General features: G+C 69.5%; 53 protein-coding genes. 11 read left to right on the top strand and 42 right to left on the bottom strand.

Annotated elements, in window-relative coordinates:
- Positions 1–28 precede the first annotated feature (28 nt).
- Positions 29–733, bottom strand: coding sequence for a DUF2637 domain-containing protein (locus ABZ717_RS21060; RefSeq protein ID WP_358513113.1), 705 nt, complete (start codon positions 731–733; stop codon positions 29–31).
- A 183-nt stretch (positions 734–916) separates the two neighbouring features.
- On the bottom strand, positions 917–1,516 hold the full coding sequence (locus tag ABZ717_RS21055) for a tyrosine-type recombinase/integrase (RefSeq protein WP_358513119.1): 600 nt from the start codon (positions 1,514–1,516) through the stop codon (positions 917–919).
- Positions 1,517–2,173: 657 nt separating this feature from the next.
- On the opposite strand from ABZ717_RS21055, the gene ABZ717_RS21050 reads away from it, so the two are divergent.
- Complete coding sequence (locus ABZ717_RS21050) at positions 2,174–2,386, top strand: hypothetical protein (RefSeq protein ID WP_358513111.1); 213 nt, start codon at positions 2,174–2,176, stop codon at positions 2,384–2,386.
- A 365-nt stretch (positions 2,387–2,751) separates the two neighbouring features.
- The gene (fdxA, locus tag ABZ717_RS21045; RefSeq protein ID WP_358513117.1) at positions 2,752–3,099 is read left to right on the top strand and encodes a ferredoxin; all 348 of its coding nucleotides are present in this window, start codon (positions 2,752–2,754) and stop codon (positions 3,097–3,099) included.
- Positions 3,100–3,479: 380 nt separating this feature from the next.
- Here fdxA and ABZ717_RS21040 read toward each other — a convergent pair whose 3' ends face one another.
- From ABZ717_RS21040 to ABZ717_RS20995, 10 genes are read right to left on the bottom strand one after another with little or no spacing between them, the layout of a single operon-like run.
- Entirely contained in the window at positions 3,480–4,355 is an 876-nt protein-coding gene (locus ABZ717_RS21040) for an alpha/beta hydrolase (RefSeq protein ID WP_358513109.1), read from the bottom strand.
- 35 nt (positions 4,356–4,390) lie between these two features.
- The gene (locus ABZ717_RS21035) at positions 4,391–5,047 is read right to left on the bottom strand and encodes an isochorismatase family protein (protein ID WP_358513107.1); all 657 of its coding nucleotides are present in this window, start codon (positions 5,045–5,047) and stop codon (positions 4,391–4,393) included.
- On the bottom strand, positions 5,040–5,738 hold the full coding sequence (locus ABZ717_RS21030) for an SRPBCC family protein (protein ID WP_358513105.1): 699 nt from the start codon (positions 5,736–5,738) through the stop codon (positions 5,040–5,042). Before ABZ717_RS21030 ends, ABZ717_RS21035 begins: the two co-directional genes overlap by 8 nt.
- Positions 5,735–6,271 carry a (2Fe-2S)-binding protein gene (locus ABZ717_RS21025; RefSeq protein WP_358513103.1) on the bottom strand — a complete coding sequence of 179 codons (537 nt, stop codon included), beginning with the start codon at positions 6,269–6,271 and terminating at the stop codon, positions 5,735–5,737. Before ABZ717_RS21025 ends, ABZ717_RS21030 begins: the two co-directional genes overlap by 4 nt.
- The gene (locus ABZ717_RS21020) at positions 6,268–8,637 is read right to left on the bottom strand and encodes a xanthine dehydrogenase family protein molybdopterin-binding subunit (RefSeq protein WP_358513101.1); all 2,370 of its coding nucleotides are present in this window, start codon (positions 8,635–8,637) and stop codon (positions 6,268–6,270) included. The genes ABZ717_RS21025 and ABZ717_RS21020 overlap by 4 nt, the downstream gene beginning before the upstream one ends.
- Positions 8,634–9,500, bottom strand: a complete 867-nt coding sequence (locus ABZ717_RS21015; protein ID WP_358513099.1) for an FAD binding domain-containing protein — start codon at positions 9,498–9,500, stop codon at positions 8,634–8,636. The genes ABZ717_RS21020 and ABZ717_RS21015 overlap by 4 nt, the downstream gene beginning before the upstream one ends.
- 8 nt (positions 9,501–9,508) lie before the next feature.
- A complete protein-coding gene (locus ABZ717_RS21010) occupies positions 9,509–10,774 on the bottom strand; it encodes an FAD-dependent monooxygenase (protein WP_358513097.1) in 1,266 nt (421 codons plus the stop codon).
- Between the two features lie 50 nt (positions 10,775–10,824).
- Positions 10,825–11,835 carry a PTS sugar transporter subunit IIC gene (locus ABZ717_RS21005; protein WP_358513095.1) on the bottom strand — a complete coding sequence of 337 codons (1,011 nt, stop codon included), beginning with the start codon at positions 11,833–11,835 and terminating at the stop codon, positions 10,825–10,827.
- Between the two features lies 1 nt (position 11,836).
- Positions 11,837–12,598: an Asp/Glu racemase gene (locus tag ABZ717_RS21000; RefSeq protein ID WP_358513093.1), complete on the bottom strand. Its 762-nt coding sequence runs from the start codon at positions 12,596–12,598 to the stop codon at positions 11,837–11,839.
- Positions 12,599–12,641: 43 nt separating this feature from the next.
- Positions 12,642–13,673 (bottom strand): leucyl aminopeptidase, encoded by a 1,032-nt coding sequence (locus ABZ717_RS20995; RefSeq protein ID WP_358513092.1) that lies wholly within the window; start codon positions 13,671–13,673, stop codon positions 12,642–12,644.
- A gap of 304 nt (positions 13,674–13,977) precedes the next feature.
- Here ABZ717_RS20995 and ABZ717_RS20990 point away from each other — a divergent pair, with 304 nt between their 5' ends.
- Complete coding sequence (locus ABZ717_RS20990) at positions 13,978–14,502, top strand: MarR family winged helix-turn-helix transcriptional regulator (RefSeq protein WP_358513090.1); 525 nt, start codon at positions 13,978–13,980, stop codon at positions 14,500–14,502.
- Between the two features lie 347 nt (positions 14,503–14,849).
- On the opposite strand, the gene ABZ717_RS20985 is transcribed toward ABZ717_RS20990, so the two are convergent.
- The gene (locus ABZ717_RS20985) at positions 14,850–16,049 is read right to left on the bottom strand and encodes an MFS transporter (protein ID WP_358513088.1); all 1,200 of its coding nucleotides are present in this window, start codon (positions 16,047–16,049) and stop codon (positions 14,850–14,852) included.
- Between the two features lie 121 nt (positions 16,050–16,170).
- On the opposite strand from ABZ717_RS20985, the gene ABZ717_RS20980 reads away from it, so the two are divergent.
- Positions 16,171–16,734, top strand: coding sequence for a helix-turn-helix transcriptional regulator (locus ABZ717_RS20980; RefSeq protein WP_358513086.1), 564 nt, complete (start codon positions 16,171–16,173; stop codon positions 16,732–16,734).
- Positions 16,735–17,009: 275 nt separating this feature from the next.
- Here the strand turns inward: ABZ717_RS20980 and ABZ717_RS20975 are convergent, their stop codons facing one another.
- Complete coding sequence (locus ABZ717_RS20975) at positions 17,010–17,798, bottom strand: helix-turn-helix transcriptional regulator (protein ID WP_358513085.1); 789 nt, start codon at positions 17,796–17,798, stop codon at positions 17,010–17,012.
- Positions 17,799–17,895: 97 nt separating this feature from the next.
- Here ABZ717_RS20975 and ABZ717_RS20970 point away from each other — a divergent pair, with 97 nt between their 5' ends.
- Complete coding sequence (locus ABZ717_RS20970; protein ID WP_358513083.1) at positions 17,896–18,699, top strand: SDR family oxidoreductase; 804 nt, start codon at positions 17,896–17,898, stop codon at positions 18,697–18,699.
- 72 nt (positions 18,700–18,771) lie between these two features.
- Here ABZ717_RS20970 and ABZ717_RS20965 read toward each other — a convergent pair whose 3' ends face one another.
- The 7 genes from ABZ717_RS20965 to ABZ717_RS20935 all read right to left on the bottom strand — a co-directional run bounded on the left by ABZ717_RS20965 (position 18,772) and on the right by ABZ717_RS20935 (position 24,910).
- Complete coding sequence (locus ABZ717_RS20965) at positions 18,772–19,530, bottom strand: hypothetical protein (RefSeq protein ID WP_358513081.1); 759 nt, start codon at positions 19,528–19,530, stop codon at positions 18,772–18,774.
- 145 nt (positions 19,531–19,675) lie between these two features.
- Positions 19,676–20,923, bottom strand: coding sequence for a cytochrome P450 (locus tag ABZ717_RS20960; protein WP_358513079.1), 1,248 nt, complete (start codon positions 20,921–20,923; stop codon positions 19,676–19,678).
- Positions 20,923–22,155 carry a cytochrome P450 gene (locus tag ABZ717_RS20955; protein ID WP_358513077.1) on the bottom strand — a complete coding sequence of 411 codons (1,233 nt, stop codon included), beginning with the start codon at positions 22,153–22,155 and terminating at the stop codon, positions 20,923–20,925. The genes ABZ717_RS20960 and ABZ717_RS20955 overlap by 1 nt, the downstream gene beginning before the upstream one ends.
- A complete protein-coding gene (locus ABZ717_RS20950) occupies positions 22,152–22,778 on the bottom strand; it encodes an ATP/GTP-binding protein (RefSeq protein ID WP_358513075.1) in 627 nt (208 codons plus the stop codon). Before ABZ717_RS20950 ends, ABZ717_RS20955 begins: the two co-directional genes overlap by 4 nt.
- The gene (locus ABZ717_RS20945) at positions 22,759–23,118 is read right to left on the bottom strand and encodes a DUF742 domain-containing protein (RefSeq protein WP_358513073.1); all 360 of its coding nucleotides are present in this window, start codon (positions 23,116–23,118) and stop codon (positions 22,759–22,761) included. The genes ABZ717_RS20950 and ABZ717_RS20945 overlap by 20 nt, the downstream gene beginning before the upstream one ends.
- Positions 23,115–23,513, bottom strand: coding sequence for a roadblock/LC7 domain-containing protein (locus ABZ717_RS20940; RefSeq protein WP_358513071.1), 399 nt, complete (start codon positions 23,511–23,513; stop codon positions 23,115–23,117). Before ABZ717_RS20940 ends, ABZ717_RS20945 begins: the two co-directional genes overlap by 4 nt.
- Positions 23,513–24,910 (bottom strand): ATP-binding protein, encoded by a 1,398-nt coding sequence (locus tag ABZ717_RS20935; RefSeq protein ID WP_358513069.1) that lies wholly within the window; start codon positions 24,908–24,910, stop codon positions 23,513–23,515. The genes ABZ717_RS20940 and ABZ717_RS20935 overlap by 1 nt, the downstream gene beginning before the upstream one ends.
- A 587-nt stretch (positions 24,911–25,497) precedes the next feature.
- Between ABZ717_RS20935 and ABZ717_RS20930 the strand changes: the two genes are divergently transcribed.
- Entirely contained in the window at positions 25,498–25,881 is a 384-nt protein-coding gene (locus ABZ717_RS20930; protein ID WP_304075711.1) for an RNA polymerase-binding protein RbpA, read from the top strand.
- Positions 25,882–25,961: 80 nt separating this feature from the next.
- Here the strand turns inward: ABZ717_RS20930 and ABZ717_RS20925 are convergent, their stop codons facing one another.
- The 3 genes from ABZ717_RS20925 to ABZ717_RS20915 all read right to left on the bottom strand — a co-directional run bounded on the left by ABZ717_RS20925 (position 25,962) and on the right by ABZ717_RS20915 (position 28,203).
- On the bottom strand, positions 25,962–26,765 hold the full coding sequence (locus tag ABZ717_RS20925) for an HAD-IIA family hydrolase (RefSeq protein ID WP_358513067.1): 804 nt from the start codon (positions 26,763–26,765) through the stop codon (positions 25,962–25,964).
- A gap of 70 nt (positions 26,766–26,835) precedes the next feature.
- A complete protein-coding gene (locus ABZ717_RS20920; protein WP_358513065.1) occupies positions 26,836–27,612 on the bottom strand; it encodes an SCO1664 family protein in 777 nt (258 codons plus the stop codon).
- A gap of 3 nt (positions 27,613–27,615) precedes the next feature.
- On the bottom strand, positions 27,616–28,203 hold the full coding sequence (locus ABZ717_RS20915; protein WP_358513063.1) for a DUF3090 domain-containing protein: 588 nt from the start codon (positions 28,201–28,203) through the stop codon (positions 27,616–27,618).
- A 490-nt stretch (positions 28,204–28,693) separates the two neighbouring features.
- On the opposite strand from ABZ717_RS20915, the gene ABZ717_RS20910 reads away from it, so the two are divergent.
- Positions 28,694–29,941 carry a transposase gene (locus tag ABZ717_RS20910; protein ID WP_358513061.1) on the top strand — a complete coding sequence of 416 codons (1,248 nt, stop codon included), beginning with the start codon at positions 28,694–28,696 and terminating at the stop codon, positions 29,939–29,941.
- Here the strand turns inward: ABZ717_RS20910 and ABZ717_RS20905 are convergent.
- The 11 genes from ABZ717_RS20905 to ABZ717_RS20855 form a co-directional block, all read right to left on the bottom strand.
- A complete protein-coding gene (locus ABZ717_RS20905; RefSeq protein WP_358513059.1) occupies positions 29,912–30,940 on the bottom strand; it encodes a GNAT family N-acetyltransferase in 1,029 nt (342 codons plus the stop codon). The two genes, ABZ717_RS20910 and ABZ717_RS20905, sit on opposite strands and share 30 nt — an antisense overlap.
- The gene (locus tag ABZ717_RS20900) at positions 30,937–32,280 is read right to left on the bottom strand and encodes an MFS transporter (protein WP_358513057.1); all 1,344 of its coding nucleotides are present in this window, start codon (positions 32,278–32,280) and stop codon (positions 30,937–30,939) included. Before ABZ717_RS20900 ends, ABZ717_RS20905 begins: the two co-directional genes overlap by 4 nt.
- A gap of 6 nt (positions 32,281–32,286) precedes the next feature.
- Positions 32,287–32,841 carry a hypothetical protein gene (locus ABZ717_RS20895; RefSeq protein ID WP_358513055.1) on the bottom strand — a complete coding sequence of 185 codons (555 nt, stop codon included), beginning with the start codon at positions 32,839–32,841 and terminating at the stop codon, positions 32,287–32,289.
- Entirely contained in the window at positions 32,838–33,305 is a 468-nt protein-coding gene (locus tag ABZ717_RS20890) for a hypothetical protein (RefSeq protein ID WP_358513054.1), read from the bottom strand. Before ABZ717_RS20890 ends, ABZ717_RS20895 begins: the two co-directional genes overlap by 4 nt.
- An 11-nt stretch (positions 33,306–33,316) precedes the next feature.
- Entirely contained in the window at positions 33,317–34,825 is a 1,509-nt protein-coding gene (locus tag ABZ717_RS20885; RefSeq protein ID WP_358513053.1) for a hypothetical protein, read from the bottom strand.
- Positions 34,822–35,937 (bottom strand): hypothetical protein, encoded by a 1,116-nt coding sequence (locus tag ABZ717_RS20880; protein ID WP_358513115.1) that lies wholly within the window; start codon positions 35,935–35,937, stop codon positions 34,822–34,824. The genes ABZ717_RS20885 and ABZ717_RS20880 overlap by 4 nt, the downstream gene beginning before the upstream one ends.
- A gap of 2 nt (positions 35,938–35,939) precedes the next feature.
- A complete protein-coding gene (locus tag ABZ717_RS20875; protein ID WP_358513052.1) occupies positions 35,940–37,187 on the bottom strand; it encodes an arginase family protein in 1,248 nt (415 codons plus the stop codon).
- A complete protein-coding gene (locus ABZ717_RS20870) occupies positions 37,184–38,386 on the bottom strand; it encodes a hypothetical protein (protein ID WP_358513051.1) in 1,203 nt (400 codons plus the stop codon). The genes ABZ717_RS20875 and ABZ717_RS20870 overlap by 4 nt, the downstream gene beginning before the upstream one ends.
- A gap of 86 nt (positions 38,387–38,472) precedes the next feature.
- Positions 38,473–38,655 carry a hypothetical protein gene (locus tag ABZ717_RS20865; protein ID WP_358513049.1) on the bottom strand — a complete coding sequence of 61 codons (183 nt, stop codon included), beginning with the start codon at positions 38,653–38,655 and terminating at the stop codon, positions 38,473–38,475.
- 329 nt (positions 38,656–38,984) lie between these two features.
- Entirely contained in the window at positions 38,985–39,725 is a 741-nt protein-coding gene (locus ABZ717_RS20860; RefSeq protein WP_358513047.1) for an MSMEG_4193 family putative phosphomutase, read from the bottom strand.
- 61 nt (positions 39,726–39,786) lie between these two features.
- Positions 39,787–40,626 carry an undecaprenyl-diphosphate phosphatase gene (locus ABZ717_RS20855; RefSeq protein ID WP_358513045.1) on the bottom strand — a complete coding sequence of 280 codons (840 nt, stop codon included), beginning with the start codon at positions 40,624–40,626 and terminating at the stop codon, positions 39,787–39,789.
- A 312-nt stretch (positions 40,627–40,938) separates the two neighbouring features.
- Here ABZ717_RS20855 and ABZ717_RS20850 point away from each other — a divergent pair, with 312 nt between their 5' ends.
- Positions 40,939–41,892 carry an aldo/keto reductase gene (locus ABZ717_RS20850; RefSeq protein WP_358513043.1) on the top strand — a complete coding sequence of 318 codons (954 nt, stop codon included), beginning with the start codon at positions 40,939–40,941 and terminating at the stop codon, positions 41,890–41,892.
- A 34-nt stretch (positions 41,893–41,926) separates the two neighbouring features.
- Here ABZ717_RS20850 and ABZ717_RS20845 read toward each other — a convergent pair whose 3' ends face one another.
- On the bottom strand, positions 41,927–44,194 hold the full coding sequence (locus ABZ717_RS20845; RefSeq protein WP_358513041.1) for an LLM class flavin-dependent oxidoreductase: 2,268 nt from the start codon (positions 44,192–44,194) through the stop codon (positions 41,927–41,929).
- A 99-nt stretch (positions 44,195–44,293) separates the two neighbouring features.
- Between ABZ717_RS20845 and ABZ717_RS20840 the strand changes: the two genes are divergently transcribed.
- Both ABZ717_RS20840 and ABZ717_RS20835 read left to right on the top strand, forming a co-directional pair.
- Positions 44,294–44,824 carry a MarR family winged helix-turn-helix transcriptional regulator gene (locus ABZ717_RS20840; protein WP_358513039.1) on the top strand — a complete coding sequence of 177 codons (531 nt, stop codon included), beginning with the start codon at positions 44,294–44,296 and terminating at the stop codon, positions 44,822–44,824.
- A gap of 117 nt (positions 44,825–44,941) precedes the next feature.
- Complete coding sequence (locus ABZ717_RS20835) at positions 44,942–46,687, top strand: helix-hairpin-helix domain-containing protein (RefSeq protein WP_358513037.1); 1,746 nt, start codon at positions 44,942–44,944, stop codon at positions 46,685–46,687.
- On the opposite strand, the gene ABZ717_RS20830 is transcribed toward ABZ717_RS20835, so the two are convergent.
- Entirely contained in the window at positions 46,688–47,023 is a 336-nt protein-coding gene (locus ABZ717_RS20830) for a TetR family transcriptional regulator C-terminal domain-containing protein (RefSeq protein WP_358513035.1), read from the bottom strand.
- Between ABZ717_RS20830 and ABZ717_RS20825 the strand changes: the two genes are divergently transcribed.
- On the top strand, positions 47,004–47,996 hold the full coding sequence (locus ABZ717_RS20825) for a serine hydrolase domain-containing protein (RefSeq protein ID WP_358513033.1): 993 nt from the start codon (positions 47,004–47,006) through the stop codon (positions 47,994–47,996). The genes ABZ717_RS20830 and ABZ717_RS20825 overlap by 20 nt on opposite strands.
- On the opposite strand, the gene ABZ717_RS20820 is transcribed toward ABZ717_RS20825, so the two are convergent.
- From ABZ717_RS20820 to ABZ717_RS20800, 5 genes are all read right to left on the bottom strand, one after another.
- Positions 47,947–48,708: an SDR family oxidoreductase gene (locus ABZ717_RS20820; RefSeq protein WP_358513031.1), complete on the bottom strand. Its 762-nt coding sequence runs from the start codon at positions 48,706–48,708 to the stop codon at positions 47,947–47,949. The genes ABZ717_RS20825 and ABZ717_RS20820 overlap by 50 nt on opposite strands.
- Positions 48,709–48,797: 89 nt before the next feature.
- Entirely contained in the window at positions 48,798–49,562 is a 765-nt protein-coding gene (fabI, locus tag ABZ717_RS20815; RefSeq protein ID WP_358513029.1) for an enoyl-ACP reductase FabI, read from the bottom strand.
- A gap of 29 nt (positions 49,563–49,591) precedes the next feature.
- A complete protein-coding gene (locus tag ABZ717_RS20810) occupies positions 49,592–50,296 on the bottom strand; it encodes a beta-ketoacyl-ACP reductase (protein ID WP_358513027.1) in 705 nt (234 codons plus the stop codon).
- A gap of 185 nt (positions 50,297–50,481) precedes the next feature.
- Complete coding sequence (locus ABZ717_RS20805) at positions 50,482–51,141, bottom strand: response regulator transcription factor (protein WP_358513025.1); 660 nt, start codon at positions 51,139–51,141, stop codon at positions 50,482–50,484.
- Positions 51,138–51,737, bottom strand: a 600-nt coding sequence (locus tag ABZ717_RS20800) for an ATP-binding protein (protein ID WP_358513023.1), incomplete at its 5' end; no start/stop codon positions are given. The genes ABZ717_RS20800 and ABZ717_RS20805, both read right to left, overlap by 4 nt.

The following is a 51,737-nucleotide window of genomic DNA, read 5'->3' as shown; positions in this document are numbered from 1 at the left end:
TCAGCCCGGTCGGACGCACGGCCTCTGCTCAGACTGCGGCCCCTAGCCGCCCCCGCTGACCACGCTGCTTCACCAACCTGCCCCAGCGCGGTTTGCGCTCGAAGGTCATTGCGATCTGATCCCCTGTAGGCAATGCCCCGTGCTCCCTCTGATGATCCAGAACCCATCGCCATGCGCGGACTTGGGTTTCAGGCGGCGTTGGACGGGTCTCTTCGGCACCGTCAAGCACGCCCGTCTCCTGCTCGCGAACGACGTACAGTCCCGCTTCCTCCGTCTGCGACTTTTCCCCGGGAAGCAAAGGAAAGTCGTCTTCGGTGCGCGTACGCTCCGCTTTCGCATTGCGTACGCTCTCAGCCGCCGTGCGGAACTCGCGCATGAGCAACTCATACGCACCGATCAACGCGAACGAGGGCCACGCATGGATGATGCGCGACCACATCGTCGCATCGGCAACCGCGACATTCGCTGCCAGAGACGCACCCGAGCCAATGATCAACAGAGTCCAGGGCAGGATCCCGCCCTTGCGCCCGTTGCGAGCGTCGCTCAACAGCGTCATCGAGGAGGCGACGATCATGCCGTCGACTGACAGTGGAAACAGAGCCGCGCGCCACCCCGGCTCGCCATGGCGAAGGGCCAATTCGTACATGTGGCTGTAGCTCACCACCGCAGCGATGAGCGCTAGCAGCAGCACAGCGGCGATGGTGACCCAGCGGGACCAACGGGGAGAAGTCATTGCGCTCACTCCCCCGCGCCCTGACGCTCAGCCCGCGAACCGTGGTACCCGTCCCTGCGGACCTTGGCGTGAGCAGGGAGAAGTTCAATCTGTGGTCCCTCGATCACAGACTGGAGGTTCGCATTGTGTCGGGCTGGGTGCGCCATAAAACCCCAGTTCAGACGGGGTGCAACGGCCTCACCCTCATCGTCCGATCCCACTGATGGGGCCAGGATGGGGCCAAGGTGGAGCCGGCCCCCGACGCACCCTTCGTGCAGTTCCTCGCCGATGGGCTCTGCCCGAATCGCGCAGCACCAGCCACGCCGTGCGCTCCGCCGCTTCCCGCGCCACCTGCGGCAACACCGTGGAATAGGTGTCCGCCGTCAACACGATGCTCGCGTGCCCCAACATCGCTTGGACCACCTTCAGCTCCACCCCCGCCGCCAACGCCAACGTCGCCGCTCCATGGCGCAGGTCGTGCAACCGCACCGGCGGCAACCCACTGGAGATGTTCAGCTTCCGAAACAGGCGTGACAACCGCTCCGGAGCCAGCGCGCCGCCCCGCAGGGCGGTGAACACGAACCCCCGCGAATCCCACACCCGCCCCTGCCCCCGCGCTTCCTGCTGTCGGTGCCACTGGTGGCGGCGCAACACCCCCAAGGTGGTGTGGTCCACCGACAGCATCCGCCGACTCGTCGCGCTCTTGGGAGCCAGCTCCACCAACCTGCCCTGATGGGACTGCAGCTGGCGCTCCACCCGCATCGTCCCCCGCACCAGATCGATATCGGGCCAGCGCAACCCCACGACCTCACCCCGACGCACCCGACGCCGACCACCCGGGAGATGGTCCAACTCCAGCGCGAAATACCAACTCCCGTGCCCCCGCCGAGACAGCCCGGGGCACCGGCCCTCCCGAGCCTTCACACCCCTCACACCACGGCACCCGCACCGCTTGTACACCCAACCCGATCCAGACATAACGAACACCCCCACAACCAGTGTCCGCCCCAGAACGAGATAGAGGCGATGCCCCGTGTCCACGGGTGAGTGACCTTCAGGGTCGCTCCCCCACTTCCCAGGTGACGGGAGGCGATCCCGGCACACGCCAGAACCTCCATGACACTCGGCACGAAACGGACTAGTCGCGGCCCGGCAGGGATCGACCGGAACGGGCCCGGTCCCTGCACAGCACCACGGGCCCTCTCAGCCACATGCATTGTGTCCCCTGGTCACACGGCTATTGACCGCATAACTTCGAGACAGGGGCACCTGCGTCGAGGGGGCACACATGGGCTCGGTCACCGTTCTCGCTCTACCGTTCACCGGACGGTGGTCGGTCCGCAACAGTCCGATGCGGCGCGTGCCCAGCCATGGCACGGCGGCCTTCGCCTCTCGCTACGCCATCGACTTCGTCGGGGTCGACGAACAGAACCAGTGGTGCGGGCGAGGGACTGGCGCAGCGTGCTGGCCACGGAACCACCGGAGCGTTTCCTGCCCCACGGCCGTCCGGTCCTGGAACCCATCGACGGCATGGTCATGGCGACGCACGACGGTGAATACAACCACAAAGCACACAGGTCCGTTCTGGCCCGGGCGCCCTACGTGTTGGGCCGACCCTCCCGGGAGGCGCGGGGCGCACCGGCCATGATCGACAATTTCGTGGTGATCGCCTAACCCGATCTGTCGGCCCATATCCTCCTGGCCCATCTGCGCCGAGGAACGTTGGTCCTGGAGGCCGGCGACCAGGTCGGCGCCGGTCAGCAGATCGCCGAATGCGGTAACAGCAGCAACACACTCCAACCCCACAGGCACGTCCCCAGGCCATGGACGGTCCGGACCCGAGGCACGCGCAGAGGCTGTCGGTGACCTTCGCCGATTTCCGGGAGTGGGTCCAGCGGGGTGGATCCGCCCCACCCTGTGGAAGCCGGTCTGTTGGGCGAGGACTCGGTCGTCGAACTACTCCCCCGCATCTGCTCCGCCCCGACCCGGCGGCGCAGCTCCCCTGATTTTCACAAGAACCACTTGTATACAATCGGGTCATAACTTACGTGATTGCTCAACCGTGCGTGGACGTGCTGGATCGGTCCTGCATCGACGAATGCCCGGTCGACTGCATCTACGAGGGTGACCGGATGCTCTACAGCCACCCCGACGAGTGTGTGGACTGTGGTGCCTGCGAACCGGTGTGCCCGGTCGAGGCGATCTACTACGAGGACGACCTGCCCGCGGAGTTCGGGGCCTACCTGGTCGATAACGAAGAGTTCTTCACACAGCCCCTGCCGGGCCGCAAGGACCCGTTGGACTCACCCGGTGGCGCCTCCAAGGTCGGCGTGGTCGGGGTGTACACGCCCCTGGTGGCGAGTCTTCCCCCGCAGGCCGGGCAGTGAGGCGCCAGCCCACGGAGCCCCAACGGGACCGACGCACGGCAGGACGCCGGGAGCAGGTGTTACGGCTCCTGCGTAGCGCGAACCGACCGTTGGAGATCACCGAGATCGCCGAGCGGCTCGGGGTGCACCACTGTCCGTTCCTTGAGCTTGCCACGGCCCGGCCTGACGTGGTGTGCCCCTGCGCCTGGGCTTGATGCAGGGGCGATGGAGGCATGGGGATCGCCGGCCACGGTCGAGCGGCTCGAGGTCTTCGTCAAACCCGACCTGTACGCGACGCACCTGAATACCACGGATACGCCGTGAGGGCCCTGAGACACCGGGAGCCCACACGGCGAGGTCCGGGCCGGAGGACGCGGCCACCCGGACACGGTGTTGCGGCTTCAGCCCGTCGGCGTCGCGTTCAACGCCTCGCGGACGGCGGTCAGCGCCCCCTCGGGGGCGTCCCAGAAGACCATGTGACCGGCGTTCACGACCTCCACCAGACGCGCCCCGGAGTTGGCCGACGCCGCCTCCTTCGCTCCGGCCGCGTCGACGACCGGGCTGTCCGCGCCGTACACGAGTGTGGTGGGCTGCGGGACCGAGTCCCAGTAGTCGAAGAAGTCCTCCGTCTCGAATCCACGGTGGGTGGCGTCGATCGACTCGGAGGCGCAGCTGGCCAGCCACCGCGCCCGCAGCTCGCGCTCGCGCAGCGTCCAGCGCGGCCAGAACCCGGCCACCTCCTCGGCGTCGGTGCCGCGCCGGGCCTGTTCCAGCTGCTTGCGGAAGGCTTCGAGGGTCGTGGGGTAGGGACCGCGCCCCGGCCCGCTCATCGGCGGGTCGACCAGGATCGACCCGGCGTAGGCGGCACCGGGACGGATCGCGGCGGCCGCGGCGATGCGCGCACCCAGCGAGTGCCCCAGCAGGACCGTCCGGCCCAGCCCCAACCCTTCGACCGCGGCCTCGACGTCGTCGGTGTAGGCGCCCAGGCTGTAGTCACCGTCGTCCGGGGCGTCGGACAGGCCTCGGCCCCGCAGGTCCACGACCACAGGCCGGACCAGGTCGGTGAGTCGGCGGGCGACGAAGTCCATGGAGATCGCGGGGCTGGTGATCCCGGGCAGGATGAGCACACTGGGCCGCTCCTGTACCCCGGAGGCCTGCTCGACGGCCCCGTAGTCGAGCGCGTGCAACCGGAGGCCACCCGAGCGGAACCAGCGCCCAACGGCGGGAACGTCGGCGAGGTCGGCGAGGGCCTCCTGGTGGATCGGTCTGTCGGACATGGTCGTTTCCTCCTGGAGATGCGGGTGGGGGCGGCTCATGCCCGGGCCTGGAAGAGGTAGGTCCGGGCGTCGTCGAGCCCGACGACGTCGGCGTACTTGGCGTCCAGATCGAACAGTGCCGCCTCCTGCGGGCCCTCAGCCCGGTCCCCCACGCAGTCGCGCGGGACCAGTGCGGAGAAACCCGCCTGTACGGCGTCCACCGCGGTCGCGCGCACGCATCCGCTCGTGGTCGCGCCGCACACCAGTACCGTGTCCCTGTTCAGCCCGGTGAGCATGGTGGCCAGTGGCGTGCCGGCGAAGGCCGACGCGCCCTTCTTCACAATGAGGGGGTCGCGATCACCGCGCGTCAGCCGTGGGTCGAGCTCCACGGCCGAGCTGCCCTCGCGCATTCCACGCATGCCCGGGGCCTTGTCCAGCCACCGGTACCAGTCGCCGGCGATCTCCTCCTCGGAGTAGGCGATGACGGTGTAGATGACCGGGACCGAGGCGGCGTGGGCGCTCTCCACGAGGCGGGCGGTGGAGTGCACGGTCGAGGTGAGGTCGGCGCCGCTGGGGAAGTCCGGTTCGGTGAACCCGCGGCTCAGGTCGACCACGACCACCGCGGGGCGCGTGCCGCGCCGCACCTGGGAACCGAAACCGGCCTGAGCGTAGGTGTCTGCCGTCGAATCACCGTAGGTGTCCAGTTCAGCCACGGCGAACCTCCTTCAGCAGGGCGATCTGTTTGGACTGCGAGGCAAGCTTGCCGATCAGGAGACCCTGTAGCACCCCGACGGCGAAGGCACCGACATACGGGATCAGCTTCTTGGTCCTGGGGCCGACGAGCAGACCCAGACCGTCGAGCTCGTCGCCGGCCGTCGCGGGAGCAGCAGCGGCGACCGGCTGCCCCTGGGCCGGGACCTGACCCGACGGGGCGGAGGCAACGGCGGGCTCCGCGCCCGACCCCTCACGCAGCATCCGGGAGAGGTTGTCGGCGAACTGCTGGAGCAGCCGGTCGGAGACGGCCCCGATTGCGGCCTTGCCGAACTGGGCGATCTTCCCGCGGATCAGCAGGTCGGCCTCAATGTTGAGGACGGAGCCTCCGTCGCGTTCGACGACACCGAGGGTCACCGCGGCTTCGGCGTCGCCGCTGCCGCCGGCCTCGGAACCGCGTGCCTGCACCCGCAACGTGCGCTGGTCGGCGTCGACGTCGAGGAAACGCACCGTGCCGGAGTAGGCGGCGCTGATCGGCCCCACCTTGACCTTGACGTTTCCCTGGTAGGTGTCGCCGTCCCGGCCGTCCAGCGCCGCACCGGGGACGCAGGTCACGATCCGTTTGACGTCGTTGACCGCGGTGAAGACCTCCTCGGGGGAGGCCTCGACGAATGTGCTCTTCTCCAGGATCATGCCCGGCTCCTCTCATCGGCGGGGCTGTCGGCGGATCGGGCGCACACGGCGCCGCAGGCTTCCCTGCGTTCGTCCGCGCACGCCCCGATGGCGTCGACGATGGTCTGATAGCCGGTGCACCGGCACAGGTTGGAGGAGGCCGCTTCCCGGATCTCCTCCCGGGTGGGTTCAGGGTTGTCGGCCAGGAACCCTTCGGCCAACATCAGGAACCCCGGTGTGCAGAAACCGCACTGAAGCGCGTGGTGCTCGGAGAACTTGCGCTGCAGGTCACCCAGGCCGTCGGGACCCGCGAGCGACTCCACGGTGCGGATCTCCCGCCCCTCCGCCTGGACGGCGAACATCAGGCAGGCGCGGGCCGGTGACCCGTCGACCAGGACGGTGCAGGCACCGCACACGCCGTGTTCACAGCCCACGTGGGTCCCGGTCAGGCGCAGGTCGTGGCGCAGGACGTCCACCAGTGTGCGGCGTGCAGGCGTGAGCAGTTCGTGTTCCTCACCGTTGACGGTGAGGGTGATCAGGAGACGGTCGGTCATGAGTGGGCCTCCAATGCGTGCTGCACCTGTTCCGGGGTGATGGGCGTCGCGTCGAACTCGACTCCGGTGTGGCGCAGGGCGTCGTTGACGGAGTTGACCACCGCCGCCGGGGCGCCGATGGTGCCGCCCTCTCCGCTGCCCTTCGCACCGCTCTCGGTGAGCAGGGAGGGCGTCTCCAGGTGGCTGATCGCCACGTCGGGGATCTCGGCCGCGGTGGGCACCTTGTAGTCGATGAAGCTGGCCGCCGAGGGTTCGCCCTGGTCGTCGTAGGTGATGCGTTCGTACAGGGCCCCGGCGATGCCCTGGGCGATCCCTCCGCGGGCCTGGCCGTCGACGACCTGCGGGTTGATGGCCACCCCGCAGTCCTCCACGCAGAGGTAACGCAGGATCTCCACCTTCCCGGTGCCCGGGTGCAGTTCGGTGACCACGGCGTGGGTGGAGTTGGAGAAGGTCCCGTCGCCCGGGGTGTCGAAGTCGCCGGAGCCGGTGAGTCCGGGCTCGGTCGCCTTAGGCAGCAGGTTGGGCCGCAGGTAGGCGATGTCGGCGATGTCCACGTAGCTGACCGCCTGGTCGGGGTCGTCGATCCGGCGGACCGTGCCGTCGTAAAGCTCGACGCCGTCGGGTGTGGTCTCCAGCATGTGGGAACCGAGGTGCAGCAGTTTCTCGCCGAGCCGGTCGGCCGCCCGGGAGACGGCACTGCCACCGATGGTGATGGAGCGGCTCGCGAAGGTGCCCCATCCGTAGGCGATGCGTTCGGTGTCACCCTGCTGGATCTTGACCTGGTCCGGGTTGAGCCCGAGCCGGTCGGCGGCGATCTGGGCCATGGTCGTCTCGTGGCTCTGGCCGTGGCTGAGTGTGCCGGTGCTCACCACCACCGTTCCAGAGGTGTCCATCCGGGCCTCGGCCAGGTCGTATCCGGGCACCACGCTCATCTTGCGCTTGGCGAAGGCGTCCGAGCCGTAACCGCTGCGTTCGTTGAAACAGCAGTAGCCGATGCCGATAGTGCGCCCCTGCGCGGCGGCCGACTCGCGCAGTTCGTACCAACCCTCGTCCTTGACCAGCCGTTCGGCCAAATCGAGTGCCTCCAGGTAGGAACCCGGGTCGTAGGTGATGGCGTTGACCCCGGTGTAAGGGAACTGGGTGATCACGTTGCGCCGGCGGATCTCCACCGGGTCCATGTCCAGCTCCCGGGCTGCGCGTTCGAACAGCCGCTCCATCGTCATCACGAACTGCGGCCGGCTCACCCCGCGGTAGGGGGCGGTGGGTGCCTTGTTCGTGGTGATCCCGCGGGCCCTCACCCGATAGGCGGGCACCTTGTAAACGCCGGGCATCTCGGCGGAGGCCATCAGCGGCTCGATGCCCGCGGTGAAGGGGTAGCAGGAGTAGGCCCCCATGTCGCAGACGATGTCGGTGTCCAGGGCAAGGATCTTGCCCTCGGAGTCGAAGGCGGCGCGCGCGTCGTAGTGCTGTTCGCGGCCCAGGAACGAAGCGGTGAGCGCGTCCTTGCGGTCCTCGATCCACTTGACGGGCCGTCCCACGCGCAGGGCGGCCGCGGCCGCCGCGATCTCCTCGCGTCCGACCACGCACTTGATACCGAAACCGCCACCCATGTCGCCGACCGTGACACGTACCCGGTTCTCGGCCAGGCCCAGCGAGCGAGCCATGGCGGTGCGGACCGTGTGGGGCACCTGGGTGCAGGTCTGCACCAGCAGGTTCTCGTCGCGTGCCTGCCAGGAGGCGACGACGCCGCGTGTCTCCAGCGGCAGGGCGTTCTGCCGGCTGCTGCGCGTGTCGACCCGTACCACGCAGTCGGCCGAGGCGAACACGTCGTCGATGCCCTCGGTGGCGAACATGGACACGTCCAGCAGCGTGTTGCCCGGGACCTCGTCGTGGACGGTGGGTGCCCCTTCGGACAACGCGACCTCTTCGGAGGGGACCGCGTCGAGGGCCTCGTACTCCACCTGTGCCGCTTCGACACCGTCCTCGACCGCGTAGGCGTCCTCGGCGATGACGATGGCCACGGGTTCACCGGCGAACCGGACTCGGTCCCGGGCCAGGATGGGCATGGCGGTGGGAACGAACTCCTCGAGGGGCCGGTCCAGGACCGCGGTGATGTCGTTCAGGTCCAGGTCGGCGGCGGTGTAGGCGGCGATCACCCCGGGAACACGGCGGACCTCGGACAGGTCGACCGACAGCAGCCGCCCCGAGGCGACCGTGGCGCGCACGAACTGGGCGTGCGCCATGCGCGGCAGGGTGATGTCGTCGACGAACGTGCCCGCGCCGCTGAGCAGGCGGGTGTCCTCCTTGCGGCGGACCGCGGTTCCGGTCCAAGCCCCCTTCTCCGGGGCTACATCGGTGCTGGTCATCGGGCAACGGCCTCCTCGCATGCACGAACGATGAGTGTCCGGGCCAGGACCCGGCGGTAGTCAGAGCTGCCGTCGGCGTCCGACGGGGGGTCGATCGCCGCCTCGGCCGCTTCGGCGCACGCGGCGAACAGTTCGGGCCCGGCCGTGCCGCCGTCCTGGAGCACCGCCTCGGCCTCGGGTACGCGCACCGGGACCGGGGCCACCCCGCCCAGGGCCACCCGGCCGCCGCGGACGGTGCCGTCCGCGGCCAGGTCGAGGTCGACCGCGGCAGCCACGGCCGCGAAGTCCCCGGCGCGTTCGGCGAACTCGGTGAGCGCGCAGTGCGGAGCCGGCTTCGGAAAGACCACGTCCACGATGATCTCGTCGGGTGCCAGGGTCGTCATGTAGAAGCCGAGGAAGAGGTCGGCGGCCTCGATGGTGCGCTGCGCGCCCCCGGGGCCACGGACGACGACCCGGGCGTCGAGCAGGACCGCCAGCAGGCACCACTCGGCGGTCGCGTCCCCGTGGGCGAGACTGCCGCCCACCGTGCCCAGTGTGCGGATCGGCAGGTGCCCCACCCAGGCCATCGCCTCACGCAGGACCGCGTGGTCGGTGCCGATGACGGAATCGGGTGCGGTCTCAACGGCCCGATGGGTGGTGAGGGGGCCGATGTGCAGCCCTTCCTCGTCGGTGCTGATGGTGGACAGGCCGGGAAGAGCCGTGACGTCGACCAGATGGGCGGGCCTGGCCAGTCTGAAGTTCATCATCGGGACCAGGCTCTGCCCACCGGCGATGATCTTGGTGTCGTCGCCGAGCTCTGTGAGCAGGTCGACGGCCCCGTCGACGTCGCGGGCGCGGTGGTAGGTGAATGCGGCGGGCTTCATGGGTCTCCTCAGCGGATGAACTGGTAGGAGAAGGATTCGGAGTCGGAATCGTCGAGCGGTGTCCCACGCCACAACAGTTCGTAGGAGATCGCCGATTCCCCGTGGAAGTCACGGAGCTTGCGGTCGCGTTCCTCCTGCTCGGGACCGTCAGGCAGGTGGTACAGCTCCATGTTGGCCAGCGACGCCTCCTGGACCATGCCGGCCCGGTGCGCGCGGCGGGAGACGTAGCGTGCCAGTGCCTCCGGTGCTTTGTCGACGGTGACCGCGCCCAGCTCCTCGGCCAGGACAGCGGCGTCCTCCATCGCTTGTGAGGCGCCCTGGGCCTGGTAAGGGAGCATCGCGTGGCAGGCGTCACCGAGCAGGGCGATCCTTCCGTTCACCCAGACCGGGTCGGGGCGGCGGTAGTAGAGCGGCCAGGCGCCGGTGCTCTCGGCCTTGGAGAGCATGGTGGCCACCCGGTCGTCCCAGCCGGGGAAGGCGTCGGCCAGTTCCTGGACCGAGGTCGGCACCGAACTGTGCGAGGCGAGTTCGGGCGGGCACGGCACGATCGCCACCACGTTCAGGTACTCGCCCCCGTTGATCACGTAGTGCACCAGGTGGCGCCCGGGCCCGTACCAGATGGTGCTCTGGAACCGGTCGACCAACCAACGGGTGGCGGGGTCGGCGGCGATTTTGTCCCCGGGGATGAGGGCCCGGTAGGCCATCTCACCGGAGAACCGCAGCGTGTCGGGGAAACCGGCCGCGTCACGGACGCGGGACTTCAGACCGTCCGCGCCGATGAGCACATCGGCGGTGTAACGGCGGCCGTCGGCGGTCACCGCCACGGGACGTTCGGGGTCGCTGTCGTCGACGTCGGTGACCGGGCTGTTGATCTCCACCTGTACGGGGGGACCGGCACCCGCCGGGTCGGTGCACGCGTCCAGGATGACGCGGTGCAGGTCGGCCCGGTGGTAGTGCCAGTAGGGAGCGTTGAACTCACGCTTGCACCGGTCGCCCAGCGGGGTCTGACCGATGACGCTGCCGTCCTTCCATCGCCGCCGGACCTGGTCCTGCGGTTCGGTGCGGATCTCCTCGAGCTTCTCGCGCAGGCCTAGGTGGACGAGGATCCGGCTGGCGTTGGGTGCGGACTGGATTCCGGCACCGACCTCGCCCAGTTCGGGGGCCTGTTCCAGGACGGTGACGCGCAGACCGCGGCGGCGCATGGCCAGGGCGGCCGTGAGGCCTCCGAGGCCACCTCCGGCGATGACCACTTCATAGGACTGACGGGACGACATCCTTACTCCAACAGGTGTGAGAGTGCGATTAGCCACAGGGGGTCGATGTTCTAGCTCTGGCGGATCAGCTGGTCGTTCTCACCGATCCAGGACATACGGCGCATGGGCAGGTAGACCAACCAGGCGACCAGAGCCGGTAGGACGAAGTGGAAGGCCGCGATGAGCAGCAACACCTCGGTGCTGAAACCCATCGTCTCGACGGTCATGAGTGGACCGACGAAGCCGGAGGTGCCCATACCGGCGCCGGCAGCGTTTCCCTCCATCGCGAAACCCACCGTCGCGATGGGGGCCAGTACGGCGCCGGCGACCGTCGGTGGGACGAACAGGAGCGGGTTGCGCACGATGTTGGGCACTTGCAGCATCGAGGTGCCCAATCCGAGCGAGACCACCCCGCCCCAACCGTTCTCCCGAAAGCCGGTGACCGCGAGGCCGATCATCTGCGCTGCGCACCCGATCGTCGCCGCCCCTGCCGCGAGTCCGCTCAGGTCCAGCATGACCGCGATGGCCGCGCTGGAGATGGGCAGGGTGAGCGCGATGCCCATGAGGGCGGCCACCACGACGCTCATCAGCACCGGCTGCTGTTCGGTGGCCCACATGATGATCTGGCCGAGTCCGCGCATCCCGCTGTCGATGGCCGGGCCGACCACCCACGACACCCCGAAACCGGTCAGTACGGTGACCGACGGGGTCAGCACGATGTCCAAGCGGGATTGTCCGGAGACCAGCTTTCCGACCTCGGTGGCCAGCACCGCGGCCAGGAAGGCCCCGGCGGGGCCGCCCAGTTCGGCACCGAAGGCCCCGGTGGCCACCGCCGAGAACAGCACCAGCGCCGGTGCATTCAACGAGTAGCCCACGGCCGCGCCGATGGCCGGCCCCAACATCGCCATGGTCATGACCCCGGCCTCGGTCAGCCAACCGATTCCGGCCTGGTCACCAATGGTCTCCAGGATCAGGCCGATGATCAGCGACGAGAACAGGCCCAGCGCCATGTAGGACAGCGCCGTGACGAAGTACGTGTGCAGCGAGGGGTGGACCCCCCGGGAGGCGAGGAACTCTCTCATGTCAGGCCCCGGGGTGGTTGCCGCTCAGCAGACTACCGGCGTCGGGGACCTCGGTCCGCAGGCCGAGCTCGCTGAGCAGCCGGTGGGTGGTCGCGGTCGCCGCCGAGAGCACGGGCAGGTTCACGCGCTTCTCCAGGGCAGGGATCGCCGGCAGCGACGGCATCTGCACACACGCCGAGGTCACCAGCGCATCGGCCCGGCTCAGGTTCAGCCGTTGGCTGTGCTGTTCCAGATCGGCCGGGTCGAGCCCGGCGACCGCGAGGTTGTCGGACACCTCCAGGCTGACCGCGTCGACCACCTCGATCCCGCTGTCCTCGATGTAGTCGGCTACCATCTTGGTCAGCGGCTTCATGTAGGGCGTGATGATGGCGACGCGCTTCGCCCCCAGCGCCGAGATCCCCGACAGCAGGGCACCGGCGCTGGACACGACCGGGGCCGAGGCGCCCTCGGCGTCGAGTACATCGCGGATGGTGTCCTCGGCAGTGCAGTGGTAGCCGGGGCCCTGGGCCATGATGGCGACCAGGCACGCCGACGCCACGGCGTGCGGCCGCGCGTCCGCCAGCTCGGCGGCGGCGCGCTCGCTCTGCTGGTTCATCGACCGCAGCTGCTCGGGCGTCACCTGCTGCATGCGTGTTCGTGCGCTGTGGAAAGTGAAGCGTTCCTCGGGTCGCTCCGTCTCCCGCGCGCGGAGCATGCGCGGAAGTTCGGTCTCCATGGTCAGGTTGGAGCTGGGAACGACCAGGCCGATCCGGTAGTCGGTCACCGGTTCCTCCTCTGTTCAAGGTGCACGGCAGTGCGGGCAGGGGTCAACGGCGTTCGGCGGGACGCATCTCGGGCACGGTGATGTCACCGTCCAACACGATCGGCTCGCCGTCCAGGAAGAGACTGCAATTGCGCATGGGGATGTCGAAGTGGCAGGGAGTGTCGTTGGGCCCGCCCAACTCGTTGTTGGGACCGATGGAGAACATGACGTTGCCGTAGAAGGACCGCAACTCCATGCCCATGCCTCCGGGGAACTGCGTCAGGCCGTGCCATTGGGCGCGCTCGTCCAGCCCCCAGCCGACGTGGGACATCCCGTAGCCGCGGGGATCGTTGAAGGAGGCGATGTAGGACGACAGGAGCTCGGCGTCCAAGCCGCCGCGAATGTCGGTGATGAACCCCTTCTCGATCGTCAGGGTCACCGGCGACTGCACATAGGTGTTGAACGGCAACAAGACGTCGCCCGGCGAGAGAACGATGGTCCCGTCCACCCCGTCGTCGGCTGCTCCGGTGAACACGAACGCGGCCGGCCAGTGGTCCCACCGGCCCGGCTTGTCGGTGTAGCCGTACTCGCTCATGGTGGGGTACACACCCAGCCGGTAGGTCACGTCGGTGCCGCCCGGACTGGTGATGCGCATGGTCTGTGCCTTGGAGAGGATCTCGGCACCGACCTCCACCCGCTCTCGCAGTTCGCGGGTGGGCATCAGGCGGGACAACAGCTCGGGCGGCTCGACCACCGTCAGGATGCGGGTGCCGGCGCCCTGGATCTCGAACTGCTCCTTGCTGAAGAGCAGGAACGTGAGGTCGATGAGCATGTCGGCCTGTTTGAGGGCGTCGACGGCGACCTGGTTGCCGGCCAGGCCGGATTCGCCGACCGCCCACGCGCCCGCGTCACCGCGTGCGCTGGGCAGCCGCATGTGGAACGTGTTCGCGCCGAGTTCCTGGGCGGCGAAGAGGAAGGCGTCGGCGTAGGAGGCGCGTTCGTCCCCTTGGGAGAGCACCGCCAGGGTTTCACCGTCGCGAACACCGCTCAGGGACAACTGGCGTACACACAAGTCATTGAGGTTGTTCTGGTCCATGGCTCCTCCAACCGTGGGTGGTTTGCCGCGGACGGGCGTGGCTCGGGGCCGCGACCGCCCGCAGATCATCCGTACCCGGATAATCCGTATACTGACTATCTACATGTAACCCAGCTCACGTCAAGAGGTTCTGTGAAAAGTCTGGTTCGCGTGATGTGTCTGCAATGTTCGCCTGGAGGGTGTCGTGACGACTGCGGTTCCTCGCGATATAGGGTCGCCCTCGGGCTGACCGGGAAGCGCCGCGTCATCCGGGCCGACGACACGTCCAGCCCGGCGTAGAGGCCACGATTCGAAGGAGAGAACAGTGGGTGATAGCGACCGGATGGAGCACACGCGCCACACGGGGCAACAGAGCGAACCACACCCCGAAGTGCCCCCCGAGCTGCTCACTGCCCCCGGCTACTTGATACGGCGGCTCTACCAGACCTACACGGCGCTGTGGGTGAGCGTCGTCGACTCCACGCTCACCGGCCCGCAGTTCGCCGTGATGCGCGCGATCCAGCGCACACCCGGGGGCGACCAGGGGTCGTTGGCGGTCATGGCCGCGCTCGACCGATCCACCATGGCCGATGTCGCCCGCAGGCTGGACCGCCGCCAGCTCATCGAGCGCCGCACCTGCACGAGCGACACACGGCGCAAGCTTCTCTACCTCACGGCTGAGGGGGAACGGATTCTCGCCGAAACCGCAGTACACGCGGCCCACCTCGACGAACTGTTGTTGGCCGGGTTCTCCTCGGAGGAGCGCGCGCGAGTGGTGAACGACCTGCGCAACCTCTCCGACGCCTGGGAACGCCTGGCACACAAACAGGACCTTTCCCCGGACGAGTGAAGCTCAGGGCTCGGCTCGAAAGTCATCGGTATGCCCAACCGGGTGTTCGTAGCAGATGAGGGCGCGGGGGACGCCGAGCACGGCCGGCAAGGTGGAGGTCTCGCGTCCCCGGCGCGGGTTCGGCCAGGCGGTCTACCGGGGCCGCGAGCGGGCCGCGATCTTCGGCGGGACGGTACAGGCGGCCTCGACCAGGATCTGGCTTCGTGACATGACCCGTCCAAAAGATGTCACGGACGCCTGGTGACCGGAATGCTTTCTCGGTGTCGCCCTCTTCCATCCACCCCAGGTTCGGCCCGTGGGTGACGGAAGGCGATCCCGGCACGAGACAGGGCGTGACTCGCGGTGCGCTACACGGTGTGTGCGTTTGGACCACGCACGGACCAGGTGGCGTGGAGAACGGCCAGACACGACGCGGTCAGCAGCAGTGCGGTACTGCCGATGAGCGCGGCCCGCAACCCCAGGAGAGCGAGCAGTCCGCTGGTGGCGATGATGCCGATCGCGCTCGCCGTGCGCAGGAAGGCGAACATCTCCGCTCGACGGTCGGGCGGTGCGAGTTCGTCCAGGACCAGCGAGTAGAAGGTCCCCAGGAGCGGCAGGAAGAACCCCAGGACCGCCGCGCCCGCCAGGGTCAGGGCGATGTGTTCCCCGATGAGGATCACCCCGGACGCCGCGGTGCTCACCGCGAGGAAGCAGGCGACCTTCCAGCGTTCCGGCATACGGTTGCGGAAACTGACCCATACGCCGCCGATGACCGCGCCGACGCACAGTACGGAGGCGAAGAGGAAGGCCCAGCCCGGTGCGAGTCCGAAGGAGAGCGCGAACGACACGGCGCCGACCTCGACGGCCGCGACCGCACCGCCGCCCGCGGCCGCGCAGAACAGCCAGAGAAACGCCTCAGCCGGGACCCGCTCCTTACCGCCGGCGGCCGAGTCTTGGTTCGGTCCGCGTGCTTGCGGAATCCGGGGCGTCAGAAGGATCGGCCCCACCCCGAGCGCGGTGATGACCGCCATGGCCCATACCGGGGAGATCGCGCCGAGCAGGGACGCGAGCACGGGCGACAACGCGAAGTTGATCTCGTTCAGCGTCGCGGCCACGCCCAACGCCCGGGGCAGCCGGTCCGGGGTGACCAGGTGGTTGAGGAGGGTGCGCTGGTATCCGTAGGCCGCTCCGTTGACGGCGCCCGCGGCGACGACCGCGATCATGAGGAACGCGAACGGGGCGCCCACGGCCGCCAGCACGGTGACCGCGGCGAGAGCGATGGTGCGCACGGCGATGAGGGCCCGTAGATAGTGCACGCCGTTGAAGCGCCTGCCCAGGCGTGACACGGGAACGGCGCCGAGAATCTGTGCCGTGGTCATGGCGAAGACCATCGCGGCGCCCGACTCGACCGAACCCGTCAGGGGTAGGGCCAGCAGACCGAAGGCGATGGGTGCGGCGGCCTGGGGTATTCCGAGGGTGCCGTAGGCGGCCTGCCATCGTAGGATGCTGAGCTTGGGCTGCGACGCGCCTGTTTCCGGCGACGGCGGAATCGCTTGGGTCCGGGTCATTCGCGCCTCTCACCTTGACGTATGCGTATGGCAGGCCGGTCGGTACGGTGACCGAACGAGGGCATGGTGAGCATTATAGTGCCCACCTTGGGTGCGTCCTGAGGTACTGACTGAGGGGTTCATGAGCGAGCGGATTCGACCAGAGGTCGTCGTCCTCCTGGGCAACCGCATCCGTGCGGTGCGGCGAGGCAAGGACCTGAGCGTGGTGAGGCTCGCCGAACTCAGCGGTGTGAGCCGACGGATGCTCACGCAGATCGAATTAGGTCAGGCGAACCCGAGTCTGGCGACGATCGACCGGATCGCGTCCGCGCTGGGCACGACGTTCCCGGCACTGGTCGGTGTGCTCGGGGAGGGTTCCCCCGAGGGGGTCCAGGTGTGGTCGACCCCGACCGGGAGTTGGGCGTGCCTGCTACAGGCGGTCGAGTCGAGCCAGGTGTTCGTCGAGCTGTGGAAGTGGCACCTGGTCGAGGGCGATCGCTATCACGCCTCTCCCGCCATGAACGCGCCCGAGTCGATGGCGCACGTTCTCCACGGCCGGCTTCGGGTCCGATCGGGGTCATCGGACCTGAACGTCACCGAAGGAGGATCGGCACGGATCGAGAACACCGCCGACTACACGTTCGAAGCGGATACCGACGTCGCCGTCTTCCTGTGGGTGGTGACGATACCCCGCACGCCGAACTAGGTGTTCCCCATGGGCGCGTGGCACTTCCATCGCCCTTCGGCGCGCCCGAGAGCACGTCGCGCGGGCCCTTTGATCCCCGGCGGAGTCCACCGGAAGCTGAAGAATGTCCAGGCGCTCCTCGTGTGTTCTGCGCCGGGTTCACTGGACACGGACCCACCGACGACCGATCGTTGTTCGCCACCTTCACGCAGGCCATCGGTGTGGCCGCGTCGGTGAGTTTCGCCCAAGGCACGGTCCTGTTCGCCGGCATGGGTTCCACAGGCGAGTGGGAAACGCTAAGTTCCACGGCGCTCCTCCTCGGCTCCCTGCTCCTGGTAGATCAGGAGCTGGTACCCGGGCACGCTGGCGACGTTGAAGGCGTGGAACTCGATGCCCAGTGGACCCCGGGCGGGGTGGCGCAACACCTTCGTCTCATGGGTCTTGGGCCGCACGTCGTGGCGCGCCCACAGACCGGGGAACTCCGGGCTCTCGGCCTCCAATCGGTCGAGCAGCTCCCGGAGCCGGGCGGGAGCCACGGAGAAGTCGGCGCTGGCGCGCAGGTTGGCCACGGTCGCCTCGGCGGAGGCCTGCCACTCGACGAAGAACCGGCGACCCTCGGGGTCCAGCAGGACCATCTCCAGCAGGTTCGCGGTCTCCTCGAAACCGGCGAACAGCTCCTGTGCCCGGGTGTTCATCGCCAGGACGTCGAGCACCGGATCCAGCACGATCGCGCCCGAGTGACTCCACGAATCCATCAGGTTCAGCAACTCCGCCGGCACCGGCTGGATCGTCGCCTCTTCACCGAGTCGGTGTGCCGCACCGGCCAGGGCGTACAGGTGCCGGTTCTCTGCCTCGGTCAGCCGCAGTGCCCGGCAGAGGCCGGCGAGGACCACCTCCGAGGGGCGGGTCTCCTTGCCCTGCTCCAAACGGCGGTAGTAGTCGACGCTCACTTCGGCGATCGTGGCGACCTCGTCGCGGCGCAGGCCGGGAACACGGCGCTCGCCCGTCGCGGGCATTCCGACGGCCTCCGGTGTCACCTTGGCGCGGCGGGTCATGAGGAACCGGCCCAGCTCAGTGCGTGGCATGCCCTGAGCCTACTGACGAGCACGGCGCGAGCCCCGGCTAGCGGGGGGCCGTACCACTACCCCCCGGCTCGGCGGAACCGACCGCATGCTTGTCGACATGAACACAACGCAGAGCATCCGGCCCTCCGCCCAGGTCGTCTCCGGAACCCGGCTCGCCGGGCGTGTCGCCGTGGTGACCGGTGCCTCCAGCGGCATCGGTGAAGCGACCGCCGTCCGCTTCGCGGAACTCGGCGCGAAGGTGGCGCTGGTGGCCCGCCGCGGCGACCGGCTCGACCAGGTCGAGGACCGCATCCGTGCCGGTGGCGGAACCGCCCTGGCCTTGCCGACCGATGTCACCGACCGCGCCGCCGTCCTCGCGACGGCCGACCGGGTCGCCGACGAGCTCGGCTCGGTCGACCTCGTCTTCGCGAACGCCGGTGTACAGCTCATCTCCGGCATCACCGACCTGGCCACAGCGGACTGGGACGCCCAGATCGACCTCAACATCAAGGGCGTCATGAACACCATCCAGGCCTTCGTGCCGTCCCTGGAGGCGGCCGCGAACGCCGACCGCAGCGCCGATCTCATCACGACCTCGTCGATCGCCGCCGTCCGGATCCTGGAGGGATTCCAGGTCTACTCGGCGACCAAGGCCTACGTCACCCAACTCACCAGGCTGCTGCGCACCGAGTTGGGCCGCAAGAAGATCCGCGTGGCGACGATCGAGCCGGGCATGGTCGACACCGAACTGCCGGACCACGTCACCGATCCGGCGGCGAGCAGGCTCATGGCCGACCTGATCACCCGGATCGACGTCCTCTCGTCAGAAGACGTCGCGGAGACGGTCGCCTTCATGAGCGCGGTCCCCAAACACGTCAACCTGACCGAGATCACGATGCTTCCGACCGAGCAGATCATCTAGCACGGAGGAAACGAGGCCGGGGTGGCGGATCCAGGATCGGGGCGGGGTAACGGCCGCGATGGCCCTGGCTCCTCAGTCGACGGGGAAGTCCAGGTGGACCTGGGACGAGCACTCGGCGAGACAGCCGCCGATGGTGAGTTTGCCACCGACGGGGGCGGCCGGGAAGTACAGGACCGCCTGGGTGGCGGTACCGGCCCTCAGGGAGTACTCGCCCACGGTCTCCGCCACCCGGCTTCGAGTGCCGTCGGGTGCCGTGTAGGTGGCGCCGGGCAGGTCCAGGTCGACGTCGTCGACGGTGGTGAACTCGGCGGAGACCACCAGGGTGTCGTCGGTGATGGTCTGGTAGGCGGTGAGCAGGACGACGTCGACCCCGGCGGAGCTCGCCGCGACCCCGTGACCGCTGACCATGCGCTCTCCCGGGTCCTGACCGTCGATCCGGAATCCGGTCAGGAGGTCGTCCTCCCCGACGGTGAAGTCGGTGAAGTCCGCGCAGTCGTCGGCCCCGGGGAGGCACATCCGGAAACCGTCGGGGACGGGTTCCAGGGACGCGTTGTCCAGGAGTTCGCCCGCCTCGGCCTTGGCGGCCGTCACCTGCGCGTAGTGGCGCAGGTAGGTATGGGCGGTGGAGTCCTCCTCGGCGAGGGTGAGTCCCTCGCGCATGCCCTCGGGGTCGCTGAATCGGACCAGCGCCGTCATGTACTCGGCGGCCTCTTCGGCGTCGACGCCCCGGCCGGCCTCGACTCGGGGGGCCGGGGCCGTTCCCTGCGCGAGACCGCAGCCGGTGAGGAACAGCAGGGCCGTGGCCACCACCGCCGTCGTCCTTCGTGACATCTCCGCGCACCCCCTCGGACCATCGATCCTAGGGTGAAATGCAGCTTCCTGTCTGTTTTCTATACTTCTTGAATGTTTTGTGACTGCGTCCTGAAACGCCCGTGGCGTGGACCGTCGAGGGGACGATCCACGCCCTTTCGATCGCTCAGGGACGCAGCAGGACGGGAAGTTCCTTGAGGCTGTTCACCAGAATGGAGGGGTGGTTCTCCAGCTCGGAGTCGTCGACGGCGAGCTTCAGGTCCGGGAAGCGCTCGAACAGCAGCGGGAGGGCGATCTGGCCCTCCATTCGCGCCAGGTGCGATCCCGGGCACACGTGCGGGCCGTAGCCGAAGGAGATGTGACGGCCCTTGTTCCGGGTCAGGTCGAAGGTGTCGGGGTGCGGCTCCTCGCCGTGCTCGGCGCGGTCGCGGCTGATGGCCCCGTAGGAGGTCATCAGCGCCTCGCCCTTCTTGATGGTGGTCCCGCCGATCTCGATGTCCTCGGTGGCGAAGCGAAAGACGAAGTTGGAGGTGGGCGGGTCGAAGCGCAGGGTCTCCTCCACCACCGCGTCCCAGCCGACCTGGCCCTTCTTGACCAGGTCGAACTGCTCGGGGTGGGCCAGCAGGGCGCGGACGGCGTTGCACAGCAGGTTGACGGTGGTCTCGTGACCGGCGGCGACCACGACCTGCAGGGTGCCGCGCACCTCCAGGTCGGTGAGGGAGTCGCCGTTCTCGCCCGCGTTGAGCAGCTCGGTGGTGAGGTCCTCCGCCGGGTTGGCGCGCTTGTGGGCGATCATGTCGTCGTAGTAGCGCTCCAGGGTCTTGTACGTGTGCATGAACTCCTCCGGCGTGGTGACCGCGCTGAAGAACTGCACGTACATGTCGCGGAGCCAGTCGTGCTCGGCGGCGTCCACGCCGTAGAGCTCACCGATCACGTTCATCGGCAGCTTGAAGGCGAACTCGCCCTTGAGGTCCAGGCGTCCTCCGTCGGCCTTGGCCTCCATGGCGTCCAGTAGCTCGGTGGTGATCTCCTCCACGCGCGGGCGCAGACGCTCGATGCTGCGCGCGGAGAACGCCTTGGCGGTGAGCAGACGCAGCCGCTTGTGCTCGGCGCCGTCGGTGCCGAGGAGGTTGGTGGGCGCGGGCGGGATGGTGCTGAGCAGCGGCCAGGCCTCGGGGATGCGGCCCTGCTGGAAGTCCTCCCAGTGCGCGATGTCCTTGACCAGGCGCGAGTCGTTGAGGGCGGCGCGACCGGCCTCGTGGTGGGTCACGGCCCAGGCGGACACGCCGCCGGGCAGGTCCACACGGGTGATGGGACCCGCGGCGTACAGGGCCTCGCGTTCGGCGCGCAGGTTCTTGACGTAGGGGTCGAGGGTGACTGTTCCAGAGGATCCATGCTGTACGGGGCAGGACATCAGAGTGCTCCTCGTGGGGGCGCGGGGGTGAAGGTGACCGGAAGGGACAAGACGCCGCGTACCCAAGGGGACGGGCGCCACCGGAGCTCTTGAGCGGGGACGGCGAGTTCCAGGTCGGGGAGTCGGTCCATGAGGACCTCGATGCCGGTGATCGCGATGACCTCGGCGATCTCCTGGGCGGGATAGGGGCAGCGGTGCGCGCCGTGTGAGAACGACAGGTGGGCGTGGTTGCCGCGATCGCCGGCCGCGGTGGGCGCCGAGCGCACGTCGGGGTCGTGGTTGGCCGCGGCCAGTCCCAGGAGGAGCATGTCGCCGCCGCGGATCGACGTTCCACCGAGTTGCACGTCGTGTACTGCGTAGCGGGCGGCGTAGATCTGCGTGGGGGTGTCCTCCCACAGGACCTCGTTGAGGGCTTCGCGGGCGCTGCTGCGCGCCCCGACGATCGAGGCCGCGAACCGGTCGTCGGTGAGCATCAGGCGCAGGGCGTTGCCCAACCACTCGGTGGTGGGCTGGTTGCCGCCGCCCAGGACGACGATGAGGTCGAGGATGATCTCCTCGACCGTGTACGCGGCGGGGTGGGCGAGCATCCGGGAGACCAGGTCGGGCCCGGGCTCGGCGCGTCGCCGGGTCACGATGTCGGCCATGAGACCGATCAGGGACTCTCGTGCCTTCATCGTGTCCGGACCGCCGTCGATCATCGTGGTCATGATCTCGGCGAGGTGGTCGCCACCGGCGTCGTCGAGACCGTAGATCCACCCCAGGGCCTGGGCGGGCAGCCGGGCCGTGTAGGCGGTGCGCAGGTCCACGCCGTCGGAGGCGCAGAATCCGTCGATGAGCCGGTCGGCCATGCGGGTGACGTTGGTGCGCAACTCGTGCGCGTCCACCGCCGCCAGGGCGTCGTTGACCGCCTCTGACCGACGCCTGTGTTCGGCGCCCTCGGCGTACAGGATGGTGGGGCTGCGCATGACCAGGGGGTTCAGCGGCCAGTCGGGCGGGATCAGGTCCCAGGAGTTCCACCGTTCGGAACTGCGTTGGAACACGTCGGTCTCGGTGAGGACCTGGTGGAGTTCCCGGTAGCCCACGACCAGCCACGCGGGGACGTCGCCCTCCATGGTCACCGGGACCACCGGGCCGTATTCGGCGCGCATGGCCCGGTACAGGCCTGCCGGGTCGGTCTCGAACTCGGGGCCGTGCAAGGGGACACGGCCTTCGACGATCGGGCAGCCGCTCATCGTCGGCCCTCCTTCACCAGGGTGCGGACGTGTTCGACCAGGGCGATGAGGACCCGCTTGGCCGAGTCGCGATCGCGGGCGTCGCAGCGCAGCAGGGGCACGGCCGGGTCCAGGTCCAGGGCGGCGCGCACGTCCTCCAGGGGGTGGTCGGCCTCGCCGAAGTCGTTGTGCGCCACCACGAACGGGGTGCCCTGGGCCTCCAGACGGTCGATGGCGTAGAAGCAGTCCTCCAGGCGGCGTGTGTCCACCAGGACCACCGCGCCCAGGGCCCCGGAGAACAGGCGGTCCCACAGGAACCAGAATCGTTGCTGGCCGGGGGCGCCGAACAGGTACAGGACCGAGGTGGCGTCCATGGTGATGCGCCCGAAGTCGAAGGCGACCGTGGTGGTGCCCTTGGCCTCGACCCCGTTGAGGTCGTCCACCGAGGCGCCCGCGCTGGTCATGGTCTCTTCGGTGGTCAGGGGCCTGATCTCGCTGACCGAACGCACCATGGTGGTCTTGCCGACCCCGAAGCCGCCGACCACGGCGAGTTTCAGGGCCTGGGCGGCACCGGCGGGAAGTCGGGTGCCCGGGACGCCGAGGGTTCCGTCGGCGGGTGCGGGTTCAGAGGTCGTGGAGTGCAACGAGCACCTTCTCCAACACGTCCGGGGAGGTGAGCGGGTGCGCCGGTGAGGGCGCGGGGGTCGGATGGCGCGCGGTCACCCGACCGGTGTCGATGAGGTCGGTGAGCAGGATGCGCACGACCGTCAGGGGCAGACCCAGGTACGCGGCGACCTCGACCACCGACAGGGGGCTCGTGCACAGGCGCAGGATGTGTGCGTGCTCGGACTGCATCCCGGGGGCGGGTTCGCTCTCGGCCACGATGAGGGTCACCGCGTCCAAGGTGTCGTCGACGCCGCCGCTGCGCCCGGAGGTGATGACGTAGAGCCGGTCCGGGCCTTCCTGACGCGGCGAGGGGCTCACGCGGTCCCGGCCCGGGCGGGGCTGGACAGGTATTCGCCCAACTGCTCGACCAATTCGCTCATGTTGTGGCCGACCAGCCCGGGGTCGGCCTCCTCCGAGGTGATGACGGCCAGGTGGGCGCCCTGCCCCGCCTCCACGATGAACAGCAGACCGCCGTAGAACTCGGCCATGGCCTGGCGCACTCCGCCCCCACCGTTGCCGAACTCCTTGGAGGCGCCGTGGGCGAGGCTCTGGAGCCCGGCGGCGATCGCGGCGAGGTGGTCGGCGCTGTCCGTGCTCAGACCGGAACTGTGGCACAACTTGAGTCCGTCGCGGGAGAGCACGAGGGAGTGGCGGGTGCCGGGGGTGCGTTCGAGGAGGCCTTCGAGCAGCCAGGTGAGCTTGTCGAGATCCATCAGGTGTCCTTGGATGAGTCGGCCGGGCCGCGTACGGCGGAGCGGAACGCGCCGAACCCCTTCGGCGAGGTGGAGGGGCCGGTGTCCGCGGGGGTGTCGCTGTCGGCGGGGGCGGCGGTCCGGGTGCGTTCGACGGCGGCGAGGGTCCGGCCGCGTCGACGCTGGGGCAATCCGTTCGAGAGCCGGGGCTCGGGCTCGTCGGTGGGGGTCGGTTCGTCGGAACCCGTCGATGTGGCGGGCACGTCGGACGGGGGCGTTTCGGTGGCCGCCCGGACCCGGGTGTTCGGCGCCGGGTCCGTCGTCGCCGGCAGCGGTTTGATGAGGCGCTGCGGCAACAGCAGGACCACCCCGGTGCCGCCGCGGGAGGAGGAACGGTAGGCGACCGACAACCCATAGCGTTGGGCGATCCTGCCGACGACCGCCAACCCCAGGCGGGTTCCGGAGATCGTGGTGATGTCCGAGGCACTCTCGACCATCCGCCGGGCGCGGCGCAGGGCCTCGTCGCCCATGACCAGACCACCGTCCTCGACCATGATGGCCACCCCCGCCTGGACCTCCTCCACATGGACGTGGACCTCGGCGGTGGGCGGGGAGAACTTGGCGGCGTTGTCGAGCAGTTCGGCCAGGGCGTGGATGACCCCTTCGGCGGCGAACCCGGCCACGGCCAGTCTGGAGACGCTGTGGGTGCGCACCCGTCGGTAGGCGCCGATGCGACCCATGGCGCCGCGCAGGATGCTCTCCATCGGGATGGAACGGCTCCAGCGGCGGCCGGAACGGGCGCCGGTCAGAACGGCGATGCCGTCGGCCATGCGACCGGCCTGCGCGGTGGTGTGGTCCAGGTGCATGAGGTCACCGAGGATCTCGTCCCCGCCTCCGACGTCACCGTGCCGTTCCTGCATCGCGCGCAGGTCGGCGAGCATGGTGGTGGTCAGCGCCTGGACCCGGCCGGCCGCCGTGGCGCAGGCGGCCATCGCGGCGGAGCGGCGGCGTTCGGCGGCGGAGATCTCGGTGGCGGCCAGTCGCAGCGCCTCAGAGGTGCCCGGGTCCTCCGGGAGGGTGACGCGGTGCAGGGCGGTCTCGGCGGAGTCGCCCTGGCGTAGGTGTTCGACCACGCGCGGCAGGGTCCGCGAACCGAGTGCGGCGGTCTCGGCCCGTACCCGTTCCACCTCGGCGCGCAGTGTCTCGACGCGGCGGTCCCGTGCGGCCAGGAGCAGCGCGAGGGCGACCCCGAGCACGAGGGTGAGCGCGCCGGCGGTGAGGACGGACGTCCGGGCCTCGGGGTGGGCGGCCCACAGGGCCCAACCCCATACCGGAAGCGAGGGGGCCAGGAGCAGGAGCCACCGCGGTGCGGTGGAACGCGACGTTGATACGCCGTCGTGGGGGATATCAGCGGTCATACGGCTCCGTCGTCACTCTTTGTGCATGTCGCGGGACACGTCCGAAGTAGCCCGCGATCCACGTGCGAAGATGCGCGAAAAAGGCCGGAGAAACAACAGCAATCCGGCCTTTCAGACACACAGCGAGCAAACCTACCACTCAGCCGGACCGACGCCTATGCCACGGGAATGCACAATGAATTACCCAAAACCGGATCCGCGACCCTCTTGACCACAGAGGAAGCCTGCGCAACACCGGCCCCGCCAATGCCCGGGGCGGGCGCACCACGACCATTGTGCGAAACCCGCTCACACCCGACTTGAACTGCGCCTCCTCGCCGAAAGTGCCGTTCGTCGATAACGAACGCGCGGATGATCCGACTTCGGGCGGGGCCCGGCACCCGCGTCGCTGCGCGGAGCCGCCGACAATCACCCCTAGAGTGGTGCAGATCACAACCAGCGGGAGGGTCGGCCAAGCCGGCCCCCCGGCACACGCGGGCTTCCCGCACCCACCGAAGAGGTTCGACCCGTGACAGTCGGGGAATCTTGACGTGGACCAACGCGTTACACCCCGCGAGACCGCACGAGCGCCTGGAGGCACCCACACGATGGCCGAGCGAGCACTTCGCGGCACCCGGCTCGGGGCGACGAGCTACGAGAACGACCGCAACACCGACCTGGCTCCCCGGCAGGAAGTCACCTACGACTGCACCCGGGGCCACCGCTTCTCGGTCACCTTCGCGACCGAGGCGGAGATCCCCGGCGAATGGGAATGCCGCTTCTGCGGCGACCGCGCCCTACGCCGAGACGGCAATGGCGAGGAGCCCAAGAACACCAAGCCGGTGCGTACGCACTGGGACATGCTGCTCGAACGCCGCAGCATGGAGGACCTCGAAGAGGTTCTCGCCGAACGCCTGGAACTGCTCCGCGCCCGCCGCCGCGAAGAAGCGGCCAAGGTGGAGGAGATCGCCAAGCAGCGACAGAGCGCCTGACACGACGCCACGGGGGCGGTGGACCGATGGTCCACCGCCCCCGTCGTGTTCGTCTCCACCCCTGCTCGTCTACTGCTCGTCTATCCCTGGTCACCGAAGGGGTCGCCGGTCCTGCCCACCAGGTCCTTGACCGACCCGATCACCCGGGTGGGCCGGTACGGGAACTCGTCGGCGGTGTCCCGACCGGAGATGCCCGACAGCACCAGCACCGTCTGCAAACCGGCTTCGAGACCACTGAGCACGTCGGTGTCCATCCGGTCCCCGACCATGAGGGTGTTCTCCGAGTGCGCACCGATCCGACGCAACGCCGAACGCATCATCAGCGGGTTGGGCTTGCCCACGAAGTAGGGCCGGCGTCCGGTGGCCTTCTCGATGAGCGCCGCGACCGCGCCGGTGGCGGGCAGCGGTCCCTCGGCGCTGGGTCCGGTCTCGTCGGGGTTGGTGGCGATGAACCGGGCGCCGTTGCGCACCAGACGGATCGCCCGTGTGATGGCCTCGAAGCTGTAGGTGCGGGTCTCCCCCAGCACCACGTAGTCGGGGTCGCGTTCGGTCATCACGTAGCCGACGTTGTGCAGCGCGGTGGTCAGACCGGACTCACCCACGACGTAGGCCGAACCACCGGGCCGCTGCGTCTGCAGGAACTGGGCGGTGGCGAGCGCCGAGGTCCAGATCGACTCCTCCGGGATGTCCAGCCCCGAGTTGAGCAGTCGGGCCCGCAGGTCGCGCGGGGTGTAGATGGAGTTGTTCGTCAACACCATGAACGGGGTCCCCTGCTCCCGCAGCTCGGCTATGAGCGTGTCGGCCCCGGGGATCAGGTGCTCCTCGCGTACCAGCACGCCGTCCATGTCGAAAAGGTAGTTCCACTCGTTGCTCACAGGCACCATTGTGCCGGTGTCCGTCGGTGGAACACCATTCCTACTCCCCGGTAACGAGCTTTGAACGACTTGATGCTGCTCACACGGGTGGCCAGGGGACGGAAGGCCAGTCGGGAGCGGGGTAGGGGTGGATGCGGTGGTGGACGAGCAGATCCACCCGGGCGCGGACCGCGTAGACCTCCGGGCCGGTCAGGTGTCGGTCCAGTTCCTTCGAGAGCGGGTCCTCGGCGTCGCGCAACCGGGTACTCAGCCGGGTCAGGGCCCCCAGGGCCTCCTCGGTGAGGGGCTGTCCCTGCCACTGCCACAGGACGGTGCGCAGTTTGTAGTCCTCGGCGAAGGACACCCCGTGGTCGCAGCCGTACAGGTGTCCGCCCGGACCGGGCAGCAGGTGGCCGATCTTGCGGTCGGAGTTGTTGATCACCGTGTCCAGCACGGCCATCCGGCGCAGGCCCCGATGTTCGGTGCGTCTGGACAGTTCGACCAGGTCGACGGTGGTGTCACCGTGCACCCACAACTGGACCATGCCCTCACCGTAGGGGCCGTCGCGGTGCACGGTCGGCGGCACCACGGACCAGCCCAGCGCCTCGGAGACCGCGTAGGCGGACACCTCTCGACCGGCCAGGGTGCCGTCGGGGAAGTCCCACAGGGGCCGCTCCCCCGCCACCGGCTTGTACACGCAGGCCGCCGAGCGGTCACCGTCGGAGATCGTGCAGTACAGGGTGGCGTTGGAGGCCGTGGTCAGGCGGCCCCGCACGGTCAGGTCGCCCTTACGGAGGAGGTCGACGCCTTCGGCGGGGTCGATCCCGTCGAAGTCGGCGGGCGAGGGTCCGCCCTCGGTGGTGTCGTCGGCGTGCACGGCTCAGACGAGCCGGTCCGGGCGATAGCCGTTCTGGCGAGCGCAGATGTGACCGGCCGGGTCCAACGGACGACCGCACAGGGGGCAGTCGGGGCGCCCGGCGGAGACCACCTTCAGGGCGCGGCCCGCGAACGAGCGCGCCTCACCGGGGGTGAGGTAGACGCGCAGGACGTCACGGTGGGCCGGGGCCTCCTCGGCGAAGACCTCCAGCTCCTCCTCATCGTCATCGTCCTCGACCAGTTCCTCGGGTCCGGACTCGTCGAGCTCCTGGGCCTCGATGATCACGCGGGCCGCCTCGGCGTCCCAGGCCAGGGCCAGGGTGCCGACGCGGAAGTCCTGTTCGATGGGCTGTTCCAGGGGGCCTTCGTCCTCGGGGGCGGTCTCGTCACCGGGCGGGGCACCGAAACGGCGGTGCACCTCCTCCAACAGTTCCTCGATGCGGGCCGCCAGGGCCTCCACCTGAGCCTTCTCCAACACGACGCTGGTTATACGACCCTCACCCACCGCTTGGAGGAAGAAGGTGCGCTCCCCAGGCTGTCCCACGGTCCCCGCGATGAACCGTTCCGGTGGGTTGAACTGAAAGACGGGCATGGTGACAACCTTACGGGATATCGGTGACACGGGACGATTCGCCCGACCCCGATCAGGTGATCTGAGTTTTCCGGGCGGCGCAGACCCCGGGCTTCAGCCCTGGGGATAGCCGCTCTTCCGCGAACGGGAACATTGAACAGCCCTTTTCCATACGATGAGTTACGCGCCCGTCACTCCGCGCTCGATCTGCGGCATCACCTTCCAACGAGCCCTCCACGTGCTCTGGCACCCCACGCACCGATACCGCGTCCTGAGGGCTGAATCGAGGAACGGCTGAGGAAGATCGTGCGCGAGGAATTTCGGGCACCTGCAAGTCCCGCCTGCCGATGCTGTGCACGAACCGCTACTTCGTGGCCACCATCGAAGGCGCCCCGCTGGAAGCGATCAAGCAGTACGTGCACAACCAGAAGAGCCGCTGAGAGGGAGGGGGTGTTCCACAGTGTTGTCGGGGCGTCGTTTCCGGCTTGCTCTGACCGGTGCACAGGAGGCGATGTGCACCGAGTTCGGTGACATCTGCCGGGCGGTGTGGAACACCGCCCTGGACCAGCGCCGCCAGTACGTGGACCGCTACACCCGGGGCCGACAAGGGCCGTTCTGTGGGTACCACCTTCAGGCCGGGCAGTTGGCCGAGGCCAAGGCCGAAGAGACCTGGCTCAAGGCCGCCCCCTCGCATGTGCTCCAGCAGACGTTGCAGGACCTGGACCGGGCATGCCACCAGAAGGGCACCTTCAACGTGCGGTGGCGGGCCAAGTACCGGTGGCGGCCTTCGTTCCGCTTCCCCGCCGGGAACCTCATCGTGGTGGAGAAGCTGAACCGCAAGTGGTCGCGGGCCAAGTTGCCCAAACTGGGCTGGGTGCGGCTGCGCTCCTCCCGCCCCCTCGGCGGCACGATCCGCTCGGCGACCGTATCTCGCAAGGGCGGGCACTGGTTCATATCGTTCCTCGTCGAAGACGGGCTGTTCACCCCCGAGCACCATCCGGGCACCCCGGTGGGGGTGGACCGGGGTGTGGCTGTGGCGGCCACGTTGTCCACCGGCGCGTTCCATGACCGCCCCTTCGCCACCCCCGGCGAGAAGTCCCGGTACCTGCGCCTTCAGCGCAAACTCGCCCGACAGAAGAAGGGGTCGGCCAACCGGGCCAAGATGGTGAAGGCCATGGGGCGCATCACCACCCGTGCGGTGGACCGGCGCACCGACTTCTGCGGCCGGCTCACCCGCACACTGACGATCCGGCACAACGTGGTGGTGTTGGAGGGGTTGCGCACCACCGACATGACCACCTCCGCCAAAGGAACGCTGGAAGCGCCTGGAAAAAAGGTGCGTCAAAAGTCCGGACTGAACCGGGCCATCCTGGACAAGGGGTGGCACCGGCTCGAACTCGCGCTGCGCAACGCCGCCCGCAAGACCGGCACGAGGGTCGTGCTGGTCGACCCCGCTTACACATCGCAGACGTGTCATCGGTGCAAGGTGGTGGACGCCCACTCGCGCAAGAGCCAAGCCGAGTTCGCGTGCATCTCCTGCGCACACACCGATCACGCCGATGTGAACGCGGCCAAGAACATCCTTTACGCCGCAGGGCATGCGGTGTCAGTCGGGCCCCCGCTGCGCGATCATGGCGAAGCCTGCGCAGTAGGGGCGGGAGATTTCGGGGTTACCCGGTCTGTGAAGCAGGAACCAGCGCCCTCGCGAGGGCAGGCGCACCGACCGGCGTTATCGCTGGTGGGAATCCCCCGCCTTTAGGCGTGGGGAGGAAGTCAAGACCCGCTGGACCTCCAACATCCGTTCCACCGTGCGGAACCCGAAGAGGTCGTTGACCGCGAGCATCGGGGTGTTGTCGGGATCCACCCAGGTGCGGACCCACTTCGCCTCGGGAACGTCCCTGGACAGCGCTTCGAGGTTGCGCCGTTTGAGCGCCACCCCCAACCTGTTCCCCCGGTGGGCTCGCATCACCAACGTGTCGTCCTGGTAGACCTCGCCCTCGCCTTCCGCCGGGACCATCATCAGGCTGTACCCGGACCACTCCCCCGAACCGGTCCGCGCGACGGAGACGATGGTGGTGTACCCCTGGTCGACGCGGCGCAGGTCCTCCTTCCGGATCCGGTCGGCGTCCCACACCTGCGGTTCGGTGTCGAGCCCGCCCGTGGGCACCTCACGCTCCATCGCGGTGCGCATCCGCGCGTAGTCGGCCAACAGTTCCTCCGGGCACGGGCCCGTCCAGGTGAGCGTTCGGTGCTCACCGGTCATCTCGGGCAGGGCCGCCAGCCGTCGCTCCGGGACCGGAAGGTCCAGCACCTGGTAGTCCTCCTCGTGCACGACGTCGAAGCCATGGGAGCGGGCGAAAGCGGCGCCCGGCCAAGCGTCCGGGGCGTACCCGCCGGGGACGTAGACCTCACCGGTCGCGGTGCCGCGCCCCTCCTCCTCCATGACCTTCGTGGCCAGTTCGAGCAGTCGCCCGCCCAGGCCCCTGCCCCGGTATTCCGGGACCACCGAGACGTCCACCTCCGCCAGGTGTCGGTTCTCCAGGTCCGGGAGGTCGATGAGCAGGGTGCCCACGGCGCGGTCGTCCTCAACGGCGGCGTAGAGCCGGTGGTGACGGTCCTCGCGCGGGGCGACCATCCCCTTGAGGTCGGAGAGACCCATGACCGCGGCCTCCACGCGGCCGGCCGTCGCCCCCTCGACCAGGGCGGTGTGCCAGGCGCGCAGGGCGGACTCGTCCGTGGTGTCGATCGGGTTGATCATCGCGGTGTGCTCATTCCTTCGTGATCGGTCGGTTCAGGTGGTTCGGAGGCCTTCACGGCTCCCGTCGCGACGGGTTCACCGAATTCGCGCAACCTCGCCGAGGTCATGGCCAATAGCACCGCGACCAGCCCCAGCAGGCCCGCGAAGACCAGGAAGAGCGCGGTGGCACCGGTCTTGTCACCGCCCAAGAGCGTCACCCCGATGCCCGGGCCGGTGTCGGTGAACAGCGGTGTCAGTACGTAGTCCACGACCGGGCCGACGATGAGCAGGCCCAAGGGCAGGGACGATTGGGCGAGGAGACGACGGGCCCCGAAGACGCGGCCCTGTTGCCGCTCCGGCACGTGGGACTGCCAGATGGCCTGGTAGGCGGAGTTGACCGCGGGAAGCACCGCGCCGGCGACCAGGGAGGAGGCGATCCACAGCCACGGGGTCCACGACAGTCCCAGCAGCAGGGGCCCGGCGACCGAACCGACCGCCATGCCGCCCAGCACGAGGGTCATCCGTCGGAACCGGTCGCCCACCGCGCTGACGACCAGGGCCCCCAGCACACCGCCCGCGCCTCCGGCAGCCAGGACCACTCCCAGGAGAGCCTGGTCGTCCCCGCTGCGCATCATGATCAACGGGGTGGTCAGGGCGTAGGAGATCGCCCCGGAGAAGTTGAGCACGAAGAACAGCAGGAGAAGGAGCACCAGGGGCCGGCTGCGGAAGATGTAGGCGAACCCGAACAGCAGGTCCGCGCGGAACACCGCCCACGAACGCCGCCGCTCCCCCTCGGCCACGGCCGGTCGAGGGGTGCGGACCACCAACAGGACCAGCGCGGCGAAGACGAAGGTCACCAGGTCCAGTAACAGGACCACCGACAGGTCGGTCAGCGCCAGCAGGACGCCCCCCAGGGCCGGGGCGAGGATCTCCGCGCCGGGCGAGGCCAGGCTGATCATCCCGTTGGCGCGAACCAGCCGTTCCTCCACCACCAGCAGTGGGACCAACGCCATGTAGGCCACCAGGTGCAGGGACTCCATCACCCCTTCGAACACGGCGATGACGTACAGGTGCCAGATCTCCAGGTTCCCCGTGAGATAGAGCGTCAGAACGGTGGACGTGGTGATGGCGAGGGCGCCGTCACCCACCAGGACGGCCACCCGTGACCCGATGCGGTCCACGAGTGCGCCGGCGATCGGCGCCATGGCCAGGCCGGGTGCCAGGGAGAGCAGGGTGAGCATCGCGAACAGGGTCGCCGAACCGGACTCCGCCCACACCCACAGGGTGATGGCGAACCAGGCCGTACCCGATCCGATCGCCGACATGAGTTGGGTCGACCACACCAGAGAGAAACGTCGCATACCGCCCTAGACCGCCTCGCCGGAGAGTTCGTCGCCACGGTGCGGCAGCGGCGGGATCGTCACGAGGGTGTAGCGCTCCTCGCAGGCCACGGGGTCGACCCAGTGCCAGGCCTGGGGGTCGTGCTCGACGAAGGTGCCGGCACGGTCGGGGACGAACACCATGGTTTCGGGGTCGTGCTGGGCGTTGAGCCCATCGGTCCCCGAAGTGGTGAGCATGTACAGGCCCTGGCGCAGTGAGTCCCGGTGCGGCAGGACGTAGTCTCCCCGGTCGTACCTGTTGACCTGAACGTAGCAGTCCGTCTTCGGTGTCCCCTCGGGGGTGATGGCGGCGAAGATCGCCGCCCTGAGGTCATCGGGCATCCAGGCGGACTGCAGGACGTGATAACGATCGTCGTCCTCGTACTCGGAGTCCCGGTAGGGGTCGAAGGGGTCGGTTCCGACCGGTCGCGGCGGAGCCGCGGGGTCGGGGTGATCGGCGAACAGGTGTCGGTAGCGGCGCGCGAGGGAGACGATCCCCGCACAGTCGGCCACCACGTCCGGAACCACGGTCAACGGCCTCATCGCACTCCCATCACGACGCTGTACCTGGGTGCCCCGCGCACGGGGCTCACCCACGCCCACGACCCCGGCGCCAGGAGCAGACCCGTGCCCGCCCGGTCCAGGACACGTTCGAAACGCTCATCGACCCAGGCGGTGACCCCATCGACCTCGGAGTCGTCCAAGGGGAAGGTCAGCGACCAGTGACCGGCCACGACGTCGCCCACCCGATGGGGCAGCGTGAAGTCGCCGACGTCGTGGCGGCGCACCCGAACCGTCGCCGGGTCGGGTGCGCCGGACAGCGGGGCCGCGACGGCGACGAGGCGATCCCGCAGTCCGGGGTCGTCGACGGCCAGGTCGGTGTACCGGGACCGGGCCCCGGTGAGGTCTTCCGACGTCGTGGCCGGTAGACCCTCCAGCACCGCTCTCACCTCCTGTCGCAGAGTGTGGGCGACGGGTACCTCCATCGGCCCTTCGGTGAGGATCATCGGGTTCTCCTTCACTCCAGATCGGTCAGATCCACGGGGACGGCGTCGGGGTCGGATCGGCGCAGGGAATCCATGTCGGGGTGGGCCGCCACCTCCATCAGCAGTTCCACCACCGCCGCCCGCCCCCATCCGGCCCGCGCACCCATCGCCACCTTGAACAGGCCTCGCCCCTCCTTGAGGGAGGGGACTATGCATTCGAAGCGGTGGGCACGGAAACCGAAGCTCGACCCGTGCGAGAAGGGCAGTCCCCGGCGACGCGCCTGGGAACGCAGCACGCCGAGCAACAGCCCGTGGTTCTCCAGCGTGTCCTCGCGCAGGTGGCACACGATGAACGGAGCCTGCGCCCAGGGGGAGGCGTCCCCCTGGGCCAGTGAGGGGTGGGCGACGCGGGTGAAGAGTCGTCCCGGTCCCGCGGAGTCGGCGAGCAGTCGTGCGGTCAGCGCGTTGTTGCGCAGGACCGAGACCGCGTGGTCGCGGGCCGCCGCGCGATCCAGGACGAACGGTGCGCTGAGCACCGAGAGGGCTTCCAGGGACAGACCCGATCCCACGACGGTGCGCATCTTGCGCAGGTACGTGGCCAGGTCGGCGGCGGGTGGAAGTACCGGATCGGATCGACGTGCGTACAGGGAGGCCACGCCCAGGTTGCCGAGTTCGAGCCCTCGCTGGTCGAGTTTGAGTCCGGAGCGCACCTCGACGACCAGGACGCCGGGGTCTCCGACGGCCGCCACGAACCGTTCCCGCGGCCACACCGGTGAGACGAGGGTGGAGTCCACCACGACCAGGCCGGGACGGCTTCCCCGCCGCCCCCGCCAGGCGCTCAGAAGTGCCGGTAGGTCGAGGGTGTCCAATTCCCACTCGTAGCGCACGGGTTCGATGAACAGCACGTCCACCTCCCCGGAGAGGAGGCAGGACCTCAGTTCCTCTTGGGTCCGGGCGCGTCGACAGCGCAGGCCGTCGTCGGCGACCAGGTCGAACAGGACTCCGGTCTCGTAGTAGGCGCCCCACATCAGAAGGTTCAAAGGGCGGTCGGCGGTCCGCCGGATCAGACTCCGATAGCACTGGAGGACCCCGGCGATGGAAGCCATACCGCTCGAATGAACGACGTGTGCCACCTCGTGGTGATCGAGCTCGGGGTCCTGGGCCGCGAGCCGTTCCTCCAGTGAGTGACATTCGATGTTGCGTTCGTAGCTGTGCGTGGAGGGACGCCCGAAGGGCAGCGCCATCGGGGTTCCCAGGGGCGGTGACTTGTAGGACCGGTCGGTGAAGCCGTGAGCGTGGCGAAGCCACATCACGCGCAGGTCCGCCTCCGCCCGGTCCATCTCCGCCTCGACTTCGGACCCCTGCCGCCCGACCAGGGAGGCGACCCGCTCCCGCCACTCCCGGATCGACTCGGTCGGCCCCCCGTCCTCGCCCGGGGGAAAGAGTGTGTCGGCCAGTCCGAGCAGGGCGGTGACATCGTCGTGCGCGGTCACCGGGGCCGTACCCGTGCGCCCCTCGGCCGTGTCCATGGTTCCGGTCATGTGTTCCGCCCTCCCTCGGTGTACACGGCCTCCTGATGTGGTGGACCCCATCCGTGCAGGTCGCGCATCATGCTCGCGGTGTAGGCCCCGGACGCGTTGAACACCAGGCGGTCTCCGGGGCCGGGGTCGGTCAAAGAGACCTCCTCGGTCAACACGTCGTTCTCGTAGCAGGTCACGCCACCGATCAGATGGGGGCGCCCCGGCCCGTCCCGTTCGGGCAGACGCGCCACCACCCGTGGGCTCCCCCAGGTGAACAGGTTCCATCCGGAGGCGTCGGCCACGGCGTATCCACGGCCGTCGGGGAACCGATCGACGGAGCGCAGGGAGACCACGAGGTAGCCGGCCAGCGCGGTCGTCGACATGCCCGGTTCCAAGAACACGCGCACGGGAACGCCGTCGAGGCGTTCGGCGACGCGTTTCCAGGCCTGTCGGGCCTGCTGTCGGTCCGTGTACAAGGTGGTGAGGCCACCGCCCAGGTTGAGTTCGCGTACTCGTGGGAAGGCGCGCATGCAGGTGAGCAGGGCCGATGTCAGCAGGTCGGCCCGGTCGGGCGTCCCGATCTCGCCGCTGTGCACATGCAGTCGTACGACGTGTGTGTCGGCCCCGTCCAGGAGCCGGTGGAGTTCGGGGTCGGCGGGATCGACACCGAACCTGCTCGCACGGCGTGCGGAGACCCGGTCCTGTTCGGCCATGGGCACGCGCAGACGCAGCCCGATCTCCCCTGGCGCGGGCCGGGCCCGAAGGAGTGAGCGCAACTGGTCGACCCCGTCGACGTCGACCAAGGCCTCCTGCTCGGCCATGCCGGCGAGCAGGTCGCCGGTCAGACCCGGCCCGGTGACGCTGATCGGGTCCATGCCGGCGTCTCGGGCCGCGCGGTACTCGGCGGGTGAGGCGACGTCCGCGCCCACCCCGAGGTCGGCCAGGTGGCGCAGCAACGGAGGGAAGCGGTTCGCCTTGAGGGCGAACAGCAGGACGCTCTCCGGAATCGGGGCGGTGTCCTCTCGTAGTTCCCGGACCGTGGCCGTGACCGCGTCCAGGTCGTACAGGAGCGCGGGGGTGGCGACGGTCCGAGCGGCCCGCAGGATCGCCTCGCCGGGTGCGGAGGAGCCCATCGTCACGTGCTCCCCTCCTGGTGGCCGATGGCGGCGTCCAGGGCTCGCAACAGCAGGTCGGCGATGATCAGTCCGTCCGTCTCCCCTTCATGAGGCAGGAACTCCACCACGTCGATCCCGACGATGCGCCGGGCCGAGCACAGGTCGGTCAGCAACCCGACCAGTTCCGCGTGGGTGAAACCTCCGGGCAGGGGCGTGCCGGTGGCGGAGAGCACCGAGGGGTCCAGCGCGTCGACGTCGATGGTCAGGTGGTAGGGCAGGGACTCGGGAAGTTCGGCGAGGATCTCACCGAGCGGGGTGCTCAGCGCCGACGTCCCGGGCCAGCGGCGGAGGGTGTCGTCCTCTCGTGCGGGAGGGTCCTCCAGTTGGCGCAGGCCGAACTGGGCGAGTCGGACCACCCGAGGATCGCCCACCACCCAGTCCATGACGTTTCCGTGATGGCAGTGGAGTTCGGCGTCGTCGCGGCGGGGACGGGCGTAGTCGCCGTGGGCGTCGATGTGCAGGACGCCCAGTGCGCCGTGGACCTCCGCCAGACCGCGGACGATGGGCAACGTGACGGAGTGGTCGCCGCCCAGGGTCACCGGTAGCCGGCCGTGACCGCTGAGTCGGCCGACCACGTTCTCCAGAACCGACCAGGTGGGCCCGGCGGAACGATGCACGTTGGCGGTCACGTCACCGATGTCCGCCAGACGTACCCCGGCCAGCACGCGGTTCCCGGTCACCGGGTCCACGGCACCGGGTGGGCCGTCGGCGGTGTCCCGGTAGCGGAACAGGGCGCCTCCGGTACGTCGTAGCTGGGCGGGGCCGAACCTGCTGCCGGGCCGGTGAGAAGCGCCCAGGTCGTAGGGCATCCCGAGGAAGACGACGTCACAGGAATCGCCGCGCAGTGCCTGGGCCAGGGTGAGGACCGGGGCGCCGAACATGCCGCCACGGCCGGCGGGGGTGGGGACTCCGTCCGGGTCGTGTCGGCGGATGAGGCCGCGTTCGCCCAGAGCCGTGACCAAGGTGCGCAGGTGCGACCGGTCGGTCGCGTCGCCTTTGGCGAGGGTGGCCAGGGTGCGGGGGACCGCGAAGGCGGCGAGGAGGTCGGCGGTGACCGGACCGACCTCCAGCTCCCATCCCTCACCGGTGTGCCACACGGTGGTGCGGCCGTCCTCGGAGCCTCGCAGGGCCAGCAGGGGTTCGGTGGCCAGGAGGGTGTCGTCGGTGATCGGAGGGGTTCCCGTCGCCCCGGGTCCGGAGTCGTTCACGCGGTGGCCCCCGCGGTGGTGAGCGCGGCTTCGGCCTCGATCATGTGCTCGCCGTCGAAGAGGTGTTCGCGCGGCGGGGGGACGCGGTTGAACCACCGGGCGTTGGTGATGGTGTAGGCGCCGGTGGCGGTGATGACCAGGCGGTCGCCCGCACGACAGTGGGGAACCTCCAGGGTGGTGCGGGCCGCGGTGGGGGTGGCGCCGAAGAAGTCGTTCTCGTAGAGGGTGCAGCCCGCCACGAGGGCGGGCCCGCCGGACCCATGCCCGTCAAGGGACAGGACCTGGGGACGGTTGTGCCAAGGGGCGAGGTTCCAGGCGGAGGCGTCCAGGGTCACGACGCGGGTGTCCAGGACCGGGTGGTGTTCCTCCACCGACCGCACCCGGGTGAGGAGGTAGCCGTAGGGGGTGAGCAGCGCGCCGCCGGGTTCGAAGCGCAGGGAGATCGGGCGACCGGTACGTTCGCGCCACCCGGTGACGAGCGAGGCGACGTCGGCGAACGCGGCGATGGCCCTCGCCCGGTCCCGGTAGAGATGGAAGAAACCGCCTCCGAGGTCGATGGTGTGCACCTCGGGCAGGTGTTCGGCCACGGTGAGGAGGTATCGGGTCTTGTAACGCAGGGAATCGGGGGTCATCTGGCCGGTGTGGACGTGCAACCGGGTGACCCGCAGTCGATGTCGCCCCAGCACCCGCGTGAGGTCGGGGTCGGCGGGGCGGACGCCGAAACGGCTGTCTCCGGCGAAGGTCGCCGTGCCCTCCAGGGTTCGGGGAAGGTCCACGCGCACGCGTATCCCCACCTCGCTCCCGGGGCGGTGCCGTCCATAGGAGTCGAGTTGGTCGAGGGAATCACAGTCCAGGGTGATCCCGTGCTCGGCCAGGGTGTCGAAGTCGGCTCCGGCGAAGACGGGACCCGTGGCGGAGATCTCGGCGAATCCGGCGTTCATGGCCAGGTCGAGTTCTCCGGGGGAGGCGACGTCACAGCCGAGCCCGAGCGCGGCCATCTCCCCGAGCACGGCGGGGGTATGGCAGGCCTTGAGGGCCAGGTTGAGTTTCGCGTCGGGGACCTGGGAGACGTCGTGGCGCATCGCCGCCACGCCCGCACGGATTCCGGGCACGTCGTAGATCAGCGCGGGGGTGTCGAGATCGGCGGCGAGCGCGAAGAGGCGTTCGCTCGGTGGGGTGAACAGGGGGGCTGGTGGCATCGACGATCCTTCACCGGAGAGGACCCGTCGGGCCGGTGGCACCGGCCCGACGGACGAGGTTCCCAGGGACTCGGGGAGGCTCGGAACTAGTTGGCGCGGGGGCGGCTGCCGCCGAGGGTGCCGAGGTCCATGTTGATCTCGTGGACGTCCGCACCGCCGATCTCACGGATCGACTCGTCGATGACGGCCTGCTCGCTCCAGGCCTCGCCGGAGAAGTTGGCGTCGAACTCCTTTTCGAGGTCGGCCAGCTTCGTCTGCAGAGTGGGCATAGTTCGTCCTTTCACTCAGAAGGGCGGATTCGCGGACTCACACCACCTCTAGGCGCCTTACCGGTGGGCGGCGTCGAACGCACTTCCCACTGTAAGAATCGACTTTTCCCAGGACAACGCGGTGACCAATTGCGGCCACAATGAAACCGAGACCCAGTTGAAAAAACCATGAATAAAATTCATGAATAAATACGACAAAGCACAGAAAAGCACTATTGCTTTCTCACTGACTTATCCATCGAAATCGCAACGGACAAAGTCAGGGGTCGGACCGCGCAGGATCCATGTGGAACGAACGGTCTCCTGGACACACGCGGGGAGTCCGGGGCTCACTCGGTGACGGGCGCCCCGGATCCGCCCCCCACGGGGGCGTCCCCCTTGGCCTCGGCGGCGGTGGGCAGCACTCCGGCCAGGGGACGTCCGGTGTCGTTGAGGCCGTTGAGGAAGGGGCGGGTGCGCGTGTAGGTGATGGAGGTGACCGAACAGGGGTCCACCCGCACCCGCTGGAACAGGTCCAGGTGGATGCCGAGTGCGTCCGCGACGATCGCCTTGATGACGTCGCCATGGCTGCACACGACGTACACGGGCGGGTCCTGGGTCGCTTCCCGGGTGAGCCGGGCGTTCCAGTCCCGTACGGCCTCCACCGCGCGGGCGGAGGCCGCGGCGAGGGACTCCCCGCCGGGGAAGCGCGCGGCGCTGGGATGGTCCTGCACGACCCGCCACAGGGGTTCGGTGGCGAGGTCGGTGAGGGAGCGCCCGGTCCAGCTTCCGTAGTCGCACTCCAGGAAGCGTTCGTCCAGGGTGAGGGGAACACCGAGCCGCCGGGCCAGGGCCCGCGCGGTCTCCTCGCAGCGTTCGAGGGGGCTGGAGACCAGGGCCGAGGGGGTGAGCCCCTCCAGGCGCTCCGCGAGGCGGGCGGCCTGGTCCCGGCCGGTTTCGTTGAGGTGCAGCCCCGGAGCCCGGCCGGCCAGCCGCGGGCCGGTGGCGTCGGTCATCCCGTGCCGTACGAGTAGGAGGGTGACCGCCTCGGGGGCGGGCGGGGTGTCCTTGGTCTGCGCCGATGTCGCCATGACCACAGACTATGTTCCGCCGCCGGGACCGGCCGCACACGGTGGCCGGTCCCGGCGTTCCTCAGCCGATCCCGGCTCCGCCCTCCGGGGCGAGCACGTTGAAGAAGACCAGGACCAGGATGAGCACGCCCAGGGCGATGCGGTAGTACACGAACGGCATGAAGCTGTGCGTGCTGATGAACTTCATCAACCAGGCGATGACGATGTAGCCGATCACGAACGCCACGATGGTGCCGACGATGGTGGCGCCCCACCCCGCGTACTCGTCGCCGCCGATGTCGAGCATCTTGTACAGACCGGAGGCGAACACGGCGGGCAGGGCGAGCAGGAACGCGAACTCGGCGGCGGCCGGCCGGCTGAAGCCCAGCAGTCGACCACCGGTGATGGTGGCGCCCGAGCGGGAGACGCCCGGGATGAGCGCAAGCGTCTGGAACAGACCGAAGGTCAGACCACGCTTGAGGGTCAGGTCCTCGATCTCGTTCTGACGGCGCGCGAGGTGGTCGATGACGCCGAGGAGGATGCCGAAGATGATGAGGTTGAGGGCGATCAGGCGCAGGTCGCGGAAGACCCCCTCGATCTGGTCCTCCAGGAGCAGGCCCAGCACACCGATCGGGATGGTGCCGATGATGATGTACCAGCCCATGCGGGCGTTGATGTCGCCGCGCAGTTCCCGGTCGAACAGAGACCGGCACCAGACGGAGATGATCGCCCAGATGCGCTTGCGGAAGTAGAGGATCACCGCGAGCTCGGTACCGATCTGGCTCACGGCGGTGAACGCCGCGCCCGGGTCGGGCCAGTTGAAGAACGCCGCGAAGACACGCAGGTGGGCGCTGGAGGAGATGGGTAGGAACTCGGTGAGTCCTTGGATGAGGCCGAGAACGACCGCCTCGAAGATGGACACGCGGTTCGGTCTTTCGTTTTCAGGGGTGGCCCAAGGAAGGGCACGGGCACATTCTTGTGTGGGGAGCGGTCGACTGGGGCCGCGTCACACGTCACTCGTCGCACCTCGGCCCCGGACCGGACTGTGATGACAGTACGCAGCCAAGGTGTACCCCCGACCTACGTTCGGTCAACTACCGGTGTCCGACGGCTCACGAGAACCTGTCCAGAACATCACGTCTTGGTGCTCCGGTCTCCTCGTCACTGGTGAGAGGGCCCGTCCGAAACCGGCCGAGCACCCCCGTCGACAGAGGGACAGGGTAACCTCCGCCGCATGGAACAGCGACAGGTGGGCAGATCAGGGCTCTGGGTGTCTCGTACCGCTCTGGGCACGATGACCTGGGGAAAGGACACCTCCGAGGAGGAGGCCGGGCAGCAGCTCACCGCGTTCGCGGACGCGGGCGGCACGCTCGTGGACACGGCCGACATCTACACGGGGGGACAGAGCGAACGCATCCTGGGCCGCCTGCTGCGCGGAACGGTGCGGCGCGAGGACGTCGTCGTGGCCACCAAGAGCGGCCACACCCCCGAGGGCTACCGGCCGGTGGACGCCTCCCGAAGGCACTTACTGGCGTCGCTGGACGCCTCCCTGCGACGGCTTCAGACCGACTACGTGGACCTGTGGCAGCTGCACGTGTTCGACCCGCACACCCCGCCGGAGGAGACCCTGTCGGCGATGGAGACCGCCGTGGCCGCCGGCAAGGCCCGCTACGTGGGTACCGGGAACCTGGAGGCCTGGCAGTTCGCGACCCTGGCGACCTGGCAGCGTGCCCGCCCGGACCGGGTTCCCCTGGTGAGCGCGGGCACGGAGTACTCACTGCTCAACCGATCCGCCGACCACTCCCTACGGCCCGCGGCCGCGGCGAGCGACGCCCACCTGATCGCCTGGTCCCCGCTGGGTCGCGGCGTGCTCAGCGCCAAGTACCGCAACGGGGTGCCCTCGGACTCTCGAGCGGCCTTCCCCCACATGGCGCCCTACGTCGAGCCCTACCTGGACGACCGCAGTCGTCGGGTGGTGGAGTCGGTGTGCACCGCCGCGGAGGGTCTGGGCGTGTCCCCGCTCGCGGTGGCGTTGAGCTGGGCACGCGACCAGGGCGGCGTCGCTTCCGCCGTCGTGGGGCCGCGCACCCTGCCCCAACTGGAGGAGATCCTCTCGGTGGAGAGCGTGGAGCTGCCGCCCAAGATCAGGGACGCGCTGGACGACGCCACCGCCGGCCCCGGACGCTGATCGGCCGCCCGGTCGGCCCGGTCGGTCGACCCGGTCAGTCGGCCATGGGCGGGATCGGGAAGTTGTGGTCGAAGACCCGTTCCGGGTCGTACTGAGACTTGATCGCGCGCAACCGCCCGAGTGTGGGTTCGGGGAAGGCCTGGGCCAGGACCTCGGGCCCGGTGCGTGTGTCGAAGCTGAGGTACATGCCCTGGAGTTCGCCCTCCAGCGCCGCCCAACGCGAGTCCAAGCGGTCGGCGTGTCGCCCGAGCGCGGCCACCGAGAAGTTCGCCGAACGGTGGGCGTAGGCGGTGGCGTCGCGCGCGACGTCGTTGACCACCCCACCGACCTGGCGGAACTGGGTGAAGTAGGAGTCACCGGAGGCGACCATCCCCGCGATGATCTCGGCGCTGGTGTCGGTGATGGTACCCACCAGCCCGGAACGTGAGACGGGGACGCCGGCTCCCTGGTGCGGGCCCTGGTGCGGGACGAGCAGCGCCGGGTAGGGCGCGAGCTGCGCGCGCTGGTCCAGGACCGGACCGGCCTTCAGGAAGGGTTCGAGCGCGGTGACGGCCGCGTCGGTGTCGTCGTCCGCGTACACCACCATCGCCTGCGCGATCGGTCCCTGGCCCGCGCGTCCCGTGCCCAGGGTGAGGAACGCGGTGACCTCGCGCGGCGCGGCGGTGGCGATCTCCCCCCAGGTGCGAAGGAACGCGGCGGTGGCCGCGGCGTCGTAGGTGAACTGTCCCAGTACCACGGTGTCCACGTGGGCGGCCTCGATCTCCACGGAGGTGACCACGCCCATGTTCGCGCCGGCGCCGCGGACAGCCCAGAACAGGTCGGGGTGGTGGTCCGCGTCCACACGCAGGAGCCGGCCGTCGGCGGTGACCAGCTCGACGGCGACGACGTTGTCGATGGTGAGTCCGTGGGAGCGGGACATGTAGCCGACGCCGCCGGTGGTGGCGATGCCGCCCACACCCACTCCCCCATGGTCGCCGGAGCTGATGGCGAGCCCGTGCGCGCCGAGCCGCTCGGCGACGTCGCCCCAGCGGGCGCCGGCTCCCAGGCGCACCAGCCCGGACTCGGGGTCGAGGACCTCGATCCCGTTGATCCGGCCCAGGTCGACGATCACGCCACCGTCGCTGGTGGAGGCACCGCTGATCCCGTGCCCGCCGGAGCGCACGTTGAGGGTCACGTCCTGTTCGCGGGCGTAGGCCAGGGCCTCGGCGACCCGGGCGGGCTCGTCGGGGCGTAGGACCAGGCCGGGCCGGCCCCTTTGCATGTAGCCGTGGCGCACGCCTCGGTAGTCCTTGTCGCCGGGTTCGACCGCGCCCTCGCGCAGGGACTCGGGCACGCCTTCGTAGTCGATGCCGGGGCGACGGGCGCCGAGCGCGGCAGCGGTCCTGGCCGGCCCGGTGGGGGTGCCGGCGGTGGCGCGTTCGCGGTCCACCGCCTCGCGCAGGGCGGGGGCCACCTCCGCGCCGAAGATCTCGATTGTGCGCGGGTCATCGGTGCCCAGGATGAAGGTGGCCACACCGTTCTCGACCGCCAAGGGCAGGAGTTGCTCGACCCATTGTTCGGGCGGGCCCTGCAGGAAGCCGCGGTCGACGGGCGAGAACGCGGCTCCGGAGAGGTTGAGCAGGCGTCGGATCTGTCGGGGGTGGCGTCCGGCGGCCTCGGCGGCGTCGTCGATGATCCGGTTGGACTCGGGCAGGTCGGCGGGGTCGAGGTAACCCAGGCTCGGCAGCCAACCGTCGGCCTTGGCGCCGACCAGGCGGAGCATGCGGGGTTTGTAGGCGCCCAGCCAGACGCCGATGTCGTGGTGGGGGCGGGGGCCGCGCTTCATGCCGTGGGCGGAGTAGTGCTCGCCCTGGGCTCGCACTCCGCCGCGTGCGTCGGCGTCCCATACCTCGCGGATGAGGTCGATGGCCTCGGTGAGGGCCTCCACCGATTGTCCGGGGGTGCGACGCGGACCGCCCATGGCGTGGATGCCGTCCCAGAAGGCGCCGGCGCCCAGGCCGAGTTCGAAGCGCCCCTTGGAGAGCAGGTCCAGGCTGGCGGCGGCGCGGGCCAGGACGGCCGGGGGGCGAAGGGGCAGGTTGAGGACGTTGCCCGCCACGCGCAAGCGTTCCGTGCGGGCGGCGACCCAGCTCAGCAGGGTCCAGGTGTCGAGGAAGCCGGGGTTGTAGGGGTGATCCTGGAAGCTCGCCAGGTCCAGGCCGGCGGCCTCGGTCACTTCGGCCAGCCCGACCGCGCGTTCGGGGTCCTGGGCGGTCGGCGTGATGAAGGTGCCGAACTCCAGGCGGTGTCCGTAGTCGGTCATGGCTTCTCCTCGGGGCGACGTGACCAGGATCATTTGTGGGACAAACGATGTTCCCTTCAACATATCTGATGAACAAACTGTTCCTGGTATCGTGAGCCCATGAGCGCCAGCACTTCGGAGGACCTTCCCGGACCCGACCTCGGGTGGTCGCTGGCCGTCCTGCTCCGCCGTTGGCACGAGCACGTCGAGCAGGCCCTGGCCGACCTGCCGCACGGCAGCCGCGGGTTCCACGTGCTCACCACGGTCGCCGCGGGCGAGCCCCCCACCCAGGCCGCGCTCGCCGAACGGCTCCTCATCGACCGCAGCGTCATGACCTATCTGCTCGACGACCTGGAGGCCGCCGACCTGGTCCGGCGCCGGGTCGACTCCAAGGACCGACGGGTGCGCCGGGTGTGCCCCACCGACCACGGGCTCTCCGTGCTGGGACGGGCCGAGGAACTGGTCGCGCACGTGGAGGAGCGCGTGTTGGGCGGACTCCCCCGAACACAGCGCGAACTCTTCCGGTCCTCCGCCGCGACCGCCGCGGACGCGATCCGGCTCAGCGCCCCCGAGACCGACCCCTGCGAGGCCGTCCTTCGGGTGGTCTCCCCGGACGTGGAGACCACCCGACCGGCCTCCGATCGCGCCTGAACACCACTTCTCCGAATGTCAAGGGCGATGGCCGGGCCCGGCCGACCCCGCACCGGATCGTCGCCGCGAGTCGATAGGCTCACCCGGAAACCATCCACCACCTGACGAGGGGAACCGGTGTCCGAGGCCGTCGAGAAGGTCAGTGCCGTCCTTGACCGGATGGGCGCCCCGCGCGCCCTCGCACCGCGTCTGGTGTCCGAGCTGGGCCCACGGTCCGCCGCCGCGTTGGACGCCGACCCATGGTTGTTGCTGCGCGTGCCGGGTGTGACCCGGGAACAGGCCGACTACTGCGCCCGCAAGCATTTGGGCGACGGCGCCCGGCCCGACGACCCGCGCCGGTTGTCCGCGCTGGTGCGACACACCCTGCGCACCGCCGCGAACCGCGGACACACGGCGGTGGAGGAGAAACGCCTGGCCACGGTGGTCGGCAAGCTGGGCGTATCCGCGCCCATGGCGGCCCTGGAGGCCGCCGTCGACGCCGAGCAGGCGGCGCTGTTCGAGAGCACCGACGAGTCCGACGACGACTTCGACTTCACCGAGGGCGGCGTCCCCGAGCCGCCCGACCCCGAACGCTTCTACGCCCTGCCCGACCTCGGGCACTCCGAACAGCGTCTGGGCACCCATCTGGCCCGACTGATCGGCGCGAACGATCCGGTGATGGACTCGCTGACCGCCGCCGAGACCGTGGAGGCGGCGGCCGAGCGCGGCGGGTTCGACCTGTCGGAGCAGACCCGCGAGGCCCTGGTGACGGTGGCGTTGCGCCCGGTCACCGTGGTGCGACACGGCCCCGGCGACCACGCCGAAACGGCCCGTGCCCTGCACGCCCTGGCCGCGATCGCCGCCGAGAGCGGCGTGGGCATCGCCGTGGTCGCCCCCACCGCCCAGACCGCGGCGGCCGTCAACGCCGACCTGGACCGGGTGAGCGAGACCGCGGCGGACGCGGAAGAGCCGCTTCGTGTCCTCTCCCTGGCCGCGCTGCTGGGTCGGGCGCCGATCGAGGCGGGCCTCGTGGTCCTGTGCGAGTCCATGTCGATGGGCACCGCGAGGATGGCCGAACTGGCGTCGGCGTGCGCCGACGGAGCGCACCTGGTGTTGCTCGCCGACCTCGACCAGGCGCCTTCGGCCACCCCCGGACGCGTGGTGATCGACGTGGCCGCCTCACGTACCGCGCATGTGACCGCCCTGGCCGACGAGACCGCTCCCGGCCCGCTCGGGGTACTGGCCACTTCGGTGGCCGCGGGCGAGTGGACCGAGGTGGAGGCGCCCGAGCGCGAGGTGGTGCGGGTTCCGTCCACCTCCGCCGAGGAGGCCGCGCACCGGGTGACGCAGCTGCTCACCGACTCCATCCCGCGTGCCCTGGGCATCGCCGTCGAGGACGTGCAGGTGGTGACCGCACGTGAGGACGGTCCGGCGGGGGCGCGTGCGCTCAACGCCGCCTGCAAGGAACTGCTGAACCCCGGCCAGGGCGCACACGGTGGTTTCGACCCGGGCGACCGGGTGCTGCTCACCGCCACCGGCCCGGGTCACGGCCCGGGCGACACGGGGTACCTGCGCGAGTTCGACGACGGCGCGGTGGTGGAGCTGTCCGATGGCTCCCGGGTGAAGGTCGCCGACCCCTCCGCGCTGCGCCACGGCTGGGCGGTCACCGTGGCGGCCGCGCACGGCGGCCGATGGCCCGCGGTGGTGACGGTGTTCCCGCCCAAGGTTCCGGTGTCGCGGCCCCAGGTGTACACGGCGCTGACCCGCGCCGTGCGGCACGTGTCGGTGGTGGACGCCACCGATGGCGCGTTGGAGAGCGGTGTGCGCGAGAACCTGACCCCCGAACGCACCACGAGGCTGGTCCAGATCCTGCGCGAGGGCTGATCAGGTCCCAGGTCGGCGGGTGTACTGACCGCACTCGCCGGTGAAGACGGTGTCGATCTCCGCTCGAACGACGGCTCGGGCACGCGTGGCGGCCACGTCGGGGTCCGTGGCCGGGTCGACCTCACCGCATTCGAAACCGTTGCGGATCGCGCGCGCGATCCGGGCGTGCGTGTCCTCGGCGGCGAGCACGTCCACCTCGGCCAGGCGGGGGTTGTCCAGGGCGCGGGCGGCCAGGGCACGGATGACGCGGTGCTCGGCTCGGCGGTCCTCGTCCAGCGGCAGGTGTTCGATGAGCGCGGCGCACACGACGTCGGCGATGGAGCGTTCGTGGCGCACGCCCTCCTCGGTGTCCGACCCGGGGAACCCGGGCGAATTCGAGTACAGCAGCGCGAACTACCTGCTGATCGGCGCGATCGTCGAGGCGGTCACCGGCACCGACTACGGCTCCTACTTGCGTGAGGCGATCCTGAACCCGGCGGGGATGACCGACACCTTCACCAACACGGAGGAGGCGCGCGCCCTGGGCCTGGCCGCCGGCCAACGCACCCTGTGGGGATTCCCGAGCCCGGTCCCGGCGCGTGTGGACGACGGCGGCGTGGCCTACGGCTACCTCGGCGGCGACCTGGACTCCCTGGCGGCCTTCGCCCGAATGCAACTCGTCGAGGATCCGCCGGTCCTGGACTCGGCCACCCTCGGCGAGGCCCGGACGGGTGCCGTCGAACGCTCCCCCGGACGCGAGTGCGGGTTGGGCTGGTGGGACGCGCCCGTGCCGGGCGTGGACGAACACGTGGTCTGGCACGCCGGCGCCACCCCGGGGTTCGCGGCGATGATGATCGTGCTGCCCGAACGCGAGCGCGCCGTCGTGGTGCCGCAGAACGGCTACGACAACCTGCGCGACGGAGAGGTCCAGGCGGTCGGGTTCGGACCGGCCCACCTATTGACCGGTGGTGGCACCCCCCTCGAACCGGAAACGGATCCGTTGGGGCCGGCCCTGGTGTGGGGTGTCACCGCCGCGATCCCACTGTCCGTGGCGGGTGCGGTCGCCACCGTGATCCACCCGCGTCGTGATCGCGTCCGACGGCGGTGGACGGGGTGGATCCGGGGTGTGTTCGCCGCGCTGTCCGTGGCGGCGGTGGTGACGCTGTCGGCGACCATCGGCGTTCGCGCGGGCCTGTTGTGGTTCCCCGAGGCCGCGGTGTCGATCCTGGTCTCCGGCGCCCTGGGCGGGTTCGCGCTCGTGACGCTCGTGGTGGTCCTGGTCAGACGCGGTCGAGGAACCCGCCGTCCACGACCAGGTTCTGACCGGTGACGTAGGTGGCGGCGGGACTCGCCAGGAAGGCCACCGCACGGGCGACCTCCTCGGGACGGCCCAGGCGTCCGGTGGGGACGCGTTCGCGGATGCTCTCGTAGAACTCCGGGTCGCTCTCGCGGCGCCGCTCCCAACCGCCACCGGGGAACTCGGTGGGTCCCGGGGAGACCGTGTTGACGCGCAGACCCTCGGGCGCCCACTCCCGGGCCAGCGAGGAGGCGTGGTGGTTGAGCGCCGCCTTGACCGCCCCGTAGGAGCGTGCCCCTGCCGGGCGGGTGACGTGCAGCGCGGAGGTCGTGGAGACCAGCACCACCGACCCACCCCTTTCGGAGCGCAGCAGGTGGGGCTTGGCGGCCTCGGTCAGGCGCACGAACGGCATGAGGTCGGCGTCGAAGCCGCGCCGCCACTGGTCGGGGGTGGCGGCGCTGCCGCCGGAGACGTTGGAGACCAGCACGTCCAGGCCCCCGAGCGCGATGACGGCGTCCTCGATGAAGACGGGCAGCGCGTCGTGGTCGGTGACGTCCAGGGCCCGGCTGAAGACCTCGGCCCCGGTCTCACCCAGTTCACGGGCGGCCCGGTCGAGCGGTTCGGGGGTGCGGGCGCACAGGGCCAGGTCGGCGCCCTCTTCGGCGAACACCTGGGCGATGGCGCGGCCGATCCCCCTGCTGGCCCCGGTCACCACGACCTTGGCCCCCGACAGTCCCAGATCCATGTCCCACCTTCTCCACTCGACTCGGCCGCCCCGATGCTACAAGGCGGGCGGCGCGATCACGCGCCGCCCGCCCCCGTCGGTGCTTCGTGTCAGGCCCCGGTGGAGTGAAAACCACCGTCGACGTGCACGGTCTCGCCGGTGGTGGCGGGGAACCAGTCGGACAGCAGTGCCACGACCGCCTTGGCCGCGGGCTCGGGGTCCTTGACGTCCCAGCCGAGCGGGGCGCGCTCGGGCCAGTTCCGGGCCAGCTCCTCGAACCCGGGGATGCTGCGGGCGGCCATGGTGCTCAGTGGCCCGGCGGAGACCAGGTTGACCCGCACGTTCCGGTCCCCCACGTACCGGGCGAGGTAGCGGGCGGTGGAGGTCAGCGCGGACTTGGCCACGCCCATCCAGTCGTAGACGGGATAGGAGACGCTGTTGTCGAAGTCGAGGGCGACCACCGATCCGCCCCGGCCCATCAGGGGCAGCAGGGACGTGGTGAGCGACTTCAGGGAGAAGGTGGAGGTGTGCATCGCCTGGGCGACGTCACTCCACTCGGTGTTGAGGAAGTTGCCGCCCAAGGCCTCCTGTGGGGTGAAGCCGATGGAGTGGACGATGCCGTCGAGGCCGTCGACGTGTTCACCGACCCGGGCGGCCAGGGTCGCGAGGTGCTCGTCGTCGGTGACGTCCAGTTCCAGGACCGGGGCTTCCCGGGGCAGGCGCTTGGCGATGCGCCGCACCAGGCCCAGGCGGCCGTAGCCGGTGAGGACGACGGTGGCGCCCTGTTCCTGGGCCAGGCGGGCGACGTGGAAGGCGATGGAGGAGTCGGTGAGCACCCCGGTGACGAGGATGCGTTTGCCGTCGAGGATTCCCATGGCGGTCCGTTCTTCGTGGTGCCGGTCGCTCAGTGGCCCATGCCGAGGCCGCCGTCGACGGGGATGACGGCGCCGGTGATGTAGCCGCCGCCGGGGCCGGCGAGGAAGGTGACCGTCTTGGCGATGTCGTCGGTGCCGCCGAAGCGGCCCAGGGGGACGTTCTTCTTGATCTCGGCCTGGCGGTCCTCGGGCAGGGCCGCGGTCATGTCGGTCTCGATGAAACCGGGGGCGATGACGTTGACGGTGATGTTGCGCGAACCGAGCTCGCGTGCCAGGGAACGCCCGAAGCCGACGAGTCCGGCCTTGGACGCGGAGTAGTTGGCCTGGCCGGCCGAACCGAGCAGACCCACCACGGAGGAGATGAGGACGATGCGGCCGAAGCGCTTGCGCATCATGCCGCGCACGGCGCGCTTGGCGACGCGGAAGGCACCGGTGAGGTTGGTGTCCAGGACCGACGAGAAGTCGTCCTCGCTCATCAGGGCCAGGAGCTGGTCCTTGTTGGCGCCGGCGTTGGCGACGAGGACCTCCACCGGACCGTGGGCCTCCTCCACCTCCTTGAAGGCGGAGTCGATCTGGGCGGAGTCGGTGATGTCGCAACGCACGCCGAGCAGCCCCTCCGGGGGTTCGCCGGAGCGGTAGGTCACCGCGACCTTGTCACCGTTCGCCGCCAGTTCACGGGCGATGGCCAGGCCGATTCCGCGGTTGCCGCCGGTGACCAGTACCGAACGCGACATAGGGGCTCCTCATTCTTTGGTGGCCTGAACAGCCACGACGTGTGTTGCTCGGATGGGGATCGCCTTGCAGCGTACCGACCTACCGGCCGGTAGCCGCAACCGAGGGCAAAGGCGTGATCAGTGACGGACCGCCACAAGAACACGGACTGTGATAAGGCGGCCCGACCGGCGATGTCAAGCGATCGTCAGGCCCAACCGGCGTCGTGGGCGAGGATGGCCGCCTGGACCCGGTTGGACATCTCCAGCTTGGCCAGGATGCGGCTCACGTGCGCCTTGACGGTGGTCTCCCGCATGCCCAGGGACCGTCCCGCCTCGGCGTTCGACTTGCCCTCGGCCACCGCGACCAGCACCTGCCGTTCGCGTTCGCTGAGCGCCGACAAACGGCTCAGGGCGTCCTGCCGTCCGGCCGCGGAGTCGGCGGGCGCGGGCGAGGCGAAACGTTCGAGCATGCGCTTGGTCACGCTGGGCGAGAGCATGGCGTGCCCATCGTCGACGGTTCGCACGGCGGCGATGAGGTCTCGCGGCGGGGTGTCCTTGAGCAGGAACCCCACCGCCCCGGCGCGCAGCGCGCTGTGCACGTACTCGTCCAGGTCGAAGGTGGTCAGCAGCACTACGCGGGGCGGCTCGGGCAGGGACGTGATGCGTTCCGCGGCGGCCAACCCGTCCATGCCGGCCATCCGAATGTCCAACAGGACCACGTCGGGGCGCAGTTCCTCGGTCAGGCGCACGGCCTCCTCACCGTCGCCGCCCTCCCCGACCACCTCGATGTCCGGGGCGGACTCCAGGATCATCCGCAGCCCGGAGCGGACCAGGATCTCGTCATCGACCAGGATCGTGCGGATCACCCTTGGTGCCCTCTTCCTCTGTCTTGCGGTTCCAACGCGTCGTGCGAGGCGGACTCGGTGGTCCCCTCCCCCGGCAACATAGCGCGCAGGCGCCATCCGCCGTCGGGGCAGGGACCCGCACTGATCTCCCCACCCGCCAAAGCCACCCGCTCCCGCAGACCCGTCAACCCGAACCCGCTACGCGGCGCCGGGTCCACCACACCCGGCACCGGACCGTTGGCCACCTCCACCTCCAACCGGTCCACCCCGTGGTGCAACCACACCCGCACCCGAGCACCCGTGGCGTGCTTGGCCGCGTTGGTCAACGCCTCCTGCACCACCCGAAACGCCGTACGCTGCACCGCCAAAGGCGACTCACCACGCCCCCCGGTGTGCTCGCACTCCACGTCCATCCCGGCACCACGCCACTGCGCCACCAACCCCGCCACATCCGCCAACACCGGCTGCGGAGCCGTGGGAGCCGCCTGCCCCTCCTCCTCACGCAACACACCCAAGATGCCACGCAACTCCGTCAACGCCTCACGCCCCGTGGTACGGATCAACCCCGCCGCCCGCTCGGTCCGCTCATCAACGGACGACACCTCCAACCCACCCGC

This window comes from Nocardiopsis sp. NPDC006832, from assembly GCF_040635885.1.
GTDB lineage: Bacteria > Actinomycetota > Actinomycetes > Streptosporangiales > Streptosporangiaceae > Nocardiopsis.
This window is presented reverse-complemented; position numbering and strand designations above follow the sequence as displayed.

Bases quoted from the DNA above. Each gene is read 5' to 3' on its own strand.
- ABZ717_RS21060 (WP_358513113.1), bottom strand. From the start codon at position 733: ATGACTTCTCCCCGTTGGTCCCGCTGGGTCACCATCGCCGCTGTGCTG.
- ABZ717_RS21040 (WP_358513109.1), bottom strand. From the start codon at position 4,355: ATGTCCGACAGACCGATCCACCAGGAGGCCCTCGCCGACCTCGCCGAC.
- ABZ717_RS21030 (WP_358513105.1), bottom strand. From the start codon at position 5,738: ATGATCCTGGAGAAGAGCACATTCGTCGAGGCCTCCCCCGAGGAGGTC.
- ABZ717_RS21025 (WP_358513103.1), bottom strand. From the start codon at position 6,271: ATGACCGACCGTCTCCTGATCACCCTCACCGTCAACGGTGAGGAACAC.
- ABZ717_RS21020 (WP_358513101.1), bottom strand. From the start codon at position 8,637: ATGACCAGCACCGATGTAGCCCCGGAGAAGGGGGCTTGGACCGGAACC.
- ABZ717_RS21015 (WP_358513099.1), bottom strand. From the start codon at position 9,500: ATGAAGCCCGCCGCATTCACCTACCACCGCGCCCGCGACGTCGACGGG.
- ABZ717_RS21010 (WP_358513097.1), bottom strand. From the start codon at position 10,774: ATGTCGTCCCGTCAGTCCTATGAAGTGGTCATCGCCGGAGGTGGCCTC.
- ABZ717_RS21005 (WP_358513095.1), bottom strand. From the start codon at position 11,835: ATGAGAGAGTTCCTCGCCTCCCGGGGGGTCCACCCCTCGCTGCACACG.
- ABZ717_RS20995 (WP_358513092.1), bottom strand. From the start codon at position 13,673: ATGGACCAGAACAACCTCAATGACTTGTGTGTACGCCAGTTGTCCCTG.
- ABZ717_RS20985 (WP_358513088.1), bottom strand. From the start codon at position 16,049: ATGACCCGGACCCAAGCGATTCCGCCGTCGCCGGAAACAGGCGCGTCG.
- ABZ717_RS20980 (WP_358513086.1), top strand. From the start codon at position 16,171: ATGAGCGAGCGGATTCGACCAGAGGTCGTCGTCCTCCTGGGCAACCGC.
- ABZ717_RS20975 (WP_358513085.1), bottom strand. From the start codon at position 17,798: ATGCCACGCACTGAGCTGGGCCGGTTCCTCATGACCCGCCGCGCCAAG.
- ABZ717_RS20970 (WP_358513083.1), top strand. From the start codon at position 17,896: ATGAACACAACGCAGAGCATCCGGCCCTCCGCCCAGGTCGTCTCCGGA.
- ABZ717_RS20965 (WP_358513081.1), bottom strand. From the start codon at position 19,530: ATGTCACGAAGGACGACGGCGGTGGTGGCCACGGCCCTGCTGTTCCTC.
- ABZ717_RS20960 (WP_358513079.1), bottom strand. From the start codon at position 20,923: ATGTCCTGCCCCGTACAGCATGGATCCTCTGGAACAGTCACCCTCGAC.
- ABZ717_RS20955 (WP_358513077.1), bottom strand. From the start codon at position 22,155: ATGAGCGGCTGCCCGATCGTCGAAGGCCGTGTCCCCTTGCACGGCCCC.
- ABZ717_RS20940 (WP_358513071.1), bottom strand. From the start codon at position 23,513: ATGGATCTCGACAAGCTCACCTGGCTGCTCGAAGGCCTCCTCGAACGC.
- ABZ717_RS20935 (WP_358513069.1), bottom strand. From the start codon at position 24,910: ATGACCGCTGATATCCCCCACGACGGCGTATCAACGTCGCGTTCCACC.
- ABZ717_RS20930 (WP_304075711.1), top strand. From the start codon at position 25,498: ATGGCCGAGCGAGCACTTCGCGGCACCCGGCTCGGGGCGACGAGCTAC.
- ABZ717_RS20925 (WP_358513067.1), bottom strand. From the start codon at position 26,765: ATGGTGCCTGTGAGCAACGAGTGGAACTACCTTTTCGACATGGACGGC.
- ABZ717_RS20915 (WP_358513063.1), bottom strand. From the start codon at position 28,203: ATGCCCGTCTTTCAGTTCAACCCACCGGAACGGTTCATCGCGGGGACC.
- ABZ717_RS20910 (WP_358513061.1), top strand. From the start codon at position 28,694: ATGTGCACCGAGTTCGGTGACATCTGCCGGGCGGTGTGGAACACCGCC.
- ABZ717_RS20905 (WP_358513059.1), bottom strand. From the start codon at position 30,940: ATGATCAACCCGATCGACACCACGGACGAGTCCGCCCTGCGCGCCTGG.
- ABZ717_RS20900 (WP_358513057.1), bottom strand. From the start codon at position 32,280: ATGCGACGTTTCTCTCTGGTGTGGTCGACCCAACTCATGTCGGCGATC.
- ABZ717_RS20895 (WP_358513055.1), bottom strand. From the start codon at position 32,841: ATGAGGCCGTTGACCGTGGTTCCGGACGTGGTGGCCGACTGTGCGGGG.
- ABZ717_RS20890 (WP_358513054.1), bottom strand. From the start codon at position 33,305: ATGATCCTCACCGAAGGGCCGATGGAGGTACCCGTCGCCCACACTCTG.
- ABZ717_RS20885 (WP_358513053.1), bottom strand. From the start codon at position 34,825: ATGACCGGAACCATGGACACGGCCGAGGGGCGCACGGGTACGGCCCCG.
- ABZ717_RS20880 (WP_358513115.1), bottom strand. From the start codon at position 35,937: ATGGGCTCCTCCGCACCCGGCGAGGCGATCCTGCGGGCCGCTCGGACC.
- ABZ717_RS20870 (WP_358513051.1), bottom strand. From the start codon at position 38,386: ATGCCACCAGCCCCCCTGTTCACCCCACCGAGCGAACGCCTCTTCGCG.
- ABZ717_RS20865 (WP_358513049.1), bottom strand. From the start codon at position 38,655: ATGCCCACTCTGCAGACGAAGCTGGCCGACCTCGAAAAGGAGTTCGAC.
- ABZ717_RS20860 (WP_358513047.1), bottom strand. From the start codon at position 39,725: ATGGCGACATCGGCGCAGACCAAGGACACCCCGCCCGCCCCCGAGGCG.
- ABZ717_RS20850 (WP_358513043.1), top strand. From the start codon at position 40,939: ATGGAACAGCGACAGGTGGGCAGATCAGGGCTCTGGGTGTCTCGTACC.
- ABZ717_RS20845 (WP_358513041.1), bottom strand. From the start codon at position 44,194: ATGACCGACTACGGACACCGCCTGGAGTTCGGCACCTTCATCACGCCG.
- ABZ717_RS20840 (WP_358513039.1), top strand. From the start codon at position 44,294: ATGAGCGCCAGCACTTCGGAGGACCTTCCCGGACCCGACCTCGGGTGG.
- ABZ717_RS20825 (WP_358513033.1), top strand. From the start codon at position 47,004: ATGGAGCGTTCGTGGCGCACGCCCTCCTCGGTGTCCGACCCGGGGAAC.
- ABZ717_RS20820 (WP_358513031.1), bottom strand. From the start codon at position 48,708: ATGGATCTGGGACTGTCGGGGGCCAAGGTCGTGGTGACCGGGGCCAGC.
- fabI (WP_358513029.1), bottom strand. From the start codon at position 49,562: ATGGGAATCCTCGACGGCAAACGCATCCTCGTCACCGGGGTGCTCACC.
- ABZ717_RS20810 (WP_358513027.1), bottom strand. From the start codon at position 50,296: ATGTCGCGTTCGGTACTGGTCACCGGCGGCAACCGCGGAATCGGCCTG.